This window comes from Pseudomonas sp. P5_109, from assembly GCF_034009455.1.
Taxonomy (GTDB): Bacteria; Pseudomonadota; Gammaproteobacteria; order Pseudomonadales; family Pseudomonadaceae; genus Aquipseudomonas.
This window is the reverse complement of the sequence record NZ_CP125380.1, coordinates 1,470,110-1,525,647: the sequence shown is the minus strand read 5'-3', so window position 1 is coordinate 1,525,647 and position 55,538 is coordinate 1,470,110. Positions and strand designations below refer to the sequence as shown.

General features: G+C 60.6%; 57 protein-coding genes (1 of these 57 cut by a window edge). 19 read left to right on the top strand and 38 right to left on the bottom strand.

Features of this window, described 5'->3' with window-relative positions:
• Positions 1 to 13: 13 nt before the first annotated feature.
• Positions 14 to 922, bottom strand: a complete 909-nt coding sequence (locus QMK54_RS06725) for a LysR family transcriptional regulator (RefSeq protein WP_223596121.1) — start codon at positions 920 to 922, stop codon at positions 14 to 16.
• A gap of 132 nt (positions 923 to 1,054) precedes the next feature.
• Here QMK54_RS06725 and QMK54_RS06720 point away from each other — a divergent pair, with 132 nt between their 5' ends.
• Positions 1,055 to 2,074, top strand: a complete 1,020-nt coding sequence (locus tag QMK54_RS06720) for a DUF4917 family protein (RefSeq protein WP_110661037.1) — start codon at positions 1,055 to 1,057, stop codon at positions 2,072 to 2,074.
• 102 nt (positions 2,075 to 2,176) lie between these two features.
• Here QMK54_RS06720 and QMK54_RS06715 read toward each other — a convergent pair whose 3' ends face one another.
• Positions 2,177 to 2,719 carry a helix-turn-helix domain-containing protein gene (locus QMK54_RS06715; protein ID WP_110663303.1) on the bottom strand — a complete coding sequence of 181 codons (543 nt, stop codon included), beginning with the start codon at positions 2,717 to 2,719 and terminating at the stop codon, positions 2,177 to 2,179.
• Positions 2,720 to 2,878: 159 nt separating this feature from the next.
• Here QMK54_RS06715 and QMK54_RS06710 point away from each other — a divergent pair, with 159 nt between their 5' ends.
• Together QMK54_RS06710 and QMK54_RS06705 are read left to right on the top strand one after the other, a co-directional pair.
• A complete protein-coding gene (locus tag QMK54_RS06710) occupies positions 2,879 to 3,661 on the top strand; it encodes an aldolase (RefSeq protein ID WP_223596126.1) in 783 nt (260 codons plus the stop codon).
• Between the two features lie 26 nt (positions 3,662 to 3,687).
• Positions 3,688 to 4,575, top strand: a complete 888-nt coding sequence (locus QMK54_RS06705) for a dihydrodipicolinate synthase family protein (protein ID WP_320402245.1) — start codon at positions 3,688 to 3,690, stop codon at positions 4,573 to 4,575.
• A gap of 130 nt (positions 4,576 to 4,705) precedes the next feature.
• Here QMK54_RS06705 and QMK54_RS06700 read toward each other — a convergent pair whose 3' ends face one another.
• The 3 genes from QMK54_RS06700 to QMK54_RS06690 all read right to left on the bottom strand — a co-directional run bounded on the left by QMK54_RS06700 (position 4,706) and on the right by QMK54_RS06690 (position 6,116).
• A complete protein-coding gene (locus QMK54_RS06700) occupies positions 4,706 to 5,050 on the bottom strand; it encodes a YegP family protein (RefSeq protein WP_110662481.1) in 345 nt (114 codons plus the stop codon).
• Between the two features lie 164 nt (positions 5,051 to 5,214).
• On the bottom strand, positions 5,215 to 5,520 hold the full coding sequence (locus QMK54_RS06695) for a ribbon-helix-helix domain-containing protein (RefSeq protein ID WP_110662480.1): 306 nt from the start codon (positions 5,518 to 5,520) through the stop codon (positions 5,215 to 5,217).
• 14 nt (positions 5,521 to 5,534) lie between these two features.
• Positions 5,535 to 6,116, bottom strand: a complete 582-nt coding sequence (locus QMK54_RS06690; protein ID WP_110662479.1) for a DJ-1/PfpI family protein — start codon at positions 6,114 to 6,116, stop codon at positions 5,535 to 5,537.
• A 322-nt stretch (positions 6,117 to 6,438) separates the two neighbouring features.
• Here QMK54_RS06690 and QMK54_RS06685 point away from each other — a divergent pair, with 322 nt between their 5' ends.
• Complete coding sequence (locus QMK54_RS06685; RefSeq protein ID WP_110661861.1) at positions 6,439 to 7,329, top strand: DMT family transporter; 891 nt, start codon at positions 6,439 to 6,441, stop codon at positions 7,327 to 7,329.
• 75 nt (positions 7,330 to 7,404) lie between these two features.
• Here QMK54_RS06685 and QMK54_RS06680 read toward each other — a convergent pair whose 3' ends face one another.
• The 3 genes from QMK54_RS06680 to QMK54_RS06670 all read right to left on the bottom strand — a co-directional run bounded on the left by QMK54_RS06680 (position 7,405) and on the right by QMK54_RS06670 (position 9,394).
• Positions 7,405 to 8,619, bottom strand: a complete 1,215-nt coding sequence (locus QMK54_RS06680; protein WP_110661860.1) for a class I SAM-dependent methyltransferase — start codon at positions 8,617 to 8,619, stop codon at positions 7,405 to 7,407.
• 131 nt (positions 8,620 to 8,750) lie between these two features.
• Positions 8,751 to 9,113 (bottom strand): hypothetical protein, encoded by a 363-nt coding sequence (locus QMK54_RS06675; protein WP_110661859.1) that lies wholly within the window; start codon positions 9,111 to 9,113, stop codon positions 8,751 to 8,753.
• 2 nt (positions 9,114 to 9,115) lie between these two features.
• Complete coding sequence (locus QMK54_RS06670; protein WP_110661858.1) at positions 9,116 to 9,394, bottom strand: ogr/Delta-like zinc finger family protein; 279 nt, start codon at positions 9,392 to 9,394, stop codon at positions 9,116 to 9,118.
• 300 nt (positions 9,395 to 9,694) lie between these two features.
• On the opposite strand from QMK54_RS06670, the gene QMK54_RS06665 reads away from it, so the two are divergent.
• Entirely contained in the window at positions 9,695 to 10,120 is a 426-nt protein-coding gene (locus tag QMK54_RS06665; RefSeq protein ID WP_181432118.1) for a helix-turn-helix domain-containing protein, read from the top strand.
• Positions 10,121 to 10,264: 144 nt separating this feature from the next.
• Here QMK54_RS06665 and QMK54_RS06660 read toward each other — a convergent pair whose 3' ends face one another.
• The 5 genes from QMK54_RS06660 to QMK54_RS06640 form a co-directional block, all read right to left on the bottom strand.
• Complete coding sequence (locus QMK54_RS06660; protein ID WP_110661856.1) at positions 10,265 to 10,621, bottom strand: putative holin; 357 nt, start codon at positions 10,619 to 10,621, stop codon at positions 10,265 to 10,267.
• Positions 10,608 to 10,910, bottom strand: coding sequence for a helix-turn-helix domain-containing protein (locus tag QMK54_RS06655; protein ID WP_320402244.1), 303 nt, complete (start codon positions 10,908 to 10,910; stop codon positions 10,608 to 10,610). The genes QMK54_RS06660 and QMK54_RS06655 overlap by 14 nt, the downstream gene beginning before the upstream one ends.
• A gap of 130 nt (positions 10,911 to 11,040) precedes the next feature.
• Complete coding sequence (locus QMK54_RS06650; RefSeq protein WP_103394533.1) at positions 11,041 to 11,658, bottom strand: TPM domain-containing protein; 618 nt, start codon at positions 11,656 to 11,658, stop codon at positions 11,041 to 11,043.
• A gap of 28 nt (positions 11,659 to 11,686) precedes the next feature.
• Positions 11,687 to 12,442 (bottom strand): TPM domain-containing protein, encoded by a 756-nt coding sequence (locus QMK54_RS06645; protein WP_320402243.1) that lies wholly within the window; start codon positions 12,440 to 12,442, stop codon positions 11,687 to 11,689.
• A gap of 37 nt (positions 12,443 to 12,479) precedes the next feature.
• Complete coding sequence (locus tag QMK54_RS06640; protein ID WP_046041485.1) at positions 12,480 to 13,085, bottom strand: LemA family protein; 606 nt, start codon at positions 13,083 to 13,085, stop codon at positions 12,480 to 12,482.
• A 262-nt stretch (positions 13,086 to 13,347) separates the two neighbouring features.
• Here QMK54_RS06640 and bglX point away from each other — a divergent pair, with 262 nt between their 5' ends.
• Positions 13,348 to 15,639, top strand: coding sequence for a beta-glucosidase BglX (gene bglX, locus QMK54_RS06635; RefSeq protein ID WP_320402242.1), 2,292 nt, complete (start codon positions 13,348 to 13,350; stop codon positions 15,637 to 15,639).
• Positions 15,640 to 15,781: 142 nt separating this feature from the next.
• On the opposite strand, the gene QMK54_RS06630 is transcribed toward bglX, so the two are convergent.
• The 9 genes from QMK54_RS06630 to QMK54_RS06590 form a co-directional block, all read right to left on the bottom strand.
• Positions 15,782 to 16,939: a phospholipase D-like domain-containing protein gene (locus tag QMK54_RS06630; protein WP_110658129.1), complete on the bottom strand. Its 1,158-nt coding sequence runs from the start codon at positions 16,937 to 16,939 to the stop codon at positions 15,782 to 15,784.
• 1 nt (position 16,940) lies between these two features.
• Positions 16,941 to 17,531, bottom strand: a complete 591-nt coding sequence (locus QMK54_RS06625; RefSeq protein ID WP_110658127.1) for a YceI family protein — start codon at positions 17,529 to 17,531, stop codon at positions 16,941 to 16,943.
• 102 nt (positions 17,532 to 17,633) lie between these two features.
• Positions 17,634 to 18,404, bottom strand: a complete 771-nt coding sequence (locus QMK54_RS06620) for an IclR family transcriptional regulator (protein ID WP_320402241.1) — start codon at positions 18,402 to 18,404, stop codon at positions 17,634 to 17,636.
• A gap of 69 nt (positions 18,405 to 18,473) precedes the next feature.
• Positions 18,474 to 19,898, bottom strand: coding sequence for an amidase (locus QMK54_RS06615; RefSeq protein WP_110658133.1), 1,425 nt, complete (start codon positions 19,896 to 19,898; stop codon positions 18,474 to 18,476).
• 20 nt (positions 19,899 to 19,918) lie between these two features.
• Positions 19,919 to 21,229, bottom strand: coding sequence for a citrate-proton symporter (locus QMK54_RS06610; RefSeq protein WP_223596366.1), 1,311 nt, complete (start codon positions 21,227 to 21,229; stop codon positions 19,919 to 19,921).
• 82 nt (positions 21,230 to 21,311) lie between these two features.
• Positions 21,312 to 22,487 carry a M20 aminoacylase family protein gene (locus QMK54_RS06605; protein WP_110658123.1) on the bottom strand — a complete coding sequence of 392 codons (1,176 nt, stop codon included), beginning with the start codon at positions 22,485 to 22,487 and terminating at the stop codon, positions 21,312 to 21,314.
• Positions 22,488 to 22,640: 153 nt separating this feature from the next.
• Positions 22,641 to 22,964 (bottom strand): amidase, encoded by a 324-nt coding sequence (locus QMK54_RS06600; RefSeq protein ID WP_320402240.1) that lies wholly within the window; start codon positions 22,962 to 22,964, stop codon positions 22,641 to 22,643.
• Positions 22,961 to 24,055 carry a serine hydrolase gene (locus QMK54_RS06595; protein WP_320402239.1) on the bottom strand — a complete coding sequence of 365 codons (1,095 nt, stop codon included), beginning with the start codon at positions 24,053 to 24,055 and terminating at the stop codon, positions 22,961 to 22,963. The genes QMK54_RS06600 and QMK54_RS06595 overlap by 4 nt, the downstream gene beginning before the upstream one ends.
• A 180-nt stretch (positions 24,056 to 24,235) precedes the next feature.
• Complete coding sequence (locus tag QMK54_RS06590; RefSeq protein ID WP_320402238.1) at positions 24,236 to 25,123, bottom strand: acyl-CoA dehydrogenase family protein; 888 nt, start codon at positions 25,121 to 25,123, stop codon at positions 24,236 to 24,238.
• Positions 25,124 to 25,277: 154 nt separating this feature from the next.
• Here QMK54_RS06590 and olsB point away from each other — a divergent pair, with 154 nt between their 5' ends.
• Complete coding sequence (gene olsB / locus QMK54_RS06585) at positions 25,278 to 26,033, top strand: L-ornithine N(alpha)-acyltransferase (protein WP_110658114.1); 756 nt, start codon at positions 25,278 to 25,280, stop codon at positions 26,031 to 26,033.
• Positions 26,033 to 26,824, top strand: coding sequence for a lysophospholipid acyltransferase family protein (locus QMK54_RS06580; protein WP_110658112.1), 792 nt, complete (start codon positions 26,033 to 26,035; stop codon positions 26,822 to 26,824). Before olsB ends, QMK54_RS06580 begins: the two co-directional genes overlap by 1 nt.
• A gap of 107 nt (positions 26,825 to 26,931) precedes the next feature.
• Here the strand turns inward: QMK54_RS06580 and QMK54_RS06575 are convergent, their stop codons facing one another.
• Entirely contained in the window at positions 26,932 to 27,510 is a 579-nt protein-coding gene (locus tag QMK54_RS06575; protein WP_110658110.1) for an ACP phosphodiesterase, read from the bottom strand.
• 170 nt (positions 27,511 to 27,680) lie between these two features.
• Here QMK54_RS06575 and QMK54_RS06570 point away from each other — a divergent pair, with 170 nt between their 5' ends.
• The 3 genes from QMK54_RS06570 to QMK54_RS06560 are packed head-to-tail and all read left to right on the top strand — an operon-like array spanning position 27,681 to position 30,266.
• Positions 27,681 to 27,983, top strand: a complete 303-nt coding sequence (locus tag QMK54_RS06570) for an ArsR/SmtB family transcription factor (RefSeq protein WP_110658108.1) — start codon at positions 27,681 to 27,683, stop codon at positions 27,981 to 27,983.
• 36 nt (positions 27,984 to 28,019) lie between these two features.
• A complete protein-coding gene (locus tag QMK54_RS06565; RefSeq protein ID WP_320402237.1) occupies positions 28,020 to 29,186 on the top strand; it encodes an MFS transporter in 1,167 nt (388 codons plus the stop codon).
• A gap of 30 nt (positions 29,187 to 29,216) precedes the next feature.
• A complete protein-coding gene (locus tag QMK54_RS06560) occupies positions 29,217 to 30,266 on the top strand; it encodes an alkene reductase (protein ID WP_110658104.1) in 1,050 nt (349 codons plus the stop codon).
• A gap of 248 nt (positions 30,267 to 30,514) precedes the next feature.
• Here the strand turns inward: QMK54_RS06560 and emhR are convergent, their stop codons facing one another.
• Positions 30,515 to 31,147, bottom strand: coding sequence for an efflux system transcriptional repressor EmhR (gene emhR / locus QMK54_RS06555; RefSeq protein WP_110658102.1), 633 nt, complete (start codon positions 31,145 to 31,147; stop codon positions 30,515 to 30,517).
• Positions 31,148 to 31,412: 265 nt separating this feature from the next.
• Between emhR and QMK54_RS06550 the strand changes: the two genes are divergently transcribed.
• From QMK54_RS06550 to emhC, 3 genes are read left to right on the top strand one after another with little or no spacing between them, the layout of a single operon-like run.
• The gene (locus QMK54_RS06550) at positions 31,413 to 32,570 is read left to right on the top strand and encodes an efflux RND transporter periplasmic adaptor subunit (RefSeq protein WP_110658100.1); all 1,158 of its coding nucleotides are present in this window, start codon (positions 31,413 to 31,415) and stop codon (positions 32,568 to 32,570) included.
• A gap of 3 nt (positions 32,571 to 32,573) precedes the next feature.
• Positions 32,574 to 35,735, top strand: a complete 3,162-nt coding sequence (gene emhB, locus QMK54_RS06545; RefSeq protein WP_320402236.1) for an efflux RND transporter permease subunit EmhB — start codon at positions 32,574 to 32,576, stop codon at positions 35,733 to 35,735.
• A complete protein-coding gene (gene emhC / locus QMK54_RS06540; protein ID WP_110662272.1) occupies positions 35,735 to 37,195 on the top strand; it encodes an efflux RND transporter outer membrane subunit EmhC in 1,461 nt (486 codons plus the stop codon). Before emhB ends, emhC begins: the two co-directional genes overlap by 1 nt.
• A 145-nt stretch (positions 37,196 to 37,340) precedes the next feature.
• Here the strand turns inward: emhC and QMK54_RS06535 are convergent, their stop codons facing one another.
• Positions 37,341 to 37,829: a hypothetical protein gene (locus QMK54_RS06535; protein WP_223591533.1), complete on the bottom strand. Its 489-nt coding sequence runs from the start codon at positions 37,827 to 37,829 to the stop codon at positions 37,341 to 37,343.
• 392 nt (positions 37,830 to 38,221) lie between these two features.
• Here QMK54_RS06535 and QMK54_RS06530 point away from each other — a divergent pair, with 392 nt between their 5' ends.
• A complete protein-coding gene (locus QMK54_RS06530; protein ID WP_223591535.1) occupies positions 38,222 to 39,481 on the top strand; it encodes an OprD family porin in 1,260 nt (419 codons plus the stop codon).
• A gap of 150 nt (positions 39,482 to 39,631) precedes the next feature.
• Here QMK54_RS06530 and pcaC read toward each other — a convergent pair whose 3' ends face one another.
• From pcaC to pcaR, 11 genes are all read right to left on the bottom strand, one after another.
• Positions 39,632 to 40,024: a 4-carboxymuconolactone decarboxylase gene (pcaC, locus tag QMK54_RS06525; protein WP_110660791.1), complete on the bottom strand. Its 393-nt coding sequence runs from the start codon at positions 40,022 to 40,024 to the stop codon at positions 39,632 to 39,634.
• 10 nt (positions 40,025 to 40,034) lie between these two features.
• Entirely contained in the window at positions 40,035 to 40,826 is a 792-nt protein-coding gene (gene pcaD / locus QMK54_RS06520; RefSeq protein ID WP_320402235.1) for a 3-oxoadipate enol-lactonase, read from the bottom strand.
• A 12-nt stretch (positions 40,827 to 40,838) separates the two neighbouring features.
• Positions 40,839 to 42,203 carry a 3-carboxy-cis,cis-muconate cycloisomerase gene (locus QMK54_RS06515; protein ID WP_223591540.1) on the bottom strand — a complete coding sequence of 455 codons (1,365 nt, stop codon included), beginning with the start codon at positions 42,201 to 42,203 and terminating at the stop codon, positions 40,839 to 40,841.
• Between the two features lie 43 nt (positions 42,204 to 42,246).
• Positions 42,247 to 43,551 carry an MFS family transporter gene (locus tag QMK54_RS06510; RefSeq protein WP_110660794.1) on the bottom strand — a complete coding sequence of 435 codons (1,305 nt, stop codon included), beginning with the start codon at positions 43,549 to 43,551 and terminating at the stop codon, positions 42,247 to 42,249.
• A gap of 173 nt (positions 43,552 to 43,724) precedes the next feature.
• A complete protein-coding gene (gene pcaG, locus QMK54_RS06505) occupies positions 43,725 to 44,291 on the bottom strand; it encodes a protocatechuate 3,4-dioxygenase subunit alpha (RefSeq protein WP_110660795.1) in 567 nt (188 codons plus the stop codon).
• A gap of 1 nt (position 44,292) precedes the next feature.
• Positions 44,293 to 44,997, bottom strand: coding sequence for a protocatechuate 3,4-dioxygenase subunit beta (pcaH, locus tag QMK54_RS06500; protein ID WP_007986323.1), 705 nt, complete (start codon positions 44,995 to 44,997; stop codon positions 44,293 to 44,295).
• 37 nt (positions 44,998 to 45,034) lie between these two features.
• Positions 45,035 to 46,240 carry a 3-oxoadipyl-CoA thiolase gene (pcaF, locus tag QMK54_RS06495; protein ID WP_320402234.1) on the bottom strand — a complete coding sequence of 402 codons (1,206 nt, stop codon included), beginning with the start codon at positions 46,238 to 46,240 and terminating at the stop codon, positions 45,035 to 45,037.
• Positions 46,237 to 47,016 (bottom strand): CoA-transferase subunit beta, encoded by a 780-nt coding sequence (locus QMK54_RS06490; protein ID WP_056720807.1) that lies wholly within the window; start codon positions 47,014 to 47,016, stop codon positions 46,237 to 46,239. The genes pcaF and QMK54_RS06490 overlap by 4 nt, the downstream gene beginning before the upstream one ends.
• On the bottom strand, positions 47,016 to 47,873 hold the full coding sequence (locus tag QMK54_RS06485; RefSeq protein ID WP_020798340.1) for a CoA transferase subunit A: 858 nt from the start codon (positions 47,871 to 47,873) through the stop codon (positions 47,016 to 47,018). The genes QMK54_RS06490 and QMK54_RS06485 overlap by 1 nt, the downstream gene beginning before the upstream one ends.
• A 401-nt stretch (positions 47,874 to 48,274) precedes the next feature.
• On the bottom strand, positions 48,275 to 49,621 hold the full coding sequence (locus QMK54_RS06480) for an MFS transporter (RefSeq protein ID WP_320402233.1): 1,347 nt from the start codon (positions 49,619 to 49,621) through the stop codon (positions 48,275 to 48,277).
• A 124-nt stretch (positions 49,622 to 49,745) separates the two neighbouring features.
• Positions 49,746 to 50,588: a pca regulon transcriptional regulator PcaR gene (pcaR, locus tag QMK54_RS06475; RefSeq protein ID WP_095945396.1), complete on the bottom strand. Its 843-nt coding sequence runs from the start codon at positions 50,586 to 50,588 to the stop codon at positions 49,746 to 49,748.
• 690 nt (positions 50,589 to 51,278) lie between these two features.
• Between pcaR and QMK54_RS06470 the strand changes: the two genes are divergently transcribed.
• Both QMK54_RS06470 and QMK54_RS06465 read left to right on the top strand, forming a co-directional pair.
• Positions 51,279 to 51,479 carry a hypothetical protein gene (locus QMK54_RS06470; protein WP_007986337.1) on the top strand — a complete coding sequence of 67 codons (201 nt, stop codon included), beginning with the start codon at positions 51,279 to 51,281 and terminating at the stop codon, positions 51,477 to 51,479.
• Positions 51,480 to 51,855: 376 nt separating this feature from the next.
• Positions 51,856 to 53,331: an inorganic phosphate transporter gene (locus QMK54_RS06465; protein WP_110660552.1), complete on the top strand. Its 1,476-nt coding sequence runs from the start codon at positions 51,856 to 51,858 to the stop codon at positions 53,329 to 53,331.
• Positions 53,332 to 53,603: 272 nt separating this feature from the next.
• Here the strand turns inward: QMK54_RS06465 and ccoM are convergent, their stop codons facing one another.
• Positions 53,604 to 53,714, bottom strand: coding sequence for a cytochrome c oxidase subunit CcoM (gene ccoM / locus QMK54_RS06460; protein WP_007976669.1), 111 nt, complete (start codon positions 53,712 to 53,714; stop codon positions 53,604 to 53,606).
• A 114-nt stretch (positions 53,715 to 53,828) separates the two neighbouring features.
• Between ccoM and QMK54_RS06455 the strand changes: the two genes are divergently transcribed.
• Positions 53,829 to 54,041 (top strand): hypothetical protein, encoded by a 213-nt coding sequence (locus QMK54_RS06455; RefSeq protein ID WP_181432070.1) that lies wholly within the window; start codon positions 53,829 to 53,831, stop codon positions 54,039 to 54,041.
• Positions 54,042 to 54,119: 78 nt separating this feature from the next.
• On the opposite strand, the gene QMK54_RS06450 is transcribed toward QMK54_RS06455, so the two are convergent.
• Positions 54,120 to 54,461 carry a hypothetical protein gene (locus tag QMK54_RS06450; protein ID WP_007998360.1) on the bottom strand — a complete coding sequence of 114 codons (342 nt, stop codon included), beginning with the start codon at positions 54,459 to 54,461 and terminating at the stop codon, positions 54,120 to 54,122.
• 218 nt (positions 54,462 to 54,679) lie between these two features.
• On the opposite strand from QMK54_RS06450, the gene rapA reads away from it, so the two are divergent.
• Positions 54,680 to 55,538, top strand: the beginning of a protein-coding gene (gene rapA / locus QMK54_RS06445) for an RNA polymerase-associated protein RapA (protein WP_320402232.1). 1,988 nt of this gene lie beyond the right edge of the window; 859 of the gene's 2,847 nt are visible here — the first part of the coding sequence; its start codon is at positions 54,680 to 54,682; the stop codon falls past the right edge of the window.

Below are 55,538 nucleotides of genomic sequence, written 5' to 3'. Positions count from 1 at the left end.
CAGCCGAGAACTCTCAGGCTGGGCCGCGCAAATGCTCAAACAACATCCGGCTCACCGGCGACAGCAGTGCCTCATCGCGCACCACCAGAATCAACGCCCGATCGGACCATTCGTCCGTCAACGGCACCGCATGCAAACCCAGCGCCCGGCCGAACAATTCATAGGCGCGCTGCGGAAGGATGCCGATCCCCATGTTGGCCTGGACCATGCGACACATGGCATCGAACCCTGGCACATGAATGCGCACCCGCAGGACCTTGCCGGCCTCACGGGCTGCGGCGTGGGTACGCATATTGATCGAACTGGCGGCATGCAGCCCAACGTAATCGCTCTGCAGCGTATCGGCGAAGGCCACGCTCGCACGATTCGCCAATGGATGATTGGGCGGCATCAGCACCACCAGTTTGTCCTGGCGATACAGCACGCTGTGCAGGCCCTTGATGTCACTGTCGATGGAGCAGATCCCGAGGTCGGCCACCCCATCGAGCACGCCCTGAATCACCCCGGCGCTAGGACGTTCTTCGAGGTCGGTCTTGACCTGTGGATGACGCTCGGAAAAATCCCGCAGGTCCTCGGGCAAAAACTGAATGATCGCCGACAGGTTGGCGAGCATCCGCACATAACCGCGCACACCGTGGCTGTGTTCGCCCAGTTCCAGGCCCATTTTCTCGACGTTGAAGAGCATCTGCCGGGCATGGTGCAGCAGCGTTTCACCGGCCGGCGTCAGGGACATGCCCCTGGCCTGGCGCACGAACAGGCTGATGCCCAGCGCCTCCTCCAGCTCCATCAAGCGCTTGCTCGCCGCCGAGACGGCAATCGCTTCGCGCGAGGCAGCGCGGGTCAGCGTGCCCTCTTCATGGACGGCGACGAACAGTTGCAGAGTGATCAGGTCGAGACGGCGAATCAGGCTTTTTTGCAGCATCGGGTACTCGGCGAAGTCGGCTCGGGCAAAGTCGCAGCATAGCGTTGTTCGCCCGAGTCGTGCCGTGGTCCGGGCACCTGGTCGTGATAAAGTCGCCGCCCACAGACCTTTTGCCGTGAGACGAAGACCGCAATGACCGATTTCCAGGATGTCGACGCCCAACTTGAAGACTGGAACGCCTTGCGCAACACCGCTTCGTTCAGTGGTTTGCTGGTGGGCAACGGCGCCAGTCGCGCGGTGTGGGACGATTTCGGCTACGAGTCACTGTTCGAAAACGCCCGCACCGTTGAAGAAAAACCCCTGAGCCCGTCCGAGCTGAGTGTGTTCGATGCGATGCAGACCCGCAGTTTCGAGCAGGTACTGAGCGCCCTGAAAACCACCAGCCGGGTCAACAAGGCCCTGGCTGTGAGCTCCGCCGCCCCGCGCAATCGCTACTACGCGATCAAGGAAGCGCTGATCAACACCGTGCATGCGGTGCATATCCCGTGGCGGCTGGTGGTGCCATCGACGCTGGCAACGATCAATCAGGAACTGGCCCGCTATCGCACGGTGTTCACCACCAATTACGACCTGCTCAACTACTGGGCGGTGCAACACCAGCCTGAGGCGATCACCGATCTGTTCCAGGGTGCCGAACCGGCTTTCAACCTGAGCGCCACAGCCACCGACAAGACCCGATTGCTGTACCTGCACGGCGGTCTGCACCTGGTGCGCAACCAGGACGGCACGGCTCGCAAACTGATGTCGACCGAGGGCACCTTGCTGGGCAATTTCGCCATCAACAACACGATCAAGACCCTCGACGACGTGCCGCTGTTCGTCAACGAAGGGCCGAGCGCGGACAAGCTCAAGACCATTCGCAGTTCGGACTATCTGTCGTTCTGCTACGAGCAACTACTCGGTCACGGCCAGGCGCTGTGCATCTTCGGCCATGCGCTGGGGGAGCAGGACAGCCACATCATCCACGCCTTGCGCCTGGCGAAACCGCAGGTGCTGGCGATCTCGATTTATCCGCGCAGCAAGGCGTTCATCCAGCATCAGAAGCGGCATTACGCGAAGGTGTTTGAGGGAACGGGGGTTGAGTTGCGGTTTTTTGATTCAAAGAGCCATGCGTTGGGTGGCCCGAAGCTCACGGTTCCAGTCGAAGTTTAGTACTGGCCGACCTGGCGCTTTCGCGAGCAAGCCCGCTCCCACAGGGGAACGCATTCCAATGTGGGAGCGGGCTTGCTCGCGAAGCTTTTGTGACCTCCCCGCCTATTCTTCGGTGCTATGCACCACCACCAGCAACTGCGCCTGCACCTCACCCACCGAACGAATCCGGTGCGGCTTCTGTGCATTGAAGTGCAACGCATCGCCACGTTCGAGCAGCACGCGCTCGTTCATGAAGTCCACTTCCACTCGTCCTTCGTGGACGAACAGAAACTCCTCGCCCAAGTGCTCCTTGAAGGTCTTGTCGGTGAATTCGGCCGGCGGGTAAATGATGAACGGCAACAGGCTGCGTTCGCTGACCTGATGGGCCAGCACCGCGTAACCCGAATTGCTGTCACTGGCACCCAAAGGTTGCCGCTCGTGGCTGCGCACCAGGCTGTAGCTGTCGAGGCTGACGTTATCTTCGCAGAACAATTCCTCGACCTTCACGTTCAGCGCCTTGGCCAGTTTCAGGGCGGCAGCAATCGACGGAGTGTTCAGCCCGCGCTCGACTTTCGACAGGTAACTCTTGGTCATGCCGGATTGTTCGGCCAAGGCTTCCAAGGTCACGCCAAGTTTTTTTCTTAGTAATTTCAAACGGATAGACATTTAGAGCGGTTAATCCATCAAGGAGGCAACGATTTGTCCTTGCCAATGACACAATGTGTCATATAGCCTCTTTAGTGTCATTTGCGCTCACCGACAACTTTGCGAGGAACCGGTAAGCAGCAAACCCGACGTCCATTGAATCACCCAAAGGACACCGATATGGCCAAGACATTAGCACTGCCCAAAGAGCAACTGGTCAAGCACGCACTGAACCAAATGCAAAATACCCTGGCGGATAATACGTGGACCGCCCGGCAAAAGCTGGCCCTGACCTGCCGCATCCTGTTCGAGCACGGTCACGATTCCGGCCTTGCCGGGCAGATCACCGCCCGTGGCCCACAGCCCGGCACTTACTACACTCAGCAACTGGGCCTGGGTTTCGACGAAATCAGCGCGGGCAACCTGCTGCTGGTCAACGAGGACCTGGAGGTGCTCGAAGGCCACGGCATGCCCAACCCGGCCAATCGTTTTCACAGCTGGGTGTACCGCGCCCGCCCGGATGTGAACTGCATCATTCACACCCATCCGACCCACGTTGCGGCCTTGTCGATGCTGGAAGTGCCGCTGCAGATTTCCCACATGGACCTCTGCCCGCTCTATGACGACTGCGCGTTTCTCGAAGGCTGGCCGGGCGTGCCGGTGGGTAACGAAGAAGGTGAGTTGATTGCCGGGGCACTGGGCGACAAACGGGCAATCCTGCTCTCACACCATGGTCAATTGTCCACCGGCAGCACCATCGAGGAAGCCTGTGTCATCGCGCAACTGATCGAACGCGCCGCGAAGCTGCAACTGCTGGCAATGAGCGCCGGGACCATCAAGCCGATCATTCCCGAACTGGGCCGTGAAGCCCATGACTGGATTGCCCGACCGAAACGCCACGCCGCCGCTTTCAACTACTACGCCCGGCAGATCCTGCGCCAACACGCCGATTGCCTGAACTGAACCCATTGATAGAACGGAGAGACACCATGTCCACCGCAAACATTCACGGCATCATCGGCTACACCATCACCCCTTTTACCGCCGATGGCGAAGGCGTTGACCTGGACGCCCTCGGGCGTTCCATCGACCGTCTGATCGAGGGCGGCGTGCACGCCATCGCACCGCTGGGCAGCACCGGCGAAGGTGCCTACCTGAGCGACGCCGAGTGGGATCAGGTCAGCGAGTTCAGCATCAGGCACGTGGCCAAACGCGTGCCGACCGTCGTCAGCGTGTCTGACCTGACCACCGCTAAAGCGGTGCGTCGCGCACGTTTCGCCGAAGCCCATGGCGCCGATGTGGTGATGGTACTGCCCGCGTCCTACTGGAAACTCAGCGAAGCGGAAATCCTCGCCCATTACCGCGCCATCGGCGACAGCATCGGCGTGCCGATCATGCTCTACAACAACCCGGCCACCAGCGGCACCGACATGTCGGTGGAGCTGATCCTGCGCATCGTCAACGCCGTGGAAAACGTGACCATGGTCAAGGAGAGCACCGGCGACATCCAGCGCATGCACCAACTGCAACGCCTCGGCGAAGGCCGGGTGCCGTTCTACAACGGCTGCAACCCATTGGCCCTGGAGGCCTTTGCCGCGGGCGCAAAAGGCTGGTGCACCGCCGCGCCGAACCTGATCCCGCAGCTCAATCTGGATTTGTACGAAGCAGTGCTGGCCAATGATTTACGCAAGGCCCGCGAGCTGTTCTATCGCCAGTTGCCGCTGCTGGATTTCATCCTCAAGGGTGGCTTGCCAGCGACGATAAAGGCGGGGTTGCGGGCGACGGGACTGGAGGTGGGGGATCCTCGGCTGCCGGTGTTCCCGTTGAGCGAGGCGGCTTGTGAACAACTGCAAGGGTTGCTGAAAGTCTTGCGCTGATCCGCAACCACACACAGCCCCCCTGTAGGAGCTGGCTTGCCAGCGATAGCGTCATACCAGACGACATCATCGTTGGATGTGCCGGCCTCATCGCTGGCAAGCCAGCTCCTACAAGGGATGTGTGGCGGAATCAAAGCACCGGCAACGTCTTGTCCTTGACCACCTTTGTCGAGCCGTTGGCCTTCACACTGGCAATGCCTTTTTCCATGGCGGCATCAGAGGAATAGGCCTCGCTGCTGCCAATGATTTCGTGGTTGCCCGCCTTGAGGTTGAAATACGGGTGGCCGTCCTTGGTGGTTTTCTTCTCGTAACGCTCATCCAGTGGGCTGTTGGCCTGGACCGAGGCGATGCCTTTGTCGGCGGCGGCGTGGGTGGTGTACAGCTCGCTGGTCAGAATGGTCTCGGCGTTGGCCGCCTTGAGGACAAACCTGAATTGACCACTGCTGCTTTTGCTCACTTCATACCATCCGGACATGCTTTTTCTCCTTGGCGATTGAGAGGTTGCGCGCTTCAGAGTAAAGACCAGACTGCTATTTCTGTCGCCTGTGCCGGCCCCTTCGCGAGCAGGCCCGCTCCGACAGGGATCACATTGAACCTGTGGGAGCGGGCTTGCTCGCGAAGGGGTCGACGCAGTTTTGACTATTTCACCACTGCCCGCACCACCGACAACTCCGGCGCCTGCGTGCGCCGCTGACTCAGATACCGCGTACAACTGACCCGCAGGAACGAAGCAAAATTGACCACCTCGCCGCGATAGTCCATCACCTCTTCATACAGCTTGGCGATCAACTGATTGGTGGTCATGCCGTCGACTTCGGCAATTTCGCTGAGGATGTCCCAGAACTGATTCTCCAGCCGCAGGGTGGTGACCACCCCGCAGATACGCAGCGAGCGGGAGCGCGATTCGTAGAGTATCGGGTCGGCTTTGACATACAGCTCGCACATGGGCATGTCCCTCGTTACAGCGTGATTTTGGTACCCAGCAGCCCCAGGAAACCGGCCAGCCAGTTCGGGTGCGCAGGCCAGGCCGGCGCCGTGGCCAGATTGCCCTGAACATGGCCGTCCGTCACCGCAATGTCGATATACGTACCGCCCGCCAGTCGCACTTCCGGAGCGCAGGCCGGATAAGCGCTGCATTCGCGACCTTCGAGAACTCCCGCTGCCGCCAGCAACTGCGCGCCATGGCACACGGCGGCGATCGGCTTGCCGGCCTGGTCGAACGCACGCACCAGCTCCAGGACCTTTTCGTTCAGGCGCAGGTACTCCGGCGCACGGCCGCCCGGAATCAGCACGGCGTCATAATCGGCGGCGTTGACCTTGGCGAAATCGAAGTTCAGGGCAAACAGGTGACCGGGTTTTTCGCTGTAGGTCTGGTCGCCTTCAAAGTCATGGATCGCCGTGCGCACGGTCTGGCCGGCGGTCTTGTCCGGGCAAACGGCGTGCACCGTGTGGCCGACCATCAACAGCGCCTGGAACGGCACCATCACTTCATAGTCTTCGACGTAGTCACCGACCAGCATCAGGATCTTTTTCGCAGCCATGGGGAGGACTCCTCTGGAAGTGGGCGTGCAGGAGTATTCAAGGTAGTCCTTATCCAGCTGGGCGGGTAACAACCGGCTACTACCTTGTGGCGAGGGGGCTTGCCCCCGTTCGCCTGCGAAGCAGGCGCTAAATCGGACAGCACGGTTCGATTGATGAAACCGGAAAGGGGCTGCTGCGCAGCCCAACGGGGGCAAGCCCCCTCGCCACAAAGGTTTGTTTGCAACTGTACGGATAAGTCTGTGCCTAGCTGTAACAGCGGGAAACCCACGGTTTATGGCTATATGGAGCCTTACCCCATCACCCACGATTCTGGTTGCCATCATGTCCTCGCGCGAAAACACCGGCATGGCCCTGGGCCTGCTCGGCGTTGTGATCTTCAGCCTCACCCTGCCCTTCACCCGGATTGTCGTGCAGGAACTCCACCCCCTGCTTAACGGCCTGGGCCGGGCACTGTTTGCGGCGGTTCCGGCGGCGTTACTGTTGCTGTGGCGCCGGGAAAAATGGCCGACCTGGAAGCAGGTAAAAGGCCTCACGCTGGTGATGGCCGGGGTGATCCTCGGCTTCCCGGTATTGTCGGCATGGGCCATGCAAACCTTGCCGGCATCCCACGGCGCGCTGGTCAACGGTCTGCAGCCGCTGTGCGTGGCGCTGTACGCCGCGTGGTTGTCCCATGAACGGCCTTCCAAAGCCTTCTGGGCCTGCGCCGCATTGGGCAGCGCGTTGGTGCTCGGTTATGCACTGATCAGCGGCGCCGGCAGCATTCAGGGCGGTGACTTGCTGATGCTTGGCGCCATTGCCGTGGGCGGATTGGGCTACGCCGAGGGAGGCCGACTGGCCAGGGAAATGGGCGGCTGGCAGGTGATCTGTTGGGCGCTGGTGCTGTCGACGCCACTGCTGATCGGCCCGGTGGTGTATCTGGCGCTGCAGCATCAGGGCGAAATTTCCGCCAAGACCTGGTGGGCCTTCGGTTATGTCTCGCTGTTTTCACAGTTCATCGGCTTTTTCGCCTGGTACGCCGGGCTGGCCATGGGCGGCATTGCCCGGGTCAGTCAGATCCAGTTGCTGCAGATTTTCTTCACCATCGCCTTTTCGGCGTTGTTCTTCGGGGAACATGTGGAGCCGATCACCTGGCTGTTTGCTGGCGGGGTGATTGTCACTGTGATGCTGGGGCGCAAGACGGCAGTCAGCCCCGCGCGCATTGCCACCACATGAACCCTGTAGGAGCCGGCTTGCTGGCGATGGCGATTTTGAGGACGCCATCGCCAGCAAGCCGGCTCCTACAGGGAGTCAGAGGTAGCCGTCAGCGCGCAGCAGGGTTTCCAGGCAATGCTCGCTGATGTGGTAGAAATCCTTCAGCTCCTGAATCTTCGCCAGCAACTGGGCCGGGTCCACCGGTTCAGCGCGCTTGACCGCCAGGATCATCTTGTTCTTGTTGGTGTGGTCCAGAGAGATGAACTCGAACACCTTGGTCTCGTAGCCGCAGGCCTCAAGGAACAGCGCGCGCAAACTGTCGGTGACCATCTCGGCCTGCTGGCCCAGGTGCAAGCCGTATTGCAGCATCGGCTTGAGCAGCGCCGGGCTCTGGATTTGCAGGCGGATCTGTTTGTGGCAGCACGGCGAGCACATGATGATCGAGGCGCCGGAACGGATGCCGGTGTGGATCGCATAGTCCGTGGCGATATCGCAGGCATGCAGGGCGATCATCACATCCAGCTCGCTCGGCGCCACGCTGCGCACGTCACCGCACTTGAACACCAGGCCGGGGTGTTCAAGCTTGGCCGCAGCGGTGTTGCACAGGGTGACCATGTCTTCACGCAGCTCGACGCCGGTCACTTCGCCATCGGCCTTCAAGGTATTGCGCAGGTAATCGTGGATGGCGAAGGTCAGGTAACCCTTGCCCGAACCGAAGTCCGCCACACGCACCGGTTTGTCCAGCGCCAGGGGTGACGAAGTCAGCGCATGGCTGAACACTTCGATGAACTTGTTGATCTGCTTCCACTTGCGCGACATCGCCGGGATCAGCTCATGCTGCTTGTTGGTCACGCCCAGGTCGGCGAGAAACGGCCGGCTCAGGTCAAGAAAACGGTTTTTCTCACGGTTGTGCTCGGCCGATGGCACTTCGCGCAATTGCTGAGGTTTGCTCTTGAACAGCGATGACTTGCCCTTTTTGCTGTATTCGAGCTGGGCTTCGTCGGTCAACGACAACAAATGCGCATTTTTGAACGATGCGGGCAGCAACTCGGCAATACTCGTCACACCTTCGGCCACCGGCAGGTTCTTGGTGATATCGCGAGTCTTGTAGCGGTAGACAAAAGACAGGCAAGGCTGCGTCTTGACCGTCACCGGCTTGATGATGATCCGCTGCAGGTCCGTTTCATCGCCCACGTACTTGGCCAGCACCAGCTTGATGAACGCATTGTGCTCGAGGCTGGTTTGCAGCAGGTCGATGAACTGGGCGTGGTGATCCGGCGCGAGGCTGGCGGGAGTGGCGGTGACGGACATGGAAAAACGGCCTCAGGCGATGCAAATCGAAGAATGCCGGTATTTTAAGGGGGACGAGGACTTTGGGCACGGGGTTATTTTGTGGCAGGTCCCAGTCAGCAGCCCAGGACCTCAACACAATCGTTGAAACCTCAGGGTTCCACTACGCGAAGCTTGCGGTTGTTCGGTGAGTTGATGATGTGTTTGACAATCAACCCCACTGGCACCGCCCAGGTCAGGCCATTGGCCGGGTCAGTCACCACGGCGACCGTTTCGGAACTGGCATCGATGTCCAGTCGCCGACGGTCGTTGTGCGACTTGAGTACCCCATAGGCACGGCTGACCAGCCTTTCCGCCAGGTGCATCGGTACATCCATATTCTGCAAATGCTTCACCGCCCGACAAAACAGGACTTGATCGTCGATCCCCCCTTCACTTTCATGACGCCCCAGAAACGCCTGGGCGATGGCCAAAAGCTCCTCATTCATATCTGCATGTTCATCGATAACCATCATGCTCACGTCTCCTGCGGCACGTCTGTCGTGGCAGGACTGACTGCCACGGGCCGGGCGTCACGGCGCAAATCAGGTCCGGCGCAAGGCAGGCGTACGGCCGGGTTGGGCATGCCGCTGGGCGAAAGCTCATGGGTCATTTCAAATTCGGCACGCACGGACCAACCGCAAGCTTCCGACGTGCATTGCAAATACGCCACCCGCAGGAAAATATGCCGGCCTTCGCTGGTGCGGATGCGCATCCTGCTCAAGCAGTGCGGGCACACCATTTTATAAGTACTCATGCTTGAATCCCGGCGGTCATCGGGTGGCAATCAACCTGATCAAACGCAATACTGCTTAAGTCGTTCATCGTGGCGCTCCGGACTTGCGAACAGTGTCTGCCAGACATAAGGAAGTGCATCGGGCGGACGCGTAATGGGAACGAGCCATGCTCGTAGGAAATCACCCTGATACCATTAGGAAGTTTCGACATCGTATTCTTCTGACTCATCTTTGATGATTGATTACTTACAAGAAAAAAAGTACTCATTACGCATAAATTAGGCACTCAAAAAGCATATGTCAAAAGGAAGAGGCTCAAATTGCGTAGCAAAAAATCACAAGCTGTTCTGGCTCGCCTGAAGCAAGTTACCGGCACTAAAACCGATGCTTCTTTATCCTCCGCGCTACAGATCAGCCCGCAAACCCTTAGCAGCTGGAAAGGCCGCGACAGCACACCATACTCATTATGCGTAGAAATCGCTCAAACCCGGGGAATCTCCCTTGACTGGCTGCTGCTGGGCGAAGGTCCGGTTTTGCGACAAACAGTTACTGACACTTCGGAGGCCAATCAGGAAAGCACAACACGGGAAAACACCATTCTCGCGATCTGGCGGCTGCTCGACGAAGATGATCGCTGCGCCATACAAAACGCACTCGAGGAAAAGCAACGACTGCGCGACATGGAACTCAGGCTTTCCGAAATGGCCGCTATTCTGGCAACACTTAATCCTGTAAATGAAACTTGATGAAAGATGTAATCCAAAGTTTCATTGCTGCAAGAAGTACTACGGGCAACAGGCAGAAATGCGCTGAAAACACGACAATCTGAACGCACCGATCAAGTGAGCCACGCTCGCCCCCCCACACCAAGGCATCTCTTTCACGGACCATCATCTTCGCCCTCTCAGGTGGCGAATGATTTCGCCGATACCTGCACCATCGATCCATTGCATGAGTTTGATACTGATAGGAATAACGATCAGCGCGCAAAGAAAGGCTGTTACACCTTCTGTCAGAAATGGCACCAGCGGATGTGCGGCAGGCGTAAAGAGGTAACCGACACCCGCAGACAGCAACCAGGAACCGATGCGCTGCCAGGTCTTGAAGTTAGTGCGAGTGGTGGTGACCAGCCACGCGCCGAGCATTGCACCGAACAGTACCTCGCCATTAACCACTGGCAGGGTCGCAATCCCCATCCCCAACATGAGCCCATTGATACCGTTGTAGGCCGAATCAGCCACGCTCATGTGCACCTCGCGCAACGACCGAGTCCACGATGATCGCGCCCGACTCGATCGCTTTGAGCAATGCGCAAGTGCGAGAGCTGACGTCGAACTTTCGGCGAATATTGGCGAAGTGAAAATTGACGGTGGATTCCGTGCAGTTCTCGATCCTGGAGATTTCCCAGGAGGTTTTACCTTTGAAACACCACATCAGGATTTGTGTTTCTTTCGCCGTCAGTTTCGCCTTGGGTGTACTTGCCTCTGCGCCACGAGTTGCCCGTGCCAAAGAGTCATTCGATTGTTGGGGTGCCATAAGAATCCCTCTTCTTGGGAACACCCGTCGCTGGGCGTCCACTGTTAGAGAGAAATACTGACGACAAGGCCAAACCCGGACAATTGACGGGAGTTGTAGCGGCGAGCGCTACATAACGCCACGGCAAGACTTAGCCGAGCACTACCAGGCGGTTCGGCAACTCATTGCGCACATGGGTCACGGGCACATGCACCTTGAGCAGTTCGCCACAGGCTTCGACGCAGCTGACAAACCCTTGCAGCGTTTGCCCCTGCTTCACTTGCTGGGTGAACGTGGCGACGATGGCGTCCCAGTTCTTGTTGTCCAGGCGACTGGAAATCCCTTCATCCACCAGGATCTCCACATAACGCTCGGCCTCGGAGACGAAAATCAGCACGCCGGTGCTGCCTTCGGTGTGGTGCAGGTTCTGCTCCAGGAACTGCCGGCGCGCCAGGTTCGAGGCGCGCCAGTGACGCACCGAGCGCGGGATCAGATGGGTGGTGACTTTCGGCAGGCGGAACACCAGGCACAGCACGATGAAGATGGCCCATTGCACCAGCAGCAGGCTGTGCATGGTCAGCCAACCGGTAAGGTAGTGCACGATGCCCGGCACCAGCAGCGCCAGCAGGCTGGCCCACAGCAACGGGATGTACGCGTAGTCGTCGGCACGGGCCGCGAGTACGGTCACCAGCTCTGCATCGGTGTCGCGCTCGACCCGGGCGATTGCCTCAGCGACTTTGCGTTGTTCGTGTTCAGTCAGTAATGCCATGTCGTGAATTACCTGCTCATTTTTATTATCACCAGCCGCCGGACGAACCACCCCCGCCGAAACTGCCCCCGCCGCCGCTGAAGCCTCCACCGCCTCCGCCGCCGCCAAATCCACCACCACCAAAACCGCCCCCGGATCCACCGGAGCCGCCCCGGCCGGCGGGAAGAATACCGAGCATCTGGCACACAAAAACAGTCAGGATGAACAACATCACCAAAAACACGAACAACCCGGGATGGCGCGAGACGAAATCATCCCCCGGATCACCTCTGGATTCATACGCCGTGGAGGGTTCATCCAAGGGGTTGCCGCCCAGCACCACCAGCATTGCCGCCACGCCGTCACTGATGCCTTTACTGAAGTTGCCGGTCTTGAACGCCGGAGTGATGACCTGGTTGATGATCACCGAACTCTGGGCATCGGTCAGGCGATCCTCCAGGCCATAACCGACTTCGATACGCAGCCGGCGTTCGTCCCGGGCGATGATCAGCAAGGCACCGTTGTTCTTGTCCTTCTGCCCGATGCCCCAGTGCCGGCCGAGCTGGTAACCGAAGTCGGCGATGTCGGTGCCTTGCAAATCCGGCAAAGTCACGACCACAAGCTGCTCGCCGGTGGCTTGTTCATGGGCCTGAAGTTGCTGGGTGAGTTGCTCGCGCACCGATGGTTCGATCATCTGGGCGTTGTCGACCACCCGCCCGGTCAACGCCGGAAAACTCAGCTCGGCCCGGGCCGTGATCGTCACCACCCACAACAACAGCAACAGGCCTGTTTTCAGGACGCGCATTGGCAACCTCTTGCGTAGTGACATCGATTAGCGCTTTTCAGAACTTGACCTCGGGGGCCTTTTCCGAACCCGGCGTGGCTTCGAAGGTTTCGCGCATCGGCAAGTCGCTGTACATCACGGTGTGCCACAAACGGCCGGGGAACGTGCGGATCTCGGTGTTGTATTTCTGCACCGCGAGGATGAAATCACGTCGGGCCACGCTGATGCGGTTCTCGGTACCTTCCAGTTGCGACTGCAGGGCGAGGAAGTTCTGGTTGGCCTTGAGGTCCGGATAGCGCTCGGAAACCACCATCAAGCGGCTCAGGGCACCGCTGAGCTGGTCCTGGGCCTGCTGGTACTGCTTGAGTTTTTCCGGATTGTCGAGGGTCGAGGCGTCCACCTGGATCGACGTGGCCTTGGCCCGGGCCTCGATGACCGCCGTCAGCGTCTCTTCTTCATGCTTGGCGTAGCCCTTGACGGTTTCCACCAGGTTGGGAATCAGGTCGGCGCGGCGCTGATACTGGTTCTGCACCTGGCCCCAGGCGGCCTTGGCCTGTTCGTCGAGGGTCGGGATGTTGTTGATGCCGCAGGCGGTCAGCAACGTCGCCAGCATCAGCAGCGTGACGACCTGCAAACGCGAGCGGTAGGTTGGACTTACATTCATCAGGATGATGCTCCCTTGTGCATTTCATGAAAAAACCGACCGTGAAACCTTCTCGGCCGGCTCTTGGGGCATAATCGCCCGCGCCTCTGGATTGCAACGGGCCGATGGGCTAAAAAGAGGCCCTGCGCGAAAACGCATCCGCCATCTGGCTGTCGTTTTTGGCGCTGGTTTTTTGAGCCGGCACCCGAACAACAATAGACGCTCCCTAAATTTTGGCTGGCCGGCGTGTACATCGCCGTTTGGGCCCTTGAGAAAACTATTCATGAAGAAGCTGTGTTTGCTGGGCCTGTTCGTCAGCCTGGCCAGTCATAACGTATTGGCCGCCACGACGCCCGCACCCCTGGAGAACAAGGACGCCTTCGTCAGCAACCTGATGAAGCAAATGACCCTCGATGAAAAAATCGGCCAGTTGCGCCTGATCAGCATCGGCCCGGAAATGCCTCGCGAAATGATCCGCAAGGAAATCGCGGCGGGCAACATCGGCGGTACGTTCAACTCGATCACCCGTCCGGAAAACCGGCCGATGCAGGACGCGGCCATGCGCAGCCGCCTGAAGATCCCGATGTTCTTCGCCTACGACGTGATCCACGGCCACCGCACCATTTTCCCGATCCCGCTGGCCCTGGCCTCGAGCTGGGACATGGACGCCATCGCCCTGTCCGGGCGCATCGCCGCCAAGGAAGCCTCCTCGGACGGCGTCGACCTCACCTTCGCGCCGATGGTCGACATCTCCCGCGACCCGCGATGGGGCCGTACGTCCGAAGGCTTCGGTGAAGACACCTACCTGGTGTCGCGCATTGCCGGCGTCATGGTCAAAGCCTTCCAGGGCACCGGTGCGAACGCAGCCGACAGCATCATGGCCAGCGTCAAGCACTTCGCCTTGTACGGCGCGGTCGAGGGCGGTCGCGACTACAACGTCGTCGACATGAGCCCGGTCAAGATGTACCAGGATTACCTGCCGCCATACCGCGCCGCGATTGACGCCGGTGCCGGCGGGGTAATGGTTGCCCTGAACTCGATCAACGGCGTGCCGGCCACGGCAAACACCTGGCTGATGAACGACCTGTTGCGCAAGGAGTGGGGGTTCAAAGGCCTGGCCGTCAGCGACCACGGGGCGATTTTCGAACTGATCAAGCACGGCGTTGCCGCCGATGGCCGCGAAGCCGCGAAGCTGGCGATCAAGGCCGGCATCGACATGAGCATGAACGACACCCTCTATGGCAAAGAGCTGCCTGGGCTGTTGAAGGCCGGCGAGATTGAACAAAGCGACATCGACAACGCCGTGCGTGAGGTACTCGCCGCCAAGTACGACATGGGCCTGTTCAAGGACCCGTATCTGCGCATCGGCAAGGCTGAAGATGATCCGGCCGACACCAATGCCGACAGCCGTCTGCACCGCGCCGAGGCCCGCGATGTCGCGCGCCGCAGCATGGTGTTGCTGAAGAACCAGAACGAAACCCTGCCGCTGAAGAAAACCGCGAAAATCGCTTTGGTGGGTCCGCTGGCCAAGGCACCGATCGACATGATGGGCAGTTGGGCCGCCAACGGTCGCCCTGCGCAATCGGTCACGCTGTTCGACGGCATGTCCGCTGCACTGGGTTCGCAATCGACGCTGATCTACGCCCGTGGCGCCAACATTACCAGCAACAAGAAGGTCGTGGATTACCTGAACTTCCTCAACTTCGACGCCCTGGAAGTGGTGGATGATCCGCGTCCGGCCAACGTGTTGATCGACGAAGCGGTGAAAGCCGCCAAGGACGCTGACATAGTGGTGGCAGCGGTTGGCGAATCCCGTGGCATGTCCCACGAATCGTCGAGCCGCACGGACATCAATATTCCGGAAAACCAGCGTGAACTGATCCGCGCCTTGAAAGCCACCGGCAAACCGCTGGTGCTGGTGTTGATGAACGGCCGTCCGCTGTCGATTCTCGAAGAGAAAGAACAAGCTGACGCGATTCTGGAAACCTGGTTCACCGGCACCGAAGGCGGCAACGCGATCGCCGACGTGCTGTTCGGCGACTACAACCCGTCGGGCAAACTGCCGATCACCATCCCTCGCTCGGTGGGTCAGATTCCGACCTACTACAACCACCTGACCATTGGCCGGCCGTTCACGCCGGGCAAACCGGGCAACTACACCTCGCAGTATCTCGATGACACCACCGGCCCCCTGTTCCCGTTTGGCTTCGGTCTGAGCTACACCGACTTCAGCCTGAGCGACATGGCCCTGTCGTCGACCACGCTGAACAAGACCGGCAAGCTCGACGCCAGCGTCACGGTGAAAAACACCGGCAAGCGCGACGGCGAAACCGTGGTGCAGTTGTACATCCAGGACGTGGCCGGCTCGATGATCCGCCCGATCAAGGAACTGAAGAACTTCCAGAAAGTGATGATCAAGGCCGGCGAACAGAAGGTCGTGCACTTCACCATCACCGAGGACGACCTGAAGTTCTACAACACCCAGCTCAAATACGCGGCGGAACCGGGCAAGTTCAACGTACAGATCGGCCTGGACTCAGAGGACGTGACGCAGCAGAGTTTTGAGTTGCTGTAATCGCGGCAACAACGCAATACAAATGTGGGAGCGGGCTTGCTCGCGAAAGCGGTCTGTCAGTCGACATCTTCATTGACTGACACTCCGCCTTCGCGAGCAAGCCCGCTCCCACATTGGGTTTATGGAGTTCAGAAAATCGGCGTCAACCTCGTCGATCCAGCAGATTCACCACCACCCGATCCACCCATCCCCACACCCTCTGCTTGACCCGCCGCCACAACGGCCGGCGTTGCCATTCTTCCAGGCTGACTTGCTCACTCAACCCGAAGTCGCGTTCGAAACTCGCCGCCACCGACCGGGTCAGTCCGGGGTCCAGGGCTTCCAGGTTGGCTTCCAGGTTGAAGCGCAGGTTCCAGTGATCGAAGTTGCACGAGCCGATGCTCACCCAGTCATCGATCAAAACCATCTTCAGGTGCAGGAAACACGGCTGATACTCGAAGATCTTCACCCCGGCCTTGAGCAGTCGCGGGTAGTAACGATGCCCGGCGTAGCGCACGGACGGGTGATCGGTACGGGGGCCGGTCAGCAGCAACCGCACATCGACGCCCCGGGCAGCCGCCCGGCGCAGGGAACGGCGGACTTTCCAGGTCGGCAAAAAGTACGGTGTGGCCAGCCAGACCCGGCGTTGGCCGCTGTTCAAGGCGCGTACCAGCGATTGCAGAATGTCCCGGTGCTGGCGGGCGTCGGCATAGGCCACCCGGCCCATGCCCTCGCCCATGGACGGCACCCGTGGCAGGCGCGGCAAACCGAAATGCGAGGCGGGCCGCCAGGCGCGACGATGGCGGTTGGCGATCCACTGGCGGTCGAACAGCAACTGCCAGTCGAGCACCAGCGGGCCGGTGATTTCCACCATCACCTCATGCCATTCGCTGACATCTTCGCCAGGGGTCCAGAACTCGTCGGTGACGCCGGTGCCGCCGACCACGGCCAGGCTCTGGTCCACCAGCAACAATTTGCGGTGATCGCGGTAGAAGTTACCAACCCAACGGCGCCAGCTCAGGCGATTGTAGAAACGCAGCTCCACACCGGCCGCCATCAGCCGCTGACGCAAGGTCAGGGTGAAGGCGAGGCTACCGTAATCATCGAACAGGCAGCGCACCCGCACACCGCGCTCGGCGGCCTGCACCAAGGCCTGGACCATGGCTTCGGCACAGGCGCCCGCCTCCACCAGATACAGCTCCAGCTCGACCTGTTCTTCGGCGCGGGCAATCGCCACGAGCATGCGCGGGAAGAACTGCGGACCATCGACCAGCAGTTCGAAGTGGTTGCCTTCACGCCAGGGAAAAATCGCTCCGGCCATGTCAGCGCGCCGTGAAAATCAGCACCGCACCCACCGGCACCGACAGACTGATGGCCGAGAGGCCGGCCATTTTACGCAACGTTTCCAGACCAGGCGCCAGATCAAAATCCTCCGCATTGATCACCAGCGGCTCGAGGGTCACCACCTGAAAGCGCCGGTCATCGAGACGGGTCGCCAGCAGTTCGGCGGGGTACTCATGTTGTTTGCCGTGCAAGTCCACCGTCAGCGGCAGGCGCAACTCCAGCTGCGCGCCAGGAGCGAGGTCGTTGATCGGACGCAGATCGATTTTCGTGGTGATCAAGGCCTCGGGAAACCGGTCGATCTGGAACAGCTCCTTGCGCATGCGCTCATCGCGCAACGCAATGCCGCTGTTGATCGACTCCAGCTCGACTTCCACCCGCGCCAGCCCCTCGGGATCGACCTTGCCGTGCAACACCAGAAAGCGCTGCACTTCGGCAACATTGGCATTCTTGGTGCTGACAAACGACAGGCGCGAAGACTCGCCATCGAGGTACCAATCGGCACGGGCCGACAATGCGGCACCGGCCAGCATCAGGAAAGCGAGGGATCGGAGGGCGGAGCGCTTGAACATAGAGACTCATAAGGCAGAGAAACCTGTGCTGAACCTTAACCGGCCTGACACAGGTTGCAAGAAATGTGTTGCCTTGAGTCTCTAAACCGCCACAAGTTCCTCTCAGGACATCGCCTGCTGCACATTGCCAATGGTGGTGGCCAGGCTGTTCAGGTGCAGATTGAGTACCCGTTCCACCGGCGCCTGATCCATTGGCCAGTGAAGCGCCATGCTGCCCACGAGTCGGCCATCGGTGCGGATCGGCAAGGCCACCGCGCGTATCAGGAATGGCAGACGCACCGGGTATTCCCAGTAACCTTCGGTGCGCTGCCCGAAGCCTTGGTGCAAGGCCTGCTCAGTGGTGTTGAACAGGGATTCGTCAGTCATTCGCTCACGGCTGGCCAGACGCTCCACTTCATGGCTGTCCAGTTCGCCCAGGCAGGCCCGGCCCATGGCCGAATGGAACAGGCTGGCGTGCTGGCCGACGATCTGACAGTTGTTCGGATAGCGCTTGCGCAGCACCCTGGGGATCGCGCTCTCCATGACCTCGATCCGCTCGCCATCAAAACACGACAGGTCCGCCACCAACCCGGTGCGCTCGCTCAACTCCAACAACAGCGGCGCGGCGTTTTCCACCAGGCGCCGCTTGAAGCGCTGCTGGCTGTCACCAAACAGGCGCTTGGCGCACAACCGGTAGCGCCGATCGCTCAGGCCGCGATAGATCCAGCCCCGCTCCTGCATCGTCAGCAACATGCGCGACACCGTGGCCTTGGGCAAGGTGGTGAGGTAGTGCAACTCCTCCAGCCCCAATGCCTGATGCTCACCCAGCAACTCGACAATCGCCAGGGCGCGCTCGACGGAACGCACACTGCCGGTTTCTGCCTTGCTCTCCATAGGTTCGATCTCCCTAAGCGCAGATGGATGTTCAATTTGCGCAGCAAGATGCGGGCCCATCGGCCAGTCTCAGGCATGTTGCAGACAGCCGGGCGGCCTGCGCTTGACCCATTGAGTCAACTGCTCATGGGCATACGCCAGTTGCAACACCGCGCGGTCGGCCTGGGCCGGGCCTATGATTTGCAGGCCCATCGGCAGTCCGGCCGGGTTGAATCCCACTGGCACATTCATGCTCGGCAGGCCCGCCAGGGTCGGCCCGATCACCACTTCCATCCAGCGGTGGTAGGTGTCCATGGCCTGCCCGCCGACGACGCGCGGCCACGGTGTTTGTGCATCAAAAGGAAACACCTGGGCAGTGGGCAGCAACAGGAAGTCGTAACGTTCGAACAGTTCGTTGAGCGCTCGATACCACTCGCTGCGGCTGACCGAAGCCTGATAGACATCCGCTGCAGTCAGGCGCAGTCCGCCTTCGACTTCCCATCGGGCCTCGGGTTTGAGTTGCTCGCGTTTTTGCGCATCGGCATACAACCCGCCGAGGCTGCCTTGCACCAGCCAGTGGCGATGCACCAGCCAGGTCTGCCACAGGCGTTCCAGGGAGAAATCCGGCTGGCAGGCCTCGACGTTGCAACCCAGTGTGGCGAAGTCCTGCAACGCCGATTCACACAGCCCCATGACACCGGGGTCCATCGGCAGGTAGCCGTTGTAGTCCCCCAGCCAGCCGAGCCGCACATCCCTGAAATCCTGCTGCAACGACTGGTGAAACACCCCCGGATCCTCAGTCAGCGACAACGGCACGCGCGGGTCGTACCCGGCCTGGGTGCCGAGCAAGCGGGCAACATCGGTGACCGTGCGGCCCATCGGTCCTTCGGTGGCCAGTTGCTGGACGAACATTTCCGGCCCGGGCCCGAACGGAACACGCCCCTGGGATGGGCGAAATCCATAGACGTTGTTGAACGCCGCCGGATTGCGCAGCGAGCCCATCATATCGCTGCCGTCGGCTACCGGCAGCATGCGTAACGCCAGCGCCACCGCCGCCCCGCCGCTGCTGCCGCCAGCGATCAGCGTCGGATCGTAGGCGTTGGTGGTGGTGCCGAACACGCTGTTGTAGGTTTGCGAGCCGAGGCCGAATTCAGGGACGTTACTCTTGCCGATGATGATCGCCCCGCAGGCGCGCACCCGCGCCACGCTGATGGCATCGTGTTGCGGAACCTGCTCGGCGAACAGCGGCGAGCCCAGGGTGGTGCGTAAACCGGCAGTGGCCGCCAGGTCTTTGACCGCTTGCGGCATGCCGTGCATCCAGCCGCGAGACTGACCCCGATCGAGTTGGCGATCACACTCGGCGGCCTCAGCCAGCAACGCCTCGGCCGGTCGCAGCGACACCAGCGCATTGACCTGCGGATTGAAGCGTTCGATCTGCGCGAGATACGCCTGCATCACTTCGCGACAGGACACCTGTCGTGCGTGGATGGCCCGGGACAGCTCATCGGCGTCCATTTCAACAATCGGATGGCTGCTCAAGGTTTCACTCCAAGATTGAGTTCAACGGATCTTTTTGCCCGTGGCGCTTCGTGCATGCAGTAGGTGCCGAGCAGCGTCAGCAGGCAGGCGAACAGGACGTAGAAGGACGGTGCGACTGGCGTTGCCAGGACCTTGCTCAGCCAGGTGACAATCAGCGGCGCGAATCCGCCGAAAACCATGACCGCGACGTTGTAAGCCACAGACACCCCGGTGGAGCGCACTTCGATGGGAAACTGCTCGGCCAGCGCGGTTGGTGCCGGGCCGAAAAACCCGCCGATCGAACTGCACAGCAACAATTGCATCACCAGCAAGCGCTCCACCGATGGCGCCGCCGCCACCCACACGTACAGCGGGTACACCATCAGGAAAAACGCCAGGGTGAACGCCATCAGTACGGGGCGTCGACCGAGGCGGTCCGACAGTGCGCCGGACAGCGGAATCACCACGGTCATCAGCGCCACCGCGAGCATTTGCACCAGCAGCACCTGATCCAGCGGCAGGCCGAGATTCTTGTGGGCGAAGGTTGGCATGTTCACCAGCACCACGTAGAACGACACGGTCGCGCCACAGGCCAGGCCCATCGACACCAGAATGCTGCGCCGGTGTTCGCGGATCACTTGCATCAGGCTTGGGCTCGCGCCTTTGGCCTGCTTGCGCGCTTCAAGAAACTCCTCCGGTTCTTCCATGTGCTTGCGAATCCACAAGCCCACGGGACCGATCAACAAACCCAGCACAAAGGGAATCCGCCAGCCCCAGCTCTCCAGTGCCTCCGGGGACAGCAGGTGGGTGAAAAGCGCGACCATCGCCGCACCGCAGAACACCGCCAGGCATTGCCCGACCAATTGCCACGAGCCGTACAATCCCTTGCGGTGTGCCGGCGCGCTCTCCACCAGGAACGCCGTGGCGCTGGCGTACTCGCCGCCCGTGGCGAAGCCTTGCAGCATCCGTGCAACCACGATCAACAGCGGTGCACCCATGCCGATGGCGGCGTAGTTCGGTGCAAACGCAATCAGTGCAATGGATACGGTCATCAGGCGAATGATCATCTGCATCGCCGCCTTGCGCCCTTTGCGGTCCGAATACATCCCCAGCAGGATGCCGCCCACCGGACGCATGAAAAAGCCGACGCCGAAAGTCGCCAGGGCCATCAGCAGGGATGCGTATTCGTCGTCAGAGGGGAAAAATTGCCGGGCGATGATGCTCGCCAGAAAGCCGTAGACAATGAAGTCATACCATTCCAGCGCGTTGCCGATAACCGCGGCGACCACCTGCCGGGTGCGCGAAACGCCTGTGCTCGAAGTGTGCATGGGGAACTCTCCAAAAACCTGTTGGGTAACGGCGGGCACGCCATGGCGCACCCGGTCCAGCGGCAGTAGAAAGTGGCGGGAATCAGGCCGGCTTGAGCCAGCTCTCGGTCAGCGCGCCCCAGTACGCGGCACCGGTCAGCAGGATGTCGTCGTTGAAGTCATAAGCGGGGTTGTGGACCATCGGCCGCGATACGCCATTGCCGATAAACAGGTAGGCACCGGCGCAGCGTTGCAGCATCCAGGCAAAGTCTTCGCTGCCCATGAGTTTGGGGGTATTGCCATCGACCGCATCGGCACCCACCAGATCGACGCCGACTTGCCGGGCGAATTCGGTTTCGGCCGCGTGGTTGACCAGCACCGGGTAGGCCGGACGATGTTCGATGCGCGAGCTGCAACCAAAACTGTGGGCCTGGGATTCGATGATCGCGCGCACGCGGTCGAGGGTCTGCTCGCGCACCTGGGCGTCCAGCGCCCGCAAGCTCAGGCGCAGAATCGCCTGTTGCGGAATGACATTGGCCGCCTCCCCGGCCTGCAACGCGCCGACGGTGACCACTGCCGCCTGCTGCGCATCGATGTTGCGCGCGACCACGGTTTGCAAAGCCATCACCACACTGGCCGCTGCCACCAGCGGATCGACCGCCAGGTGCGGCATCGAACCGTGGCCGCCGACACCTTCGATGGTCACATTAAGCAAATCCTGCGAGGCCATCATCGGCCCCTCGCGAAAACCCAAATGGCCGGCGGGTAGCCCCGGCATGTTGTGCATGCCGAACAGCGCATCGCAGGGGAAACGTTCGAGCAAGCCATCGGCGAGCATCGCTTCGGCACCGCCCTGTCCCTCTTCGGCAGGCTGGAAAATCAATGTCAGGGTGCCGTCGAACTGACGGGTCGCCGCCAGGTAACGCGCCGCCCCCAGCAACATCGTGGTGTGACCGTCATGCCCGCAAGCGTGCATGCAGCCCTTGTGCTGGCTGCTGTAGGTTGCGCCGGTGTTCTCGATGATCGGCAGCGCGTCCATGTCCGCCCGCAAGCCGAGTCTGCGTGGGCTGCTGCCGTTACGCAGGACGCCGACCACACCGGTCTTGCCGACGCCGGTGTGCACCTCGTAGCCCCAATCCTTCAGGGACTTGGCCACCAGCGCCGAGGTGCGGTTTTCCTCGAAACCGAGTTCCGGGTGGGCGTGGATGTCCTGGCGGGTGGCGTGCAGGTCGCTGGCCACGTCGCTGAGCCAGGCAAGGATGTGCTGATATCGGGTCATGACGATTGTCCTCGGGCCGGGTGTAATCCCGTTCTTGTTGTTCGCGGTGATTTCGCGACACGTCAAAGGCAGGTCGCGCTCACCTCCAGATAACCGCGAGTCGTGCGCGAGAACAATCGAATGTGGTTCCACAGAGTGGAACCTGAGGGGATTTCAGGGCTGCAAGCGGCAGCCCTGGCGCTCGCCGATCCACACAGCGCTGTTGCTGCGGCCCATGCCGCTGACCGTTACCCGCTTGCCGGCCGCGTCATCGGAAAAGTCGCTGGCGGGCAGCCACTGTTTCACATAACCGTGGCAGTACTCGGTGTCGTTGCCCATCACGTAGCGGCACGAGCAATATTCCTTGGCGGTGTAGGCGCTGATGATGTCGGGGAACGCCCACAGCGCCACCCGTTCGTGCCAGATCCAGCCGAGCAAGGCGATCAGCAGGATCAGCAACAGAGCGCTGACCGGTCGACGGCGAATGAAAGCGGTCATGGCTGCACCTTCCCGGCAAAGGCCTTGAGCGCGAGCTGGAGCAATTCGTTGTGCCGGTAGCTGCCGTCGCGGTCATCGCCATAGCGCACGATCACTAACTGCTCACTGGGGATCACATACATCGCCTGCCCCCAATGACCCAGTGCGGCGAAGGTGTCGGCGGGAGCATCGGGCCAGGGTCGTGCCGCGCCCTCAACGGCTCGATTGAGCCACCATTGGCCGCCGGGGACGGCATCGTCTTCGTGTGCGCGATAGTGAGCGAACGGCTCGCGGTTGAACGCCACCCAGTCCTTGGGCAGTAGTTGCCTGTCGCCCCAGCGACCGTCGCGGGCCATCAACAGACCGACCCGGGCCAGGTCTCGTGCCGTGAGGTAGGCATAGGACGACGCGACGAACGTGCCCGTGGCATCGGTTTCCCACACGGCATGGCGAATGCCCAGCGGCTCGAACAGCGCGGTCCACGGATAGTCGGGATAGCGGCTTGGGCCGACGATGGTTTTCAGCGCGGCGGACAACAGGTTGCTGTCACCGCTGGAGTAGCGAAACGCCTGGCCCGGCGCGGCGTACGCCTCATGTGCCGCGGTGAACGCGGCCATGTCGTGGTGACCGCGGGTGTAGAGCATGGCCACCACCGAAGATTTCAGCGGTGCGTATTCGTAGTCTTCCTGCCAATCCAGGCCCGAGGCCCAGTGCAGCAGGTCGGCCATGGTCAGGTCCGGGTGCCTGGCCAGCGGCGGATAAAATGTCTGCGCCGGATCCCGCAACTTGAACAGCCCTTCGCCGTAGGCCACGCCAAGGACCGTGGCCATCAGGCTCTTGCTGATCGACCAGGTCAGGTGCGACGTCCCGGCCGTCGTCGGGCCGGCGTAGCGTTCGTAGATCAACTGGCCATCGCGAATCACCAGCAAGGCATCGGTGCGAATGCCCTGGCGCGTGGTGTCATCGCGGGATGGGAAGGCGTAGGCCTCCAGGGCTTGAAGTGCCGGCCCCGTGGGTGTCGGGGCGGTTGGCCATTGCTCGGCGGGCCAGTTTTCGGCCTGGGCGGTGAAGCTGAGCAACAACAGGAAAATCAGGGACAAGCCTTTGGGCATGGCGGGGGCTCGGAGATTGAACTTGCTGAGCCTAGTCGAGGTTGATGACAGTTCTGGAATTTGTGTTGCCGGTGAGGGCGCCATCGCTGGCAAGCCAGCTCCTACAGGGACCTGCGTCGTGTACAAATGTTGTGTTCGACGCAGAACCTGTGGGAACGGGCTTGCTCGCGAAGGGGCCAGTCAAGACAACGCAGATCCCGTCAGTGCCTTGGCCAACCGCTTCCCCCGCGCCCCCGCCGCCAAATCCATCACCGCCTGATCCCGCCGCCACATCGCCATCCACTCTTGAGGCCCTGCGGCCAACGCCTCATCCACCTCAGCCTTGAGCCCCTCAAACTGCGCAAACAACCCGCCAAGCAGCACATGCCCGGCCAGACTGGTCGGTGGCTGGCGGCTGCTTTCCGCGCAGCCTGCCAACAATGCCAGCAGGCGCAATTGCAAGGATTGCGGCCAGGCACAATCCTGACCGATACCGTACAACCACGCCGTCATGGCGCTCAGTACATAGATGTCTTCAAGCGTGCGGAACGGCTTGACGTACGCATCCCAGCCATCCCCGGCGAGCAACTCGCACAGCGCGTTATCCAGAAACAAGCGGCCATGGCTGATGTCCGGTATCAACGGGATCGGCGCCAGTTTTTCCACGCGCACACCCGGCTCATCGCGATAGATCACCGCCAGGCTCAAGCGTGGATTGGTGCCCGGTTCCTCACTGCGGGCCGCCACCAGCAGCCAGTCGGCGGCATCGCCGGCGGTAACAAAATCCTTGCGTCCGCTCACGCGCAAACCGCTCAACCGGGTCTGCATGTCCGCCGGACGCAGGCTGCGCTGTTCGGTGGCGCACAGCGCGCCGAGGCTCAGCGGCGCGCTCGGCCAGAGCATGCGCAATGCCGCTTGGTAGCCCACCAGAAACGCCAGCCCCGGCGACGCCATCAACCGCCCGCCAAGCACGGCCAATTCAAACGGCGTGACCGTACCCAACTGTTGCAGCAAGGTCGCGAAACCTTCGGCCAGATCCGGGTTGGCGGGCAAGCGATCACGGCGATTCAACAGGGTTTGCCAGGGCATAAGAGGCTCCTTGTGGGCTGTCATATAAGCATCACCAAAGCTTAATGGCGATGACACCGGGCCTACATAGCCTGACTTTGCACAACACGGCTAGCAAAGAAAGTCGATTCGCTGTAGCCCAAAGACGGGTGAGCAGCCCGCACGGAGATTCGCCATGACTCAGATCGCCCGCATCAGCGACACCGGCAACGAACGCCGCCTGCAAGCCGAACGCCTGGTGGGCGCCGAGGCATTGCAGGAGGCCCAGGCCTTGCGCTTCAACGTGTTCAGCGGCGAATTCAACGCCAAACTCAAGGGTGCCGAGCTGGGTCTGGACATGGATGACTACGACGTTCACTGCGCCCATATCGGCGTGCGTGATTTGAATACCGGGCGCCTGGTGGCGACCACCCGTTTGCTCGACCACACGGCTGCCAGCAGCCTGGGCAAATTCTACAGCGAAGAAGAATTCAGCCTCCACGGGCTGGTGCACCTGCAAGGCCCGATCCTGGAAATCGGTCGCACCTGCGTCGACCCGGCCTACCGCAACGGCGGCACCATCGCCGTGCTCTGGGGCGAACTGGCCGAAGTCCTGAACCAGGGCGGCTACAGCTATCTGATGGGTTGCGCGAGCATTCCGATGCAGGACGGCGGCGTGCAGGCCCACGCGATCATGCAGCGTCTGCGCGAGCGCTACCTGTGCACCGAACACCTGCGCGCCGAGCCGAAAAAGCCGCTGCCGAGCCTGGACATTCCGTCCAACGTGATTGCCGAAATGCCACCGCTGCTCAAGGCCTACATGCGCCTGGGCGCGAAGATTTGCGGCGAGCCATGCTGGGACGAAGACTTCCAGGTCGCCGACGTGTTCATCCTGCTCAAGCGCGATGAACTCTGCCCGCGCTACGCCAAACACTTCAAGGCGGCTGTGTAATGAGCCGGTTGCGGGTGTACGCGCGAATCGCGCGAGTGCTGCTGGTGGTGACGCTCGGGCTGGGCATGGCCAGTGCGTTCGGGGTGTTCGAGCGCCTGGGCCTGGCCCATTCGATGGCGCGCCGGCAGCGCTGGTCGCGGTTCTTCATGGCTCGCCTGAGCAACGCCCTGCCCTTCGACGTGACCGTCCACGGCGAGTTGCCGAAGGCGCCGATGCTCTGGGTCAGCAACCACGTGTCCTGGACCGACATCCCACTGCTGGGCATGCTCACGCCGCTATCGTTCCTGTCCAAGGCCGAAGTGCGCACCTGGCCAGTGGCCGGCTGGTTGGCGGCCAAGGCCGGCAGCCTGTTCATCCGCCGCGGCTCGGGCGACAGCCAGTTGATCCGCAAGCAGATGACCCGTCATCTGGAGCAAGCCCACCCGTTGCTGATGTTCCCGGAAGGCACCACCACCGATGGCCGTTCGCTGCGTACCTTCCACGGTCGCTTGCTGTCCGCCGCCATCGATTCCGAAGTGGCGATGCAGCCGGTGGCGATACGTTATGTGCGTAACGGCGAGCCTTGCGCGCTGGCACCGTTCATTGGCGATGATGATCTGCTCTCGCACTTGATGCGCCTGTTCGGCAACGACCGTGGCGGCGTGGAGATTCATCTGCTCAAGCCCATCGAGTGCCAGGGCCGGGAACGCGCGGCACTGGCGTTCGAGGCGCAGCAGGCGGTGCAGAAAGTGTTGTTTGGGGCGATTCCGGAACAACAGCAAGTTCCAATGCGCCCAGCTATAGCAGCGTGAAAAACATTCCCTGTGGGAGCGGGCTTGCTCGCGAAAGCGGTGTGTCAGCCGATATCAATGTCGCCTGACACACCGCCTTCGCGAGCAAGCCCGCTCCCACATTGGATCTATGCCGTTGGATAGTTCCGGGCAAAATCCTGCAGCTGCGGATAGAACAACCTGAAGTCCTCGCTCAACGGCTCATACAACCGCCGCAGTTCCTGCATCGCCGCCGCCAGTTCCTCCGGCCGGGTCAGGCGTCGCGAGATCCCGCGCAACACCTGCTCCAGCACTTCGAACTCCTGATACGACCCCAACCAGTCATTGGCCACCATGTGCGGCGCAATCTTCGCCAGGCGCTCCGGCAATTGCCGTTCGCTGGACAGCACCCGATAAACGTCCGAGGTGAATAACGCCAGGGGCCGGTCGGCATACAGCGCCCAGTCCCGGGCCAGGCAATGGTCGAAAAACACGTCGAGCACGATCCCCGCGTAGCGCCGACGGGTCAGGGCGAAACGCGACAACGCGATATCCACCAGGGGATGGCGATCGGTGAACACGTCGATGCTGCGGTGCAACTGGATGGCCCCTTCGATCTCCGGAGCGAATTGCCCTTGCAGGCGTCCCTTGACGAAATCGCCATACAGGCTGCCGAGCAATTGGCCGGGACGCTGGCCACCGAGGTGAAGATGTGCGAGATAGTTCATGGGCGCAGCTTAGCACTGCACCCTTGTCTTGTTACACTCAACGTATCGTTATAACTCGATATACCGAAATGTGAGCGGGTCAGAGCCAAATCATATTTGTATATCGCGAAATACCGATTTAAAGTTCGCCTCATCGCGATATAGCGTTTTACACATCACGAGCCCACATCATGACCATCAATCTCGACGAAATAATAAAAGCCCTGGCGCACCCAGTACGGCGAGAAATCCTGCACTGGCTCAAGGACCCGACCGTCGAATTTCCCGACCAGTCCCACAGCAACGAGCACGGCGTTTGCGCCGGGCAGATCGATCAACGTTGCGGCCTGTCGCAGTCCACGGTGTCCGCACACCTGGCGACCCTGCAACGCGCCGGCCTGATCAGCAGCCGCAAAGTCGGCCAGTGGCACTTTTTCAAACGCAACGAGGAAACCATCCAGGAGTTCCTCCGCACCTTTAACAAAGAGCTCTGACCCTTAACGTCAGTCGGCTAAAAAAGGAATTACCCCATGCCCCTCCCGCTACTCATCCTGGCCTTGAGCGCCTTCGCCATCGGCACCACCGAGTTCGTCATCATGGGCCTGCTGCCCAACGTGGCGGCTGACCTCGGTGTGTCGATTCCCGGTGCCGGCTGGCTGGTGACCGGTTACGCCCTGGGCGTGGCCATCGGCGCGCCGTTCATGGCGCTGGCCACCGCCAAACTGCCGCGCAAGGCAGCCCTGGTGGCGTTGATGGGCATTTTCATTGTCGGCAACCTGCTCTGCGCAGTGGCCGGCGACTACAACGTGCTGATGTTTGCCCGTGTGGTCACCGCCCTGTGCCACGGCGCGTTTTTCGGCATCGGTTCAGTGGTCGCCGCCGGCCTGGTGCCTGCGAACAAGCGCGCTTCGGCCGTGGCCCTGATGTTCACCGGCCTGACCCTGGCCAACGTCCTCGGCGTACCGCTGGGCACCGCCCTCGGTCAGGAAGCCGGCTGGCGCTCGACCTTCTGGGCCGTGACCGTGATCGGTGTGATCGCACTGATCGGTTTGATCCGCTTCCTGCCGGCCAAACGCGATGAAGAAAAACTCGACATGCGCGCCGAACTGGCCGCGCTCAAGGGCGCTGGCATCTGGCTGTCCCTGAGCATGACCGCACTGTTCGCCGCCTCGGTGTTCACCCTGTTCACCTACGTTGCGCCACTGCTGGGCGAAGTCACTGGCGTTTCGCCCCGTGGCGTGACCTGGACGCTGATGCTCATCGGCCTGGGCCTGACGGTCGGCAACATCATCGGCGGCAAACTGGCCGACAAAGGCATGGCCGCAACGCTGATCGGCGTGTTCATCACCATGGCCGTGGTGTCCACCGTGCTGACCTGGGCCAGCGTGGCGCTGATCCCGACCGAAATCACCCTGTTCCTCTGGGCCACCGCGTGTTTTGCCGCCGTACCGGCGCTGCAAGTGAACGTAGTGACCTTCGGCAAAGCCGCGCCGAACCTGGTGTCGACCTTGAACATCGGCGCTTTCAACGTCGGCAACGCACTCGGTGCCTGGGTCGGCGGCAGCGTGATCGCCCACGGCTTCGGCCTGACCAGCGTGCCGCTCGCGGCAGCGGTACTGGCGGTACTCGCCCTGCTGGTGACCCTGATTACTTTCCGTCAGAGCGGCAATCCCGAGCTGGCACCTGCTACCAACTGATTCACCATTACCTCACGAGGGTTGTATTAGATGACGACTATTTTCGATCCGATCAAACTGGGCGACCTCGAGTTGGCCAACCGCATCATCATGGCGCCGCTGACCCGCTGCCGCGCCGACGAAGGCCGGGTGCCGAACGCGCTGATGGCCGAGTACTACGTGCAGCGCGCCTCCGCCGGCCTGATCCTCAGCGAAGCCACTTCGGTCACCCCGATGGGCGTCGGCTACCCGGACACCCCGGGCATCTGGTCCAACGATCAGGTGCGTGGCTGGTCCAACGTGACCAAGGCGGTCCATGGCGCGGGCGGCAAGATCTTCCTGCAACTGTGGCACGTGGGCCGGGTGTCGCACCCGTCGTACCTGAACGGCGATGCCCCGGTCGCGCCGAGCGCCATACAGCCAAAGGGCCACGTCAGCCTGGTGCGCCCGATGGCCGACTACCCGACGCCGCGCGCCCTGGAAACCGCTGAAATCGCCGACATCGTAGACGCCTATCGCGTCGGTGCCGAGAACGCCAAGGCCGCCGGCTTCGACGGCGTGGAAATCCACGGCGCCAACGGCTACCTGCTCGACCAGTTCCTGCAAAGCAGCACCAACCAGCGCACCGACAACTACGGCGGTTCCCTGGAAAACCGTGCCCGCCTGCTGTTGGAAGTGACTGACGCCGCCATCGAAATCTGGGGCGCCGGCCGCGTCGGTGTGCACCTGGCACCGCGCGCCGATTCCCATGACATGGGCGATGACAACCTGTCCGAAACCTTCACCTACGTGGCTCGTGAACTGGGCAAGCGTGGCATCGCGTTCATCTGCTCCCGCGAACACGAAGCCGGTGACAGCCTCGGCCCACAACTCAAGGAAGCCTTCGGTGGCCCTTACATCGCCAACGAGCGCTTCACCAAGGACAGCGCCAACGCGTTGCTCGCCAGCGGCAAGGCCGATGCGGTCGCCTTCGGCGTACCTTTCATTGCCAACCCTGACCTGCCGGCACGCTTGCAGGCTGACGCGCCGCTGAACGAAGCGCGTCCGGAACTGTTCTACGCCAAGGGCCCGGTCGGCTACATCGACTACCCGACGCTGTAAGCAGCTGACATTGAAACGCAAAAGCCCCGACTCGAAAGAGCCGGGGCTTTTTTGTACCTGAAGGATTAGCACTTGCCCCACAAGGTCTGGACAGGTTTCTCACCGGATTGACACAAATTCCCTACAAAATACTGAACTTGCTACCTGTCATCCCGCCGAGGGTACGTATATAAAAGCACCCCATTACGGCACATCGAGTGACAGAACGGTCCTTGGGTGAAACACGCGGACCCAATACAAATTTTGTTTCATTTGCGCAGGCTGGGGCTCAAGCGCAGCATGTCCAGCCCTGTATCGACCCAACGCTCGGCTTCGGTGTGCAATTCAAAACTGTCTGTGGCCAGCAACCACTGGTACAGGATGCCGTCAATATAAGCATGCAAGCTGATCGCAGCGCGGGCGGTGTCGAGGTTTTCCGGCAACTGGCCGCGATTTACGGCATTACTCAAGGCCAGGCCGATTCGCACATTGCATTCAAGGCTGGCTGACACTCGTTGTTGGCGCAGATCGCACATTTCATCGGTGAATTCGCACTTATGAAACAGAATCTCATTAATACGTCGGGTTTTCGGGTCCAGCGCAATTTGATGAAACAAATGAATCAACAGTTTGCGCATGCATCCCAGGGGGTCGAGTTCGTCCTCGCTTTCGCTGGCCTTGGCCATTTCTTCCAGCGGCTCATGCAAGGTGTCGAGCATGGCCTGCACCAGATCCGCCTTGTTGCTGAAGTGCCAGTAAATGGCCCCGCGAGTGACGCCGGCCAGAGTCGCGATGTCCGCCAGGGTCGTGCGCGCCACGCCTCGCTCGTAAAAGGCCTTTTCGGCCGCCACGAGAATTTGCGCGCGGGTTTCCTGAGCTTCCTCTTTGGTACGACGGACCATGGCAGTACAACCTCAATCAGGGTGCTTCAGCGATGTCTGAATATCAGCTGAATAAAAGTGGGGCGAACGTTCTGGGGGTTCGTCCCCGGCCTACAATTCCAACCTTTCAACGGCTTGTGTAACGACGGTGATACGCAGCTTGGGTCTTTACAAACAACCATGTACGTAAGTATATTCCTTAGCAAGCTACTTATCCACTCGGTAAACAAATTTCAACCTTCCACCTTTCCGGTGCGCTCCTTGCGCGCCTGACCCGAGGATTTTCATGCAATTCAAGCCAGCTGTTACCGCTCTGGTCGCCGCCGTCGCCCTGGCATCGCTACTCAGCGGATGCAAAAAGGAAGAGGCAGCACCGGTCGCCCCACCCCCTCAGGTCGGCGTCGTGACTCTGCAACCGCAAGCTTTCACCCTGACCTCCGATCTGCCTGGCCGCACCAGTGCATTCCGCATTGCCGAAGTCCGTCCGCAGGTCAACGGCATCATTCTCAAGCGCCTGTTCAAGGAAGGCAGCGACGTCAAGGCCGGCCAGCAGCTCTATCAGATCGACCCTTCGATCTATGAAGCTACGCTCGCCAGCGCCGAAGCCAACCTGCGTTCGACCAAGTCGGTTTCCGACCGCTACAAGCAACTGGTCGACGAACAAGCCGTAAGCCGTCAGGAATACGACACCGCCGTGGCCAACCGTCTGCAATCGGAAGCCGCGCTGCAAACCGCACAGATCAACGTGCGCTACACCAAGGTCTATGCCCCGCTGACCGGCCGTATCGGCCGCTCTTCGGTGACCGAAGGCGCGCTGGTCAGCAATGCCCAGGTCGATGCGATGGCAGTGATTCAGCAAATCGACCCGATCTACGTCGACGTGACGCAGTCCTCCGTCGAGCTGTTGCAACTGCGCCGCGAGCTGGAAAGCGGCCGCCTGCAAAAAGCCGGCGACAACGCGGCCTCGGTCAAGCTGACCCTCGAAGACGGCAGCGATTACAAGCTGGACGGCAAACTGGAGTTCTCCGAAATCTCGGTTGACCAGACCACCGGTTCCGTCACCCTGCGCGCCATTTTCCCGAACCCTGACCACACCCTTCTGCCTGGCATGTTCGTGCACGCCAAGTTGCTGGCCGGTGTAAACAGCGCGGCGATCCTGGCCCCGCAGCAAGGCGTGACCCGTGACCTCAAGGGTTCGCCGACCGCACTGGTTGTCGGCCCGGACAACAAGGTCGAACTGCGTCAACTGAAGGCCAACCGCACCGTCGGTAACCAGTGGCTGATCGAAGACGGCCTGAAGGCCGGCGATCGCCTGATCACCGAAGGTCTGCAATTCGTCAAACCTGGCATCGAAGTCAAGGCCAGTGAAGCGACCAACGTAGCCGTAAAGAACCCGGCCCCCGCCCAGGCAGCTGATAAAGCCTCCGGCGGCAAAGGGGAGTAAACCATGTCGAAATTTTTTATCGACCGTCCGATTTTCGCCTGGGTAATCGCCCTGGTGATCATGTTGGTCGGGGCACTATCGATCCTGCGGTTGCCGATCAACCAGTACCCGAGCATCGCGCCTCCAGCGATCGCCATCTCCGTGACCTACCCGGGTGCTTCGGCACAAACGGTACAGGACACCGTGGTCCAGGTGATCGAGCAACAGCTCAACGGTATCGACAACCTGCGTTATGTCTCGTCGGAAAGTAACTCCGACGGCACCATGACCATTACCGCGACCTTCGAGCAAGGCACCAACTCCGACACCGCACAGGTTCAGGTGCAGAACAAGCTGAACCTGGCCACCCCGCTGCTGCCACAGGAAGTGCAACAGCAGGGTATCCGCGTCACCAAGGCAGTGAAGAACTTCCTGTTGGTGATCGGCGTGGTGTCGCGTGACGGCAGCATGACCAAGGACGACCTGTCCAACTACATCGTGTCGAACATGCAGGACCCGATCTCGCGGACCGCCGGTGTCGGCGACTTCCAGGTGTTCGGTTCGCAGTACGCCATGCGTATCTGGCTCGACCCGGCCAAGTTGAACAACTTCAACCTGACCCCGATCGACGTCAAGACCGCCATCGCCGCGCAGAACGTCCAGGTGTCGTCCGGCCAGCTCGGCGGCCTGCCTGCCCTGCCCGGCACCCAGTTGAACGCGACGATCATCGGCAAGACCCGTCTGCAGACCGCTGAGCAATTCGACAAGATCCTGCTCAAGGTCAACAAGGACGGTTCCCAGGTTCGCCTGAAAGACGTTGCCGAAGTCGGTCTGGGTGGCGAGAACTACAGCATCAACGCCCAGTTCAACGGCGCCCCGGCTTCCGGCCTGGCAGTGAAACTGGCCACCGGTGCCAACGCGCTCGATACCGCCAAGGCCCTGCGCACGACCATCGACAGCCTCAAGCCGTTCTTCCCGCAAGGGATGGAAGTGGTGTTCCCGTATGACACCACCCCGGTTGTAACGGAGTCGATCAAGGGCGTGGTTCACACCCTGGTCGAAGCGATTGCGCTGGTGTTCCTGGTGATGTTCCTGTTCCTGCAAAACTTCCGCGCCACGGTGATCACCACCATGACCGTACCGGTGGTATTGCTCGGTACGTTCGGCATCCTCGCGGCCGCCGGTTTCAGCATCAACACCCTGACCATGTTCGGCATGGTGCTCGCCATCGGCTTGCTGGTGGACGACGCCATCGTCGTGGTGGAAAACGTCGAACGGGTGATGAGCGAGGAGGGCCTGTCACCCAAGGAAGCCACCAAGAAGTCCATGGGCCAGATCCAGGGCGCACTGGTCGGTATTGCCCTGGTACTGTCGGCGGTTCTGCTGCCGATGGCGTTCTTCAGCGGTTCCACCGGCGTGATCTACAAGCAGTTCTCGATCACCATCGTCTCGGCCATGGCCCTGTCGGTACTGGTTGCGCTGATCTTCACCCCGGCGCTTTGCGCGACCATGCTCAAGCCGATTCCAAAAGGCGAGCACGGCGTACCGAAACGCGGTTTCTTTGGCTGGTTCAACCGCAATTTCGACCGCGGCGTTCGCGGCTACGAACGCGGTGTCGGCAATATCCTGCAGCGCAAGATCCCGTATCTGTTGGCGTATCTGCTGATCGTTGTGGGCATGATCTGGCTGTTCACCCGCATTCCAACGGCGTTCCTGCCGGAAGAAGACCAGGGTGTACTGTTCGCCCAGGTGCAAACCCCGGCAGGCTCCACGGCCCAGCGTACCCAGGTGGTCGTCGATGAAATGCGTGAATTCCTGCTGCGTCCGGGCAAGGATGGCGGTGAAGGCGATGCGGTGAACTCGGTGTTCACCGTGACCGGCTTCAACTTCGCCGGCCGTGGCCAGAGTTCGGGCATGGCGTTCATCATGCTGCGTCCGTGGGACGAACGTAACGCCGACAACAACGTGTTCAAGGTGGCGGCCCGTGCCCAGCAGCACTTCTTCACCTTCCGCGACGCCATGGTGTTCGCCTTCGCGCCACCGGCGGTACTGGAACTGGGTAACGCCACCGGTTTCGACGTGTTCCTGCAGGACCGCGCCGGTATCGGTCACGAAAAACTGATGGAAGCGCGCAACCAGTTCCTCGGCATGGCCGCGCAAAGCAAGATTCTGACTCAGGTGCGTCCGAACGGACTGAACGACGAACCGCAATACCAGCTGGAAATCGATGACGAGAAGGCCAGTGCCCTGGGCATTACCATCGCCGACATCAACAACACCCTGTCGATTGCCCTGGGCAGTAGCTACGTCAACGACTTCATCGACCGTGGTCGGGTGAAGAAGGTTTACGTGCAAGGCATTCCAGGCTCTCGAATGGGCCCTGAAGACCTGCAGAAGTGGTACGTGCGCAACAGCGCCGGCACCATGGTTCCGTTCTCGGCGTTCGCCAAGGGCGAGTGGATCTACGGTTCGCCGAAACTGGCCCGCTACAACGGCGTGGAAGCGATGGAAATCCTCGGTGCCCCGGCGCCAGGCTATTCCACCGGTGAAGCCATGCTCGAAGTCGAAGCCATTGCCAAGAAGCTGCCGGCGGGTGTCGGTATTTCCTGGACCGGCCTGTCGTACGAAGAACGTTTGTCCGGCTCGCAAGCACCGGCGCTGTACGCCCTGTCGCTGCTGATGGTGTTCCTGTGCCTGGCGGCGCTGTATGAAAGCTGGTCGATTCCGATCGCGGTAATGTTGGTGGTACCGCTGGGGATCATCGGTGCACTGATGGCCACCAGCCTGCGCGGTTTGTCCAACGACGTGTACTTCCAGGTAGGCCTGTTGACGACTATCGGTCTGGCGGCGAAAAACGCCATTCTGATTGTCGAATTTGCAAAGGAACTGCATGAACAAGGGCGTAGCCTGCGCGACGCGGCAATCGAAGCCTGCCGCATGCGTCTGCGACCGATCATCATGACCTCGCTCGCCTTCGTCCTCGGCGTGGTACCACTGGCGATATCCACGGGCGCAGGTTCCGGTAGCCAACATGCAATCGGTACCGGCGTGATCGGCGGTATGATCACCGCCACTGTGCTGGCGATCTTCTGGGTCCCGCTGTTTTTCGTCACCGTGTCGTCCATTGGCCAGCGTAAAAAGGTCGACCAGGATGACGCTACTGAAACTCCTAAAGAGGCTGGCTAATGAGCAAGTCGCTACTCTCCCTGGCAGTCGCCGCCTTCGTGCTCGGTGGCTGCTCGCTGATACCTGATTATCAGCAGCCCGAAGCACCGGTGGCGGGCCAGTACCCGCAGGGCCCGGCGTACTCGCCGGCCCAGGCACCGGCGCAAGCGGCTGCCGAGCAGGGCTGGAAGCAGTTTTTCCATGACCCGGCGCTGCAACAGCTGATCCAGGTGGCCCTGGAAAACAACCGTGACCTGCGTGTCGCGGCCCTGAACATCGACGCGTTTGCGGCGCAGTACCGCATCTCCCGTGCCGATCTGTTCCCGGCCGTCTCGGCCAACGGCACCGGCAGCCGTCAGCGCGTTCCGGCTAACGCGTCGCAGACCGGCGAAGCCGGCATCACCAGTTCCTACTCGGCAACGGTTGGCGTCAACGCCTACGAACTCGACCTGTTCGGTCGGGTTCGCAGCCTGAACGAGGAAGCGTTGCAGAAGTACTTCGCCACCGAAGAAGGCCGGCGCAGCACGCAGCTCAGCCTGGTGGCCAGCGTCGCCAACGCCTACCTGACCTGGCAGGCCGACAAGGAACTGCTGAAAGTCACCCAGGACACCCTCGCCGCGTTCGAGGAGAGCTACAAGCTCACCGCGCGCAGCAACGAAGTGGGAGTCGCCTCGGCCCTGGACCTGGCGCAGTCGCGGACCTCGGTGGAAAACGCCCGTGCGCAACTGGCCCGCTACACCCGCCAGGTCGCCCAGGATGAAAACAGCCTGGTACTGCTGTTGGGTACCGGCGTCCCGGCCAACCTGCCAGCGGCCAAACCGTTGAACGACGATCTGTTGGCCGAAGTACCGGCCGGCCTGCCGTCGGACTTGCTGCAACGTCGTCCGGACATCCTCCAGGCCGAGCACAACCTCAAGGCGGCCAACGCCAACATCGGCGCGGCACGGGCAGCGTTCTTCCCGAGCATCAGCCTGACCGCCAACGCCGGGACCCTGAGCCCGGACCTGTCCGGCCTGTTCAAGGGCGGTTCGGGTACTTGGCTGTTCCAGCCGCAGATCAACCTGCCGATCTTCAACGCCGGCAGCCTGCGCGCCAGCCTGGATTACTCGAAGATCCAGAAAGACATCGGTGTGGCGAACTACGAGAAGTCCATTCAAACGGCCTTCCAGGAAGTCGCCGACGGCCTGGCCGCACGCGGGACCTATACCGACCAGGTACAGGCACAGCGTAATCTGGTCAGCGCCAACCAGGACTACTACCGCCTGGCCGAGCGTCGTTATCGCATCGGTGTCGACAGCAACCTGACGTTCCTCGATGCCCAGCGTCAGCTGTTCAACTCCGAACAGAGTCTGATCACCGATCGCCTGGCGCAGCTGATCAGTCAGGTCAACCTGTACAAGGCACTAGGTGGTGGCTGGAACGAACAGACGGCGAAAAACGAGCCGTTGAAAGAAGAAGCGCCGAAGATGAAGATGTTCTGATCTGCCAATACGAAAAAACCCACGCCATTGAGCTATATGTGCTCCATGGCGCGGGTATTTATTGGCACTCGCCTTGAGTAACCAACACACTTACTCATATCAACTTCACAACTCCAACATACCGAACAAATCAAAACCCACACCTTTACGAAATTTTTTTATTCGGCACTTTTAACGAAAAATTCAGACACGAAAATCCTACTTTCCGCTCAAATCCCACACCGGTTTCTGTATATTCAAAATCAAAATCCCCGTCGATTCTCTCAAAATCACCTTCCGGAGTAATGAACCTGACATGTAGCTCCCCGACCTTGTCCGATTCAGACTGTCCCGCAGACCCCTTCCAAAGGAGCGACGCCTCCACATCACTAGGGTTCTTCATATCAATAACGTATCTTTTGCCAGCCTCGAGTTCGTCACCTCTGAGAATCAACTCCATCCCGATTTTGTTGTCCTCTACGAGCAGAAAAAAATAGGTGGGGTCCTTGAACCAATGAAAATATAAACCCGTCGCTGTAACATCAGTATCTCTTTCACCTTGCACCTTGAGAATTCCATTCAATCTTCCCGATACAGACGGTACATCTCCCCTATCACTAACTGGCCATCCATTCTCCGACCTTGAAGTTTTCATGGCAACCTCCTGTTTAAAGCGTTAGTTAATCACCCTTGGGCAACACGATAAAAACCCTAACTCATGAAACTCCTCACAACAACTATCAGGTCTAATGGTTGACAACAGCCCACACACATGAAACTTGAAAAAATGAAACAAATACTAATTCGCACGAATATACTTTCGTTCGATAATCGCCCAAAACCCGTTTTTTACGATTGAACCATCTAGTACATTCAATTCACCATCCGAACCACAAAACCAATAACAACAGGTTCGACGCCATGCCCCCGCGCCCTGCCCTCTCCGGCTGACCCGCTTCGTTTTGTGCTGATTTCGAATATTCGTCTGCAACCCCGGGTTGCGGCATCACCCTGTTTCATCCCCAAGAATTAGAGAGACCCGAGCTCATGACGTCTTCCACCGCGCAGTATTTCGTCCCCAGCCTGATCGCCGCCGCACTGGCCAGTGCCGCCCTGCCCGCCTACGCCGAGGAGCCGGGTTTTGTCGAAGGGGCCAAGGTCAACCTGAACCTGCGCAACTTCTACATCAACCGCAACTTCACTAACCCGACCAAGGCTCAGGGCAAGGCTGAAGAGTGGACGCAGAGTTTCATCCTCGACGCCAAGTCCGGGTTCACCCAGGGCACCGTCGGGTTCGGCATGGATGTGCTGGGGTTGTACTCGGTGAAGCTCGACGGCGGCAAAGGCACCGGCGGCACGCAACTGCTGCCGCTGGACCATGACGGCCGCCCGGCGGACAATTTCGGCCGCACCAACGTGGCGTTCAAGGCCAAGCTGTCGCAGACCGAAGTCAAGGTTGGCGAATGGATGCCGGTATTGCCGATCCTGCGCTCGGACGATGGTCGCTCGCTGCCGCAAACTTTCCGTGGCGGCCAGATCACCTCGAAGGAAATCAATGGCCTGACGCTCTACGGCGGCCAGTTCCGCCAGAACAGCCCGCGCGACGACAGCAGCATGGACGACATGTCGATGACCGGCAAAGCCGCGTTCACCTCTGACCGTTTCAACTTCCAGGGTGGCGAGTACGTGTTCAACGACAAACGTACCCAGATCGGCCTGTGGAACGCCGAGCTCAAGGACATCTACAGCCAGCAATTCGTCAATTTGATCCACAGCCAACCGCTTGGCGACTGGACCCTGGGCGCCAACCTGGGTTTCTTCTACGGCAAGGATGACGGCAGCGCCCGCGCCGGCGAGCTGGACAACAAAACCCTGTACGGCTTGTTTTCGGCCAAGTACGGCGGCAACACCTTCTACGTCGGCCTGCAAAAGCTCACCGGCGACAACGCCTGGATGCGGGTCAACGGCACCAGCGGCGGCACCCTGGGCAACGACAGCTTCAACTCCAGCTATGACAATGCCCAGGAACGTTCATGGCAAGTACGCCACGACTACAACTTCGCCGCCCTCGGCGTACCGGGCCTGACCCTGATGAACCGCTACATCAGTGGCGATAACGTGCACACCGGCAGCATCACCGACGGCAAGGAATGGGGACGTGAATCGGAACTGGGCTACACCGTGCAGAGCGGTGCGCTGAAAGACCTGAACCTGAAATGGCGCAACTCGACCATGCGTCGCGACTACAGCAATAACGAGTTCGATGAGAACCGCTTGATCATCAGCTATCCGATCAGCCTGCTGTAAATACACAACAAATGTGGGGTGTCAGTCGAAGGTGATGTCGACTGACCGGCCGCCTTCGCGAGTAAGCCCGCTCCCACAGTTGATCGTGGGTCCCTGTTGGAGCGGGCTTGCTCGCGAAGGCGTCAACTCAGTCAACAGCCATCACCGGGATCACTCCCGCGATTCAATCCCCAACTCATCCCACACCGACTCGGCCAGGTGGAAGGTCGCATTGGCCGCCGGAATCCCGCAGTAGATCGCACTCTGCATGATCACTTCCTTGATTTCGCCACGGCTCACGCCGTTGTTGGCGGCGGCGCGCAGGTGCAACTTGAGTTCGCCCTCGCGGTTCATGCCGATCAGCATGGCGATGGTGATGAGGCTGCGGGTATGGCGTGGCAGGCCCGGGCGCGTCCAGATGTCGCCCCAGGCGTGACGGGTGATCATCTCCTGGAACTCCGAGTTGAACTCGGTCAGGGTTGTCAGGCTACGGTTGACATGGGCGTCGCCCAGTACCGCGCGACGGACTTCCATGCCCTCGTCGTAACGTTGTTTCTCATCCACAGGAAAACCCTCAATCAGCCGAAAGAAACGCCAGCACGCGCTCGCTGAACGCGTTGCCTGCCTGGACGTTGGACAAGTGCGCCGCATAGAACTCGGCGTACTCGGCGCCCGGCACATGTTCCTGAATGAAGTGCCCGCCGGATGGCGGCGTCACCGCGTCTTCACTACCGGCAATCACCAGCAGCGGTGCCTTGATCGAGGACAACTGCTCGCGGAAATCGGCATCGCGCACCGCTGCGCAGTTGGCTGCATAACCTTCGGGCGATGTGGCCGCGAGCATGTCGGTAATCTGCTTGGCTGCCGCCAGGTTGGCGGCGGAGAAGTCCGGGGTGAACCAGCGGGCAATCGAGGCATCGCGCAGGGCAACCATGGTCGCCTGACCATCGCGCAGCACCATTTCAATGCGCGGGTCCCACACCGACGGATCGCCGATTTTCGCCGCGGTGTTGCACACGATCAGCTTGTTCAGCCGCTCACTGGCATTGATCCCCAGCCACTGGCCGATCAACCCGCCCATGGACAATCCACAGAAATGCGCGCGTTCGATGTGCAAGGCATCGAGCAAGGCGAGCACGTCGCGGCCCAGTTGCTCGATGTTGTACGGGCCCGGCGTCACCAGCGATTGGCCGTGGCCACGAGTGTCGAAACGCAGCACGCGAAAATGCTCGGAGAACGCCGGGATCTGCGCGTCCCACATGTGCAGGTCAGTGCCCAGGGAATTGGACAGCACCAGCACCGGCGCATCGACCGGTCCATCGAGTTGGTAATGCAGTTCGCCCTCGGCGAGTTGTACAAAAGCCACAGCAAGTCTCCTTCAGGCAGTCAATGCAGAATGTTCAGCCACCGCCCGCTCGACCCAGGTTTTGGCCTGACCGAGATAGTGGGCGGGGTCCAGCAGATGATCGAGTTCAGCCGCCGACAGTTCGGCGGTCACTTGCGGTTCGTCACCCAGCACCGCGCGCAGATGACGCTGTTCTGCCACGGCGCGTTTGCAGCATTGCTCCAACAGATGGTGCGCGGTATCGCGCCCTACCCGCTGCGCGAGGACGATGCTCACCGCTTCGGCGAGCACCAGGCCCTGGGTCAAATCGAGGTTGCGAGCCATGCGCTCGGCATCCACTTCCAGTCCTTTGGCGATCAACAACGCTTGCTGCAGGCTGCCCGACACCAGGCAGCAAATCTCCGGCAGGGTTTCCCACTCGGCATGCCACAGGCCGAGGCTGCGTTCGTGTTCCTGAGGCATGGCGCTGAACAGCGTCGAGAGCAGACCGGGTACACGCGTCGCCGCGCCGATCAGCACCGCTGCCCCCACCGGATTGCGCTTGTGCGGCATGGTCGAGGAACCACCCTTGCCCGGTGCCGAGGGTTCGAACACTTCGGCGGCCTCGGTTTGCATCAACAGGCTGATGTCGCGGCCGAGTTTGCCGAGACTGCCGGCGATCAGGCCGAGTGCGGCGCCAAACTCCACCACCCGATCACGCTGGGTGTGCCACGGCTGATCGGGCAAGGTCAGTTGCAGTTCCTCGGCCAGCGCACAGGCAATCGGCATGGCCTGTTCACCCAGGGCCGCCAGGGTTCCGGATGCACCGCCAAATTGCAGTACCAGCAGCCGCGGTTTCAGTTCAGCCAAGCGTTGGCGACTGCGCGTCACCGCCCCCAGCCAGCCGGCGATTTTCATGCCGAGGGTGACCGGCGTCGCATGCTGCAACCAGGTGCGCCCGGCCAGCGGCGTCGCCGCATATCGTTGAGCCTGCGTCGCGAGGGTTTGGCCCAACTGCGCCAGATCGCTCTCGATCAGTTCCAGTGCGCGGCGCAATTGCAGGACCAGGCCGCTGTCCATCACGTCCTGACTGGTCGCGCCCAGATGCACGTAACGCTCAGCCTCGGCATTCTGCGAAGCGATCTGTTTGCCCAGTGCCTTGACCAACGGAATCGCCGAATTACCCGCCGTGGCAATCGCCTCGGCCAACGCCGCGAAGTCATAAAGCCCGGCGCTGCAAGCTGCTTCAATCGGCGCGACAGCATTCGACGGAATCAACCCGACCCGCGCTTCGGCCCGGGCCAATGCCGCTTCGAAATCGAGCATGGCCTGGACCCGGCCCTGATCGCAGAACACTTCACGCATTTCGCGGGCAGTAAAATAGGCATCGAACAATTGATTGCCCGGTCGCTGGTTCATAAACAATTCCTGAAGGCGCGGGCCTGCGGTCCGCGCGTGAAGATCAAAGATCGTGATGCAGGTACTTCGCCTGTTTCGGCAGACGCAGGCTGAACAGGAACGCTATCGCCATCATCACCGTCACGTACCAGTAGAAGGAGTTTTCCATGCCCACGGCCTTGAGGCTCAAGGCCACATACTCCGCCGAACCACCGAAGATCGCATTCGCTACCGCATACGCCAGGCCGACACCCAGTGCACGCACTTGCGGCGGGAACATTTCGGCTTTCACCAGACCGCTGATCGAGGTATAGAAACTGACGATCGCCAGGGCCAGGGTAATCAGCACGAAGGCCAGAAATGGACTTGTCACGCTTTTCAGGCTCAGCAGGATCGGCACGGTGCACAGCGTGCCGAGGGCGCCGAACCAGAGCATTGAGTTACGCCGGCCAATCTTGTCGGCGAGCATGCCGAAGATCGGCTGCATGCACATATAGAAGAACAGCGCGCCGGTCATGATGTAGCTGGCGGTCTTGGCCGGCATGCCGGCGGTGTTCACCAGGTACTTCTGCATGTATGTGGTGAAGGTGTAGAAAATCAGCGAACCACCGGCGGTGTAGCCCAGTACGGTAATGAATGCGGCTTTATGGTCGCGAAACAGCGCGCTGATGCTGCCGGCGTCCTTGTTTTCGCGCATTTCCTTGCTGGTGGTTTCTTTCAGCGAACGACGCAGATACAGCGAAACCAGCGCCGCCATGGCACCGACCACAAACGGAATCCGCCAACCGTAGGCACGCAGGTCATCTTCGGTGAGGAACTGTTGCAGGATCACCACCAGTAACACTGCGAGCAACTGGCCGCCAATCAGGGTCACATACTGGAACGAAGCGAAGAACCCGCGCTGGCCCTTGAGCGCCACTTCGCTCATGTAAGTCGCGGTCGTGCCGTATTCACCGCCCACCGACAAACCTTGCAGCAAACGGGCGAACAGCAACAGGATTGGTGCCCAGACCCCGATGCTGTTGTAGGTCGGCAGACAGGCGATCAGCAACGAGCCGAAGCACATCATCAGAATCGAGATCAGCATCGAGTTCTTGCGACCGTGCTTGTCCGCCAACCGCCCGAAAATCCAGCCACCAATCGGCCGCATCAGGAACCCGGCAGCGAACACGCCAGCGGTGTTGACCAGCTGCACCGTGGGGTTATCGGACGGAAAAAAGGCCGGGGCGAAATAGATCGCACAGAAGGCGTAGACGTAGAAGTCGAACCATTCAACCAGGTTGCCGGACGAAGCACCGACAATCGCGAAGATCCGCTTGCTGCGTTCTTCGCCGGTGTATAGCGGTTGTGTAGCGGTGTCAGTTGTCATTGTTTTTCACTCAATGGGGACAGTGAGAGTCTAGACACACTTCGCAACAGTCCCGTTCCGCAGATGCATCAGCTCTGTAGGAGCCGGCTTGCTGGCGATTTACGGTGTGTCATTCAACATTGAAGACGCTGACACACCGCAATCGCCAGCAAGCCGGCTCCTACAGTGATTTGCTAGTAGTCGAAGAACACCGTCTCGGCATCGGTGCCCTGCAGAATCACGTTCCACTGGTAAACACCCGACGCATCCTTTTTCGCCAGCAAAGTACCGCGACGCTCGGCCGGCACGCACTCCAGCAGCGGGTCATCGACGTTGGCCGGCTCGCCATCAAAGTAAATCCGCGTCAGCAAGTGCTTGACCAGGCCACGGGCAAACACCAGTACCACGAGGTGCGGCGCCTGGGTCGTGCCTTTGAGCCCCTCGACCGTGCCTGGCTTGATCGTGGTGAAACGGAAACGCCCTTCGGCATCCACCGGTACCCGGCCAAAACCTTCGAAGTTCGGGTCCAGGGGTTTTTCCTGCTCGTCCTCCGGGTGGTCATATTTGCCGGCGGCGTTGGCCTGCCAGACTTCCAGCATGGCGTCGTTGACGACATCACCGTTGCCATCGACCACTTGCCCGGTGATCGCCACGCGCTCGCCCAGGGTTTGTTCGACGGTCAGGTTTTCGCGGTTCAGCCAGGTCAGGCCGATGTGGTAGTACGGCCCGACGGTGTGGGACGTGGTCGCAGTCAGCGTCATCTTATTTCTCCATCGGCGTGGCATCACGGCCGCGCAATACGATGTCCCAGCGATAACCGAGGGCATAGGAAGGGATGGTTTTTTCCAGGTCGAACGTGGCGATCAAACGCTCTTTGGCGCTGGTATCGGGCACGCAGTTGTAGATCGGGTCGTACGCCAGCAGCGGGTCGCCCGGGAAATACATCTGCGTCACCAGGCGCGTCAGAATGCTCGGCCCGAACAACGAGAAGTGGATGTGCGCCGGGCGCCACGCGTTGTGGTGGTTGCCCCACGGATAGGCGCCGGGCTTGATGGTCTGGAACTGATACCAGCCATCGGCGTCGGTCACGGTGCGGCCGGTGCCGGTGAAGTTCGGGTCCAGCGGCGCGTCGTGCAGGTCACGGGCATGAGCGTAGCGACCGGCGGCGTTGGCCTGCCAGATCTCCACCAGAATCCCCGGTACCGGCAGACCGTTTTCATCGAGCACGCGACCGTGAATGATGATGCGCTCACCCTGTGGCTGCCCCTCGTGCTGGGCGGTCAGGTCGTTGTCCTTCTCGTTGATGCGCTCGGCACCTACGGTCGGGCCGGTAATTTCCGACAACGAATGGGGCAGAAACACCAACGGCTTGGACGGCGAGCGCAGATTGGTGGATTGATAAGTCGGGTGCAGGTACTCCGGCTGAGTGCCCGCCTGCGGGCGACGGTAACCAGGCTTGTCAGTCATGAAGCATTCCTCAGTTCTTATAAGTCTTCAGAGCGCGTCAGACGCGCTCGATCGCCAGGGCCAGGCCTTGACCGACACCGACGCACATGGTCGCCAGACCTTTCTTGCCACCGGTTTTTTCCAGCTGATGCAACGCGGTCAACACCAGACGCGCACCGCTCATGCCCAACGGATGGCCCAAGGCAATGGCGCCACCGTTTGGGTTGACCTGGGCTGCGTCGTCGGCAATCCCCAGTTCACGCAGCACCGCCAAGCCCTGGCTGGCGAAGGCTTCGTTGAGCTCGATCACGTCGAAATCGCTGACCGCCACACCGAGGCGTTCGATCAGTTTACGCACCGCCGGCACCGGGCCAATGCCCATGACGCGCGGCGCAACACCGGCGCTGGCCATGCCCAGCACTTTGGCGCGAGCAGTCAGGCCGTGCTTCTTCACGGCTTCAGCTGAAGCCAGGATCAACGCGGCAGCGCCGTCATTCACACCGGAAGCATTGCCAGCGGTGACGGTTTTGTCGGGGCCGTTGACCGGTTTCAGTTTGGTCAGGGCTTCCAGGGTGGTGTCGGCGCGAGGATGCTCGTCCTGGCTGACCACGGTTTCACCCTTCTTGTGGGCGATCCGCACTTCAACGATTTCTTCGGCGAAGAACCCGGCGGCTTGCGCGGCGGCGGTGCGCTGCTGACTGCGCAAGGCAAAGGCGTCCTGATCTTCGCGGGAGACCTCGTAGTCGTCGGCCACGTTGTCGGCGGTCTGCGGCATCGCGTCCACGCCGTACTGGGCTTTCATCAGCGGGTTGATGAAGCGCCAGCCGATGGTGGTGTCTTCGAGCTTCATGTTGCGCGAGAACGCCGCGTCGGCCTTGCCCATCACGAACGGCGCGCGGGACATCGACTCGACGCCGCCGGCAATCGCCAGCTCCATCTCGCCGCTGGCGATTGCACGGAATGCGGTGCCAATCGCATCCATGCCCGAGGCGCAGAGACGATTGAGGGTCACGCCGGGAATGGTTTCCGGCAGGCCTGCCAGCAACAGCGCCATGCGCGCCACGTTGCGATTGTCTTCGCCAGCCTGGTTGGCGCAGCCGAGGAACACCTCGTCCACGGCGTTCCAGTCCACCGACGGATTGCGCTCCATCAAGGCCTTGATCGGCACGGCAGCCAGGTCGTCGGCACGCACCGTCGACAAGCCACCGCCGAAACGGCCGATGGGCGTACGAATCGCGTCGCAGATATAAACGTCACGCATCACGCTTCTCCGGGGGCTTGGCCGTGGGCGGCAGCGGTACGGGCTTCAAGATCACGCAGCGCGGTGAGTTCGACTTCAGTCGGCTCGGCGGTTTGCTCGACATGGTCGGCAAAGCGAATCGCCCAACCGGTGGCAGCGACCACTTGCTCACGGGTCACGCCCGGGTGCAGTGCTGTGACCACGAACTCGTGGGTGCCCTCTTCCGGTTCCATGATGCACAGGTCGGTAATGATGCCGACTGGACCTGCACCCGGCAGGCCGAGACGCTTGCGCGAATCGCCGCCTTCGCCGTGGCCGACCGAAGTAATGAAGTCGAGCTTGTCGACGAACGAACGCGACGACTGCTTGAGGATGATCAGCACGCTCTTGGCCGAACCGGCAATCTCCGGCGCGCCACCGGCACCCGGCAGACGGACTTTCGGCGAGTGGTAATCGCCGACCACGGTGGTGTTGATGTTGCCGAAACGGTCGACCTGCGCAGCGCCGAGGAAGCCGACGTCAATGCGCCCGCCCTGCAGCCAGTAGCGGAAAATCTCGCCGGTCGGCACCACGGTGTCGGCGGTTTCCGCCAACTCACCGTCACCGATCGACAGTGGCAGCACGCTCGGCTTGGCACCGATCGGACCCGATTCGTAGATCAGGACCACGTCCGGCGAAGAGGTCAGGCGCGCCAGGTTGGCCGCTTTCGATGGCAGGCCGATACCGACGAAGCACACCGAACCGTTCTTCAAGCGACGGGCAGCGGCGACGGTCATCATTTCATTGGTGGTGTAAGTCATTACTTCGCCTCCGAAGCGGCGGCCAGTTTGGCCTGGAACTCGCTGAAGTCAGCGCTGCCATGGATGTATTCGTTGATCCACGCGGTGAAGGTTTCACGGTCGCGGGCAATCGGGTCCCAGGCTTGGTAGAAACGGTTGTCGCGCTCGTTGTAACCGTGGGCGTAGGACGGATGCGCGCCGCCAGGTACGTGGCAAACCGCGCTCAAGGCCCAGGTTGGCAATACACAGGAGTTCATCGGTGCATTGAGGTCGTCGACGATTTCCTCAACGGTGACGATGCAGCGCTTGGCGGCCAGCGCGGCTTCTTTCTGCACGCCGAGGATGCCCCAGAGCAACACGTTGCCCTTGCGGTCGGCTTTCTGTGCGTGGATCACGGTAATGTCCGGGCGCACCGAAGGCACGGCGGCCAGCACTTCGCCAGTGAACGGGCAGGTAACCGATTTGATCAGCGGGTTGACCTTCGGCAAGTCGGAACCGGCGTAGGCACGCAGCACCGCGAACGGCAGGCCGGAAGCACCGGCGACGTAGGCATTGGCCAGGTCGGCGTGGCTGTGTTCTTCGATTTCCAGCGGGTGCGGCCACTGCTTCTCAACGGCGTCACGCAGACGGTGCAGTGAACCTACGCCAGGGTTGCCACCCCAGGAGAAAATCAGTTTGCGAGCACAACCGGCGCCGATCAACTGGTCGTAGATCAAGTCAGGGGTCATCCGCACCAGGGTCAGATCTTTCTTGCCCTGACGAATGATTTCGTGACCCGCCGCCGTCGGGATCAGATGGGTAAAGCCTTCGAGCGCGACCGTATCGCCGTCATTTACGAATTGCTTCACCGCGTCGTGCAGCGAAAGGATTTCAGCCATGGGGCAGGCTCCCGTTTATTGTTAACCGACAGTGGAAGAAGGCGCCGATGCGCAGCGCCGGAATGACTGAAGATTAAGCCTCGGGCATACACCAAACAATCCGATAATCGACTGAGTGTTCGTTTATCGAACACATTGTTGTCTGGCTACCTATCCCCAAAAGCTTCGCGGGCAAGCCCGCTCCCACAGTTGATCGCGTATCCCTGTGGGCGCGGGCTTGCCCGCGAAGAGGCCGGACACAGCCAACATTTACTTCGCCTGACACACCGCCTTCGCTGGCAAGCCAGCTCCTACAGGGAATCATGACCAGGCACAAATCCCGGGAGCACTCAATAAACCTGTGGGAGCGGGCTTGCCCGCGAAGAGGCCATCAAAGCCACTAAAGATGCTGAGCCAGACTGTCAGGTCGCATCCGCATGACTGACCATGCCCTTGATCACCACGGCCGTGGTCGCCAGCGTCGCCGGAATCACCAGCGCCGTCAGCACCTGCTCGAAGTTCCAGCCCAACCCCAGCAGCGTCGCGCCCATCCACGCCCCGAGAATGGCGCCGAAACGGCCGATCCCGAGCATCCACGACACCCCGGTGGCCCGCCCTTGAGTCGGATAGAACCGCGCAGCCAATGACGGCATCGCCGATTGCGCACCGTTGACGCACATCCCGGCCACCAGCACCAGGGTCGCCAGGATTGTGATGTTGCCCAGGCTCTGCCCTACCGCGTAGGCAAACACCCCGGCCAGCAGGTAGAAAGTGCCGATGACCTTGTGCGGATTGAACCGGTCCATCGCCCAGCCCACACCCACCGCACTCAACACACCGCCGAACTGGAATAGCGCGCCGATGAAGGCGGCCTGCTCCATGCTCGCGCCACTGTCACGCATCAGCGTCGGCAGCCAGCTGGTCAGCAGGTAAACGATCACCAGGCCCATGAAGTAGGTCAGCCACAGCAGCAAGGTGCCGGTGCTATAGGTGCCGGAGAAAATCACCGCGAACACATTGCGTGCCTTCACGGTTTTCTGTTCCGGCACGCTGAAGCTGGACGCCTGGGCCACCACCGTCGGGTCAATCGGCGCCAGTGCCTTGCGCACTTTGTCCGTACCGCGGTTGCGCACCACCAGGTAACGCGCCGACTCCGGCAGCCAGAGCAGCAAGACGACGGCGAGGATCAGCGGCAGAATCCCGCCGATCAGCAGCAGGCTGTGCCAGCCAAAGGCCGGAATGAGCTTGGCCGAGATAAATCCACCACCGGCCATGCCGAGGTTGAAGCCGCAGAACATGCTGGTCACCAGCAGGGACTTTTTGCGCTCGGGGGTGTATTCCGACAGCAGGGTCGTGGCATTCGGCATGCCGGCGCCCAAACCCAGGCCGGTCAGGAAGCGCAATACCAGCAACTGGTCAACATTGCTGCTGTAGGCCGAGGCCAGGCTGAAGGCGCCGAACAACAGCACCGCGCCGACCAGTACGACTTTGCGTCCGAAACGGTCAGCCAAAGGCCCCGAACCGAGCGCGCCGAAGACCATGCCGATCAGAGCCGCACTCATCACCGGGCCGAGACTGGCGCGATCGATACCCCAGTCCTGGGACAGGGCCGGAGCGATGAACCCCATGGCCGCGGTATCGAGGCCATCGAGGAAGACAATCAGGAAACACAGGATCACCACCCGCCACTGGTAGCGCGAAATGGGTTGGGCATTGATGAAGGACTGCACGTCGAGGCAGTTGCCTACAGCAGACTGGGGCTGGTTCATTATTTTTATTCCATGGATCACAGTCGAAAAGGGGCCAACCGGGGCTGACGCAGTCGCGACATTAATGATCCAGAGGAAACAGCGTCAATTCGCCGAGCGTAACTCCGTGCGTTTATCGAACACCTTAAGTAAACAGCTGGGTACTCAGGTCGCGGCTGGCACTCAGCAGGCCGGGCAGAAAACGCTGCTCCAGCTCATTGCGGCTAACTCGTCCGGCGTGAGTACTGACATTGAGGGCCGCAACCACCTGCCCGGAAGCGTCGTACACCGGGACCGCAATCGAACGCAGCCCTTGCTCGAGTTCCTGGTCGACGATGCACCAGCCTTGCTGTCGCACCTCTTGCAGGCATTCGAGCAATGCCTCGGGGGTGTGAATCGTACGGCTGGTCTTGGCCTGCAATTCGGCGTGATCGAGGTATTCGCCCAGTGACGTGTCATCCAGCGCGGCCAGCAGGATCCGCCCCATCGACGTGCAGTAGGCCGGCAAGCGCCCACCCACCGACAGGTCCACCGAAATCAGCCGCTGCGTGGTCGCGGAGCGGGCGATGTAGAGAATGTCATCGCCTTCCAGCGTGGCCATGTTGCAGGCCTCGTGCAGTTGTTCACTCATGCGGTCCAGGTAAGGCTGGGCGGAAACCGCCAGCGGCGTCGATGACACATAGGCATGGCCGAGGGTCAGCACTTTGGGCAGCAACGAATAGGTGCGGCCGTCGGTGGTGGCGTAGCCGAGTTTGATAAGGGTATGCAGGCAGCGGCGCACGGCGGCGCGGGGAATTTCCGTGCGGTGGCTGATCTGGGCGATGGTCAGGTGCCGTTTGCGCTCCTGGAACGCTTGCACCACGGCCAGGCCACGGGCCAGGGACGTCATGAAATCCGGGTCACCGGTCAGTGCCTGGATCCGTTTGGCTGGTGAAGCAACGATGGGTGGAGCCACTGAAGCGAAGGAATTGCGCAGTTGATCGTTCATACAAGGTCCTTTTACCCACTCGGATCAGCGACTATTACAAAGGGCTAGCGCCTGGCGCTCAAGCCCAACGGGCCAACACTGGGCGATTATCGAACGCTCGACCGATAATCGCAATCCATCGTATCAATCACCCGATCCGCCGACATCCGGCTTTTCACTGACTCACGAACTCATGATTACATCGACTCGACACAGGTCTTAATGGAGCATTCTAAATACCGTAACTTGTGCGACTTAATGGCGTCAGAAAGGCATCGAAGCAATGCGCTATCAGTCGACGATCTAGTTGATCGTAAAGTTTCGCGCAACAAAACGGTCACACACCAAGACCCACTTTTAACACTTTGGAGATAGTGTTCTTCAAATCGGCCGCTATAATACAATTCAGTAGCGCTTCGGTTTTTTACTTTCCGGACCCGCTGCCCGGCAACGCGATGTCCCATCTGCGTTACCCGTTGCAAGCGCCAGATCCGCATTGCCCAGCCTTGCCGATGCGCTTGCTGAAACAGGAAACTGAAGCTACGTCAGCTGTTTATCTCTGGTGCCGTGGCCGCCTGTGACATGGAAGTATTGATCACGTCGTTGTCAAAACGCTGCCTTCGCGGGCGTCGCCCCTTCGACAAACGTGATCAATCGATTTGATGCAGCGCGTTTTCACCAGAATTTATCTCAACTCAATCAGGTAGCACTGTGACGAAAGACGAACTGCGCGCGGAACTAGAGCGCCAGGAACAACGTTACAAGGAAGTTTACGGCGGAGAAGTCACCACTTACGCCGCTCAACCCGAACCGGAACGCAAACCCTGGCGTAAACGCGCCACCGTTCAGGATCAGGTTTTCCAGCAGGAACTTCAAAAAATGGAAAAGGAACTCAAAGCCGAAGAGCCGTGACTGCTTCGGTCTGTTCCTTATAAAGGCCTGCCTCTGCGCCCGTTAAAAGCGGGATGTATCGATCTTGCCTTGCGCGCCCGCTACCAGCGGGCAGCGGCCATCACCGTCATCGAATCTGGCAGATTTTTGATATCTGACCTATTTCTCAGATTTTTCGCACACGCTTTCAAGCCCACCCCCCTGAGGCGCGAATCTCTTGCGGCGGCAATCTTTTCAAATAAAATCAATGACTTAAAAAACACAGCAAAACCCTTGGGTTTTGGGTGTTGCGGCGAAAAAAATCATTGAAGAATGTTACCGACGAGCAGCTAGTGCATTGATTGACACTCTTTTCTGGCATAATCGCGCCCCCTTATGACCGGGTCAGAAAACCTTCATGATCGATTTATTCAGCGGACTGGATGCTTGGGTGCTTGTGAGCCTCTTGCTCGCCCTGGCCTTTGTCCTCGCCTTCGAGTTCATCAACGGCTTTCATGACACCGCTAACGCGGTGGCCACCGTTATCTACACCAAAGCCATGCCGCCTCACCTGGCGGTGTTCTTCTCCGGTGTGTTCAACTTCCTCGGCGTGCTGCTGGGCGGGGTCGGCGTGGCCTATGCCATTGTCCACCTGCTGCCGGTAGAGCTGCTGATCAATGTGAACACCGGCCATGGCCTGGCGATGGTGTTCTCGTTGCTCGCCGCAGCCATCACCTGGAACCTGGGCACCTGGTACTTCGGTATCCCCGCCTCCAGCTCCCATACGCTGATCGGTTCGATCCTCGGCGTGGGCCTGGCGAACGCCTTGATCAACGAAATACCGTTGGCCGATGGCGTGAACTGGCAGAAGGCGATCGATATCGGCATGTCGCTGGTGTTCTCGCCAATGGCCGGTTTCCTGATCGCCGCGCTGATCCTGATCGGCCTTAAATGGTGGCGTCCGCTGTCGAAGATGCACAAGACACCGGAACAGCGCCGCAAGATCGACGACAAGAAGCACCCGCCGTTCTGGAATCGCCTGGTACTGGTGATCTCGGCCATGGCCGTGAGTTTCGTGCACGGTTCCAACGATGGCCAGAAAGGTATCGGCCTGATCATGCTGGTCCTGATCGGTATCGTGCCGGCGCAGTTCGTCCTCGACCTGAACAGCACGACCTATCAGATCGAGCGCACCCGCGATGCCACGCTGCACCTGAGCCAGTTCTACCAGCGCAACTCCGAAACCCTGGGCGAGTTCCTGGCCCTGGGCAAGAGTGTGGAAGGCGATCTGCCGGAGAAGTTCCGTTGCAACCCGCAACAGACCGAACCGACCATCACCGCCCTGCTCGGCACCCTCAAGGGTGTAGCGGACTACCACTCGTTGTCGGCGGAAAGCCGCATCGAAGTCCGTCGCTACCTGCTCTGCCTGGACGACACCGCGAAGAAGGTCAGCAAGCTGCCGACTCTCGGAGCCCGTGAAAAGGCTGACCTGGACAAGCTGCGCAAAGACCTGACCACCACCACCGAGTACGCCCCGTTCTGGGTCATTCTGGCGGTTGCACTGGCCTTGGGGCTGGGCACCATGGTCGGCTGGAAACGCGTGGTCCTGACCATTGGCGAGAAGATAGGCAAGCAAGGCATGACCTACTCCCAAGGCATGTCGGCGCAGATCACCACGGCCAGCCTGATCGGCATGGCGAACATCTTCAGCCTGCCGGTTTCCACCACCCACGTGCTGTCCTCTGGCGTGGCGGGCACCATGGTCGCCAACAAGAGCGGCCTGCAAGGTGGCACCGTCAAAACCATCCTGCTGGCGTGGGTATTGACCCTGCCTGCCACGGTGGCCCTGTCGGCCGGGTTGTTCTGGCTCGCTTCGAAGGCACTTGGCAGCTGATAAGCAGCCAAAAGAAAAAGGCGCGCTCCGCAAGGATCGCGCCTTTTTTATTACGGCCTACTTCCGACATTACACAATCAATGTGGGAGCGGGCTTGCTCGCGAAGGCGGCTTCACATTCAACGAAGATGTTGACTGATCCACCGCCTTCGCGAGCAAGCCCGCTCCCACAGTGGCTTTATGCACTCCAATAATTTTTCGCAGGCAAAAAAAAGGGCAACCGAAGTTGCCCAAAATGCCTTGCGTGCTCATTACATCCAGAAAGAACTACGGTTATTTCCGCTTGTGCGAATCCTTCCAGATAAAAAGTCCGAATCCTGCAAAAAATACAAACATGAGGCTGACAGTCAGCACTCCGGCGATCACCACGTTGTCGAAAAACATGACGCGTCTCCTGTACTTGCCCTGTTGCGATAGGGCTAAGTTAACCAAACGGGCAGGAGAAAATATTGACCGGGATCAATGTCGCCCGAGACTGGGCAAGAGGAGGGGAAAAGTTTGACCCGCATCAAGGAATGCGGGGGGATTTCAGCGCTTTTTCGGTTTGTTTTTCGGCTTTTTCTTTGGCTTGCCCAGCGGCATGGCCTGCTCGAACGCCTGGCGAACTTCATTGAGCCGTTTGTCATTGAGGTCATGAACACGCTTGGCGCGCTCAGCATTGAGGTCAATCAGTTTGTCATCTTGGCTCATGGCGGTCAGTGCATCGCTTGAAATGAATTTCAGCCGCCGTAGCGTTCGGCGACCCTGCGCCAATAATGCGTCCTGATGGCCGCGCTGACCAGCCTGCGCTCAAATCTCGATATCGACCCACAGCCCCTGCCGTGGTTGATCTTCCATCAGCGGCGCTACCGGCACGGTGTTGTCGGCATTGAGTTCATCGCCTGGAATCGCGAGGTGCGCCTCGGGATCATTGTCGGCTTCGCGGCGACGGCGCTCCTGCTCCTGTCTGCGGCGCTGTTCCTCGCGCAGCACCAGGCCGTCCTCTTCAGGATTGCGTTTTTGCAGGTCAATGGTGCTTTCACTGGAGCTTTCCTGCACCGGCACCACCGGTGGAATATCCGGACGCTGGCGGATCGGGTCGGTTTGCGAAGTAATCGGCACGGCACTCAGGGGGAGCATCGGTGGCAGCATGGTTTTCGGTCTCCTGTCAGCAGTCTGTCGGCTGCGGGGATGGCGACTTGAGCCATCGGTCGCAAACTGTGACCCAATTGGCACTCATTAGTGCACCGGGCGGCACTTCATGAATAGGTGGGCTAACGTAAGACTGTGAGTTTTTCTGAGAGTCCTTTGGCCCTGAAGCCCTCATTCCGTTAAGATAGCCCGCTTTTTCAAGGTGGGAGTCAGGCAGCATGGCGCAGCAGTATCAACCGGGGCAACGCTGGATCAGTGACAGCGAAGCCGAGCTGGGTTTAGGCACCGTTCTGGCACAGGACGGCCGCTTGTTGACCGTGCTCTACCCGGCCACTGGCGACACTCGCCAGTACGCGCTACGGAATGCGCCCCTTACTCGCGTGCGGTTTTCGCCGGGTGACTCCATCACTCATTTCGAAGGCTGGAAACTGACCGTCCGCGAAGTCGACGACATTGATGGCCTGCTGGTTTACCACGGCCTCAACGCGCAGAACGAAGTGGTCACCCTGCCGGAAACCCAACTGTCGAACTTCATCCAGTTCCGCCTGGCCAGCGACCGTCTGTTCGCCGGCCAGATCGATCCACTGCCCTGGTTCTCCCTGCGTTATCACACACTGGAACACACCAGCCGCCAGTTGCAGTCCTCGTTGTGGGGCCTGGGTGGCGTGCGTGCGCAACCGATCGCGCACCAGTTGCACATTGCCCGTGAAGTCGCCGACCGTATCGCACCGCGAGTTCTGTTGGCGGACGAAGTGGGCCTGGGCAAGACCATCGAAGCCGGCCTGGTGATCCATCGCCAATTGCTCTCGGGCCGCGCCAGCCGCGTGCTGATCCTGGTTCCGGAGAACCTGCAACACCAGTGGCTGGTCGAGATGCGCCGCCGCTTCAACCTGCAGGTCGCGCTGTTCGACGAAGAGCGCTTCATCGAAAGCGATGCCAGCAACCCCTTCGAAGACACCCAGCTCGCGCTGGTCGCGCTCGAGTGGCTGGTGGACGACGAGAAAGCCCAGGACGCGCTGTTCGCGGCGGGCTGGGACTTGCTGGTGGTCGACGAGGCTCACCACCTGGTGTGGCACG

Coding starts and splice junctions, on each gene's coding strand:
- QMK54_RS06565 (WP_320402237.1), top strand. CDS start 28,020: ATGCCCCTCCCGCTACTCATCCTGGCCTTGAGCGCCTTCGCCATCGGC.
- QMK54_RS06530 (WP_223591535.1), top strand. CDS start 38,222: ATGACGTCTTCCACCGCGCAGTATTTCGTCCCCAGCCTGATCGCCGCC.
- QMK54_RS06695 (WP_110662480.1), bottom strand. CDS start 5,520: ATGTGCGAGCTGTATGTCAAAGCCGACCCGATACTCTACGAATCGCGC.
- QMK54_RS06570 (WP_110658108.1), top strand. CDS start 27,681: ATGACCATCAATCTCGACGAAATAATAAAAGCCCTGGCGCACCCAGTA.
- QMK54_RS06650 (WP_103394533.1), bottom strand. CDS start 11,658: ATGGCATTACTGACTGAACACGAACAACGCAAAGTCGCTGAGGCAATC.
- QMK54_RS06675 (WP_110661859.1), bottom strand. CDS start 9,113: ATGATGGTTATCGATGAACATGCAGATATGAATGAGGAGCTTTTGGCC.
- QMK54_RS06670 (WP_110661858.1), bottom strand. CDS start 9,394: ATGAGTACTTATAAAATGGTGTGCCCGCACTGCTTGAGCAGGATGCGC.
- QMK54_RS06510 (WP_110660794.1), bottom strand. CDS start 43,551: ATGACAACTGACACCGCTACACAACCGCTATACACCGGCGAAGAACGC.
- QMK54_RS06490 (WP_056720807.1), bottom strand. CDS start 47,016: ATGACTTACACCACCAATGAAATGATGACCGTCGCCGCTGCCCGTCGC.
- QMK54_RS06485 (WP_020798340.1), bottom strand. CDS start 47,873: ATGGCTGAAATCCTTTCGCTGCACGACGCGGTGAAGCAATTCGTAAAT.
- QMK54_RS06615 (WP_110658133.1), bottom strand. CDS start 19,898: ATGGACGCCGATGAGCTGTCCCGGGCCATCCACGCACGACAGGTGTCC.
- ccoM (WP_007976669.1), bottom strand. CDS start 53,714: ATGTTTTTCGACAACGTGGTGATCGCCGGAGTGCTGACTGTCAGCCTC.
- QMK54_RS06600 (WP_320402240.1), bottom strand. CDS start 22,964: ATGACCGCTTTCATTCGCCGTCGACCGGTCAGCGCTCTGTTGCTGATC.
- QMK54_RS06640 (WP_046041485.1), bottom strand. CDS start 13,085: ATGAATGTAAGTCCAACCTACCGCTCGCGTTTGCAGGTCGTCACGCTG.
- pcaH (WP_007986323.1), bottom strand. CDS start 44,997: ATGACTGACAAGCCTGGTTACCGTCGCCCGCAGGCGGGCACTCAGCCG.
- QMK54_RS06685 (WP_110661861.1), top strand. CDS start 6,439: ATGTCCTCGCGCGAAAACACCGGCATGGCCCTGGGCCTGCTCGGCGTT.
- QMK54_RS06580 (WP_110658112.1), top strand. CDS start 26,033: ATGAGCCGGTTGCGGGTGTACGCGCGAATCGCGCGAGTGCTGCTGGTG.
- QMK54_RS06705 (WP_320402245.1), top strand. CDS start 3,688: ATGTCCACCGCAAACATTCACGGCATCATCGGCTACACCATCACCCCT.
- QMK54_RS06715 (WP_110663303.1), bottom strand. CDS start 2,719: ATGTCTATCCGTTTGAAATTACTAAGAAAAAAACTTGGCGTGACCTTG.
- QMK54_RS06725 (WP_223596121.1), bottom strand. CDS start 922: ATGCTGCAAAAAAGCCTGATTCGCCGTCTCGACCTGATCACTCTGCAA.
- pcaR (WP_095945396.1), bottom strand. CDS start 50,588: ATGAACGATCAACTGCGCAATTCCTTCGCTTCAGTGGCTCCACCCATC.
- emhC (WP_110662272.1), top strand. CDS start 35,735: ATGAGCAAGTCGCTACTCTCCCTGGCAGTCGCCGCCTTCGTGCTCGGT.
- QMK54_RS06710 (WP_223596126.1), top strand. CDS start 2,879: ATGGCCAAGACATTAGCACTGCCCAAAGAGCAACTGGTCAAGCACGCA.
- pcaG (WP_110660795.1), bottom strand. CDS start 44,291: ATGACGCTGACTGCGACCACGTCCCACACCGTCGGGCCGTACTACCAC.
- QMK54_RS06480 (WP_320402233.1), bottom strand. CDS start 49,621: ATGAACCAGCCCCAGTCTGCTGTAGGCAACTGCCTCGACGTGCAGTCC.
- emhB (WP_320402236.1), top strand. CDS start 32,574: ATGTCGAAATTTTTTATCGACCGTCCGATTTTCGCCTGGGTAATCGCC.
- QMK54_RS06450 (WP_007998360.1), bottom strand. CDS start 54,461: ATGCTGCCACCGATGCTCCCCCTGAGTGCCGTGCCGATTACTTCGCAA.
- QMK54_RS06655 (WP_320402244.1), bottom strand. CDS start 10,910: ATGGCACCCCAACAATCGAATGACTCTTTGGCACGGGCAACTCGTGGC.
- QMK54_RS06625 (WP_110658127.1), bottom strand. CDS start 17,531: ATGTTCAAGCGCTCCGCCCTCCGATCCCTCGCTTTCCTGATGCTGGCC.
- QMK54_RS06610 (WP_223596366.1), bottom strand. CDS start 21,229: ATGCACACTTCGAGCACAGGCGTTTCGCGCACCCGGCAGGTGGTCGCC.
- QMK54_RS06590 (WP_320402238.1), bottom strand. CDS start 25,123: ATGCCCTGGCAAACCCTGTTGAATCGCCGTGATCGCTTGCCCGCCAAC.
- QMK54_RS06575 (WP_110658110.1), bottom strand. CDS start 27,510: ATGAACTATCTCGCACATCTTCACCTCGGTGGCCAGCGTCCCGGCCAA.
- QMK54_RS06560 (WP_110658104.1), top strand. CDS start 29,217: ATGACGACTATTTTCGATCCGATCAAACTGGGCGACCTCGAGTTGGCC.
- QMK54_RS06690 (WP_110662479.1), bottom strand. CDS start 6,116: ATGGCTGCGAAAAAGATCCTGATGCTGGTCGGTGACTACGTCGAAGAC.
- QMK54_RS06620 (WP_320402241.1), bottom strand. CDS start 18,404: ATGGAGAGCAAGGCAGAAACCGGCAGTGTGCGTTCCGTCGAGCGCGCC.
- olsB (WP_110658114.1), top strand. CDS start 25,278: ATGACTCAGATCGCCCGCATCAGCGACACCGGCAACGAACGCCGCCTG.
- QMK54_RS06465 (WP_110660552.1), top strand. CDS start 51,856: ATGATCGATTTATTCAGCGGACTGGATGCTTGGGTGCTTGTGAGCCTC.
- QMK54_RS06605 (WP_110658123.1), bottom strand. CDS start 22,487: ATGACCCGATATCAGCACATCCTTGCCTGGCTCAGCGACGTGGCCAGC.
- QMK54_RS06645 (WP_320402243.1), bottom strand. CDS start 12,442: ATGCGCGTCCTGAAAACAGGCCTGTTGCTGTTGTTGTGGGTGGTGACG.
- QMK54_RS06515 (WP_223591540.1), bottom strand. CDS start 42,203: ATGAACCAGCGACCGGGCAATCAATTGTTCGATGCCTATTTTACTGCC.
- QMK54_RS06535 (WP_223591533.1), bottom strand. CDS start 37,829: ATGAAAACTTCAAGGTCGGAGAATGGATGGCCAGTTAGTGATAGGGGA.
- bglX (WP_320402242.1), top strand. CDS start 13,348: ATGAAGAAGCTGTGTTTGCTGGGCCTGTTCGTCAGCCTGGCCAGTCAT.
- emhR (WP_110658102.1), bottom strand. CDS start 31,147: ATGGTCCGTCGTACCAAAGAGGAAGCTCAGGAAACCCGCGCGCAAATT.
- QMK54_RS06595 (WP_320402239.1), bottom strand. CDS start 24,055: ATGCCCAAAGGCTTGTCCCTGATTTTCCTGTTGTTGCTCAGCTTCACC.
- QMK54_RS06660 (WP_110661856.1), bottom strand. CDS start 10,621: ATGAGCGTGGCTGATTCGGCCTACAACGGTATCAATGGGCTCATGTTG.
- QMK54_RS06550 (WP_110658100.1), top strand. CDS start 31,413: ATGCAATTCAAGCCAGCTGTTACCGCTCTGGTCGCCGCCGTCGCCCTG.
- QMK54_RS06680 (WP_110661860.1), bottom strand. CDS start 8,619: ATGTCCGTCACCGCCACTCCCGCCAGCCTCGCGCCGGATCACCACGCC.
- QMK54_RS06720 (WP_110661037.1), top strand. CDS start 1,055: ATGACCGATTTCCAGGATGTCGACGCCCAACTTGAAGACTGGAACGCC.
- QMK54_RS06630 (WP_110658129.1), bottom strand. CDS start 16,939: ATGGCCGGAGCGATTTTTCCCTGGCGTGAAGGCAACCACTTCGAACTG.
- QMK54_RS06700 (WP_110662481.1), bottom strand. CDS start 5,050: ATGTCCGGATGGTATGAAGTGAGCAAAAGCAGCAGTGGTCAATTCAGG.